General features: G+C 51.1%; 67 protein-coding genes and 1 other RNA gene (2 of these 68 only partly in view). 26 read left to right on the top strand and 42 right to left on the bottom strand.

The features are described from left to right. The 6 genes from QWF21_RS12755 to QWF21_RS12730 all read left to right on the top strand — a co-directional run. Positions 1-1645: the 3' portion of an acetyl/propionyl/methylcrotonyl-CoA carboxylase subunit alpha gene (locus QWF21_RS12755; RefSeq protein ID WP_330088432.1), read on the top strand. It extends 341 nt beyond the left edge of the window; 1645 of the gene's 1986 nt are visible here — the last part of the coding sequence; its start codon lies off the left edge, out of view; the stop codon is at positions 1643-1645. Further along, complete coding sequence (locus QWF21_RS12750) at positions 1645-2550, top strand: hydroxymethylglutaryl-CoA lyase (protein ID WP_407935291.1); 906 nt, start codon at positions 1645-1647, stop codon at positions 2548-2550. Before QWF21_RS12755 ends, QWF21_RS12750 begins: the two co-directional genes overlap by 1 nt. 182 nt (positions 2551-2732) lie before the next feature. After that, complete coding sequence (locus QWF21_RS12745) at positions 2733-3434, top strand: CoA transferase subunit A (RefSeq protein ID WP_091342097.1); 702 nt, start codon at positions 2733-2735, stop codon at positions 3432-3434. 10 nt (positions 3435-3444) lie between these two features. Continuing rightward, positions 3445-4101, top strand: a complete 657-nt coding sequence (locus tag QWF21_RS12740; protein WP_330088431.1) for a CoA transferase subunit B — start codon at positions 3445-3447, stop codon at positions 4099-4101. Positions 4102-4264: 163 nt separating this feature from the next. Further along, positions 4265-4714, top strand: coding sequence for a type II RES/Xre toxin-antitoxin system antitoxin (gene parS, locus QWF21_RS12735; protein WP_330088430.1), 450 nt, complete (start codon positions 4265-4267; stop codon positions 4712-4714). Then, complete coding sequence (locus tag QWF21_RS12730) at positions 4711-5175, top strand: RES family NAD+ phosphorylase (RefSeq protein ID WP_330088449.1); 465 nt, start codon at positions 4711-4713, stop codon at positions 5173-5175. Before parS ends, QWF21_RS12730 begins: the two co-directional genes overlap by 4 nt. 4 nt (positions 5176-5179) lie before the next feature. On the opposite strand, the gene QWF21_RS12725 is transcribed toward QWF21_RS12730, so the two are convergent. Continuing rightward, positions 5180-6064, bottom strand: a complete 885-nt coding sequence (locus QWF21_RS12725) for an NAD(P)-dependent oxidoreductase (RefSeq protein ID WP_330088429.1) — start codon at positions 6062-6064, stop codon at positions 5180-5182. A gap of 91 nt (positions 6065-6155) precedes the next feature. On the opposite strand from QWF21_RS12725, the gene QWF21_RS12720 reads away from it, so the two are divergent. Both QWF21_RS12720 and QWF21_RS12715 read left to right on the top strand, forming a co-directional pair. After that, positions 6156-6641, top strand: a complete 486-nt coding sequence (locus QWF21_RS12720; protein WP_330088448.1) for a glutathione peroxidase — start codon at positions 6156-6158, stop codon at positions 6639-6641. Between the two features lie 75 nt (positions 6642-6716). Then, on the top strand, positions 6717-7703 hold the full coding sequence (locus QWF21_RS12715) for a 2-hydroxyacid dehydrogenase (RefSeq protein WP_330088428.1): 987 nt from the start codon (positions 6717-6719) through the stop codon (positions 7701-7703). Positions 7704-7746: 43 nt separating this feature from the next. On the opposite strand, the gene QWF21_RS12710 is transcribed toward QWF21_RS12715, so the two are convergent. Genes QWF21_RS12710 through ccmA form a run of 10 tightly spaced genes read right to left on the bottom strand, consistent with a single transcriptional unit; the run spans position 7747 to position 15488 of the window. Further along, on the bottom strand, positions 7747-8496 hold the full coding sequence (locus tag QWF21_RS12710; RefSeq protein WP_330088427.1) for an MlaA family lipoprotein: 750 nt from the start codon (positions 8494-8496) through the stop codon (positions 7747-7749). Between the two features lie 33 nt (positions 8497-8529). Further along, positions 8530-9735: a c-type cytochrome biogenesis protein CcmI gene (ccmI, locus tag QWF21_RS12705; RefSeq protein WP_330088426.1), complete on the bottom strand. Its 1206-nt coding sequence runs from the start codon at positions 9733-9735 to the stop codon at positions 8530-8532. Further along, positions 9735-10190, bottom strand: coding sequence for a cytochrome c-type biogenesis protein (locus QWF21_RS12700; protein ID WP_330088425.1), 456 nt, complete (start codon positions 10188-10190; stop codon positions 9735-9737). Before QWF21_RS12700 ends, ccmI begins: the two co-directional genes overlap by 1 nt. Beyond that, positions 10187-10786: a redoxin family protein gene (locus tag QWF21_RS12695; RefSeq protein WP_330088424.1), complete on the bottom strand. Its 600-nt coding sequence runs from the start codon at positions 10784-10786 to the stop codon at positions 10187-10189. The genes QWF21_RS12700 and QWF21_RS12695 overlap by 4 nt, the downstream gene beginning before the upstream one ends. After that, complete coding sequence (locus QWF21_RS12690; protein WP_330088423.1) at positions 10779-12779, bottom strand: heme lyase CcmF/NrfE family subunit; 2001 nt, start codon at positions 12777-12779, stop codon at positions 10779-10781. The genes QWF21_RS12695 and QWF21_RS12690 overlap by 8 nt, the downstream gene beginning before the upstream one ends. Next, complete coding sequence (gene ccmE / locus QWF21_RS12685) at positions 12779-13270, bottom strand: cytochrome c maturation protein CcmE (RefSeq protein WP_330088422.1); 492 nt, start codon at positions 13268-13270, stop codon at positions 12779-12781. The genes QWF21_RS12690 and ccmE overlap by 1 nt, the downstream gene beginning before the upstream one ends. After that, positions 13267-13470 (bottom strand): heme exporter protein CcmD, encoded by a 204-nt coding sequence (ccmD, locus tag QWF21_RS12680; RefSeq protein ID WP_330088421.1) that lies wholly within the window; start codon positions 13468-13470, stop codon positions 13267-13269. Before ccmD ends, ccmE begins: the two co-directional genes overlap by 4 nt. Then, on the bottom strand, positions 13470-14207 hold the full coding sequence (locus QWF21_RS12675; protein WP_330088420.1) for a heme ABC transporter permease: 738 nt from the start codon (positions 14205-14207) through the stop codon (positions 13470-13472). Before QWF21_RS12675 ends, ccmD begins: the two co-directional genes overlap by 1 nt. Before the next feature lies 1 nt (position 14208). Continuing rightward, the gene (gene ccmB, locus QWF21_RS12670; protein ID WP_330088419.1) at positions 14209-14868 is read right to left on the bottom strand and encodes a heme exporter protein CcmB; all 660 of its coding nucleotides are present in this window, start codon (positions 14866-14868) and stop codon (positions 14209-14211) included. Next, positions 14862-15488, bottom strand: coding sequence for a cytochrome c biogenesis heme-transporting ATPase CcmA (ccmA, locus tag QWF21_RS12665; protein WP_330088418.1), 627 nt, complete (start codon positions 15486-15488; stop codon positions 14862-14864). Before ccmA ends, ccmB begins: the two co-directional genes overlap by 7 nt. 94 nt (positions 15489-15582) lie before the next feature. Between ccmA and fliK the strand changes: the two genes are divergently transcribed. Further along, entirely contained in the window at positions 15583-17412 is a 1830-nt protein-coding gene (fliK, locus tag QWF21_RS12660; protein ID WP_330088417.1) for a flagellar hook-length control protein FliK, read from the top strand. 11 nt (positions 17413-17423) lie between these two features. Continuing rightward, positions 17424-17723, top strand: a complete 300-nt coding sequence (locus QWF21_RS12655) for an EscU/YscU/HrcU family type III secretion system export apparatus switch protein (RefSeq protein ID WP_330088416.1) — start codon at positions 17424-17426, stop codon at positions 17721-17723. Here the strand turns inward: QWF21_RS12655 and QWF21_RS12650 are convergent. The 31 genes from QWF21_RS12650 to QWF21_RS12500 form a co-directional block, all read right to left on the bottom strand. Beyond that, positions 17720-18145, bottom strand: coding sequence for a DUF2802 domain-containing protein (locus QWF21_RS12650; protein WP_330088415.1), 426 nt, complete (start codon positions 18143-18145; stop codon positions 17720-17722). The two genes, QWF21_RS12655 and QWF21_RS12650, sit on opposite strands and share 4 nt — an antisense overlap. A gap of 12 nt (positions 18146-18157) precedes the next feature. Next, the gene (locus QWF21_RS12645; RefSeq protein WP_330088414.1) at positions 18158-18652 is read right to left on the bottom strand and encodes a chemotaxis protein CheW; all 495 of its coding nucleotides are present in this window, start codon (positions 18650-18652) and stop codon (positions 18158-18160) included. A 49-nt stretch (positions 18653-18701) separates the two neighbouring features. Further along, positions 18702-19466 (bottom strand): chemotaxis protein CheW, encoded by a 765-nt coding sequence (locus QWF21_RS12640; protein ID WP_330088413.1) that lies wholly within the window; start codon positions 19464-19466, stop codon positions 18702-18704. After that, positions 19459-20247, bottom strand: a complete 789-nt coding sequence (locus QWF21_RS12635) for a ParA family protein (protein WP_330088412.1) — start codon at positions 20245-20247, stop codon at positions 19459-19461. Before QWF21_RS12635 ends, QWF21_RS12640 begins: the two co-directional genes overlap by 8 nt. A 1-nt stretch (position 20248) precedes the next feature. Continuing rightward, positions 20249-21235 (bottom strand): OmpA family protein, encoded by a 987-nt coding sequence (locus QWF21_RS12630; protein WP_330088411.1) that lies wholly within the window; start codon positions 21233-21235, stop codon positions 20249-20251. Between the two features lie 8 nt (positions 21236-21243). Next, positions 21244-21987 (bottom strand): flagellar motor protein, encoded by a 744-nt coding sequence (locus QWF21_RS12625; RefSeq protein ID WP_330088410.1) that lies wholly within the window; start codon positions 21985-21987, stop codon positions 21244-21246. Next, entirely contained in the window at positions 21980-23098 is a 1119-nt protein-coding gene (locus QWF21_RS12620) for a protein-glutamate methylesterase/protein-glutamine glutaminase (protein ID WP_330088409.1), read from the bottom strand. The genes QWF21_RS12625 and QWF21_RS12620 overlap by 8 nt, the downstream gene beginning before the upstream one ends. Before the next feature lie 12 nt (positions 23099-23110). Continuing rightward, positions 23111-25276 (bottom strand): chemotaxis protein CheA, encoded by a 2166-nt coding sequence (locus QWF21_RS12615; RefSeq protein WP_330088408.1) that lies wholly within the window; start codon positions 25274-25276, stop codon positions 23111-23113. Between the two features lie 15 nt (positions 25277-25291). Continuing rightward, entirely contained in the window at positions 25292-26053 is a 762-nt protein-coding gene (locus QWF21_RS12610; RefSeq protein WP_330088407.1) for a protein phosphatase CheZ, read from the bottom strand. Positions 26054-26079: 26 nt separating this feature from the next. Beyond that, positions 26080-26463: a chemotaxis response regulator CheY gene (cheY, locus tag QWF21_RS12605; RefSeq protein WP_330088406.1), complete on the bottom strand. Its 384-nt coding sequence runs from the start codon at positions 26461-26463 to the stop codon at positions 26080-26082. A 49-nt stretch (positions 26464-26512) separates the two neighbouring features. Beyond that, positions 26513-27232, bottom strand: a complete 720-nt coding sequence (locus tag QWF21_RS12600; RefSeq protein ID WP_330088405.1) for an RNA polymerase sigma factor FliA — start codon at positions 27230-27232, stop codon at positions 26513-26515. Next, complete coding sequence (locus tag QWF21_RS12595) at positions 27229-28113, bottom strand: MinD/ParA family protein (protein WP_330088404.1); 885 nt, start codon at positions 28111-28113, stop codon at positions 27229-27231. Before QWF21_RS12595 ends, QWF21_RS12600 begins: the two co-directional genes overlap by 4 nt. Further along, complete coding sequence (gene flhF / locus QWF21_RS12590) at positions 28106-29497, bottom strand: flagellar biosynthesis protein FlhF (protein WP_330088403.1); 1392 nt, start codon at positions 29495-29497, stop codon at positions 28106-28108. Before flhF ends, QWF21_RS12595 begins: the two co-directional genes overlap by 8 nt. A gap of 10 nt (positions 29498-29507) precedes the next feature. After that, positions 29508-31610 (bottom strand): flagellar biosynthesis protein FlhA, encoded by a 2103-nt coding sequence (gene flhA, locus QWF21_RS12585; protein WP_330088402.1) that lies wholly within the window; start codon positions 31608-31610, stop codon positions 29508-29510. 81 nt (positions 31611-31691) lie between these two features. Continuing rightward, complete coding sequence (gene flhB / locus QWF21_RS12580; protein WP_330088401.1) at positions 31692-32828, bottom strand: flagellar biosynthesis protein FlhB; 1137 nt, start codon at positions 32826-32828, stop codon at positions 31692-31694. A 9-nt stretch (positions 32829-32837) separates the two neighbouring features. Beyond that, positions 32838-33611: a flagellar biosynthetic protein FliR gene (gene fliR, locus QWF21_RS12575; protein ID WP_330088400.1), complete on the bottom strand. Its 774-nt coding sequence runs from the start codon at positions 33609-33611 to the stop codon at positions 32838-32840. Positions 33612-33624: 13 nt separating this feature from the next. Then, the gene (gene fliQ / locus QWF21_RS12570) at positions 33625-33894 is read right to left on the bottom strand and encodes a flagellar biosynthesis protein FliQ (RefSeq protein WP_091341823.1); all 270 of its coding nucleotides are present in this window, start codon (positions 33892-33894) and stop codon (positions 33625-33627) included. Position 33895: 1 nt separating this feature from the next. Continuing rightward, entirely contained in the window at positions 33896-34642 is a 747-nt protein-coding gene (gene fliP, locus QWF21_RS12565) for a flagellar type III secretion system pore protein FliP (RefSeq protein WP_330088399.1), read from the bottom strand. 9 nt (positions 34643-34651) lie between these two features. Then, positions 34652-35062, bottom strand: coding sequence for a flagellar biosynthetic protein FliO (gene fliO, locus QWF21_RS12560; RefSeq protein ID WP_330088398.1), 411 nt, complete (start codon positions 35060-35062; stop codon positions 34652-34654). A 140-nt stretch (positions 35063-35202) separates the two neighbouring features. Further along, positions 35203-35586: a flagellar motor switch protein FliN gene (gene fliN, locus QWF21_RS12555; RefSeq protein ID WP_330088397.1), complete on the bottom strand. Its 384-nt coding sequence runs from the start codon at positions 35584-35586 to the stop codon at positions 35203-35205. A 5-nt stretch (positions 35587-35591) separates the two neighbouring features. Further along, positions 35592-36680, bottom strand: coding sequence for a flagellar motor switch protein FliM (gene fliM, locus QWF21_RS12550; protein WP_330088396.1), 1089 nt, complete (start codon positions 36678-36680; stop codon positions 35592-35594). A 12-nt stretch (positions 36681-36692) separates the two neighbouring features. Next, positions 36693-37214, bottom strand: a complete 522-nt coding sequence (gene fliL, locus QWF21_RS12545; protein ID WP_330088395.1) for a flagellar basal body-associated protein FliL — start codon at positions 37212-37214, stop codon at positions 36693-36695. An 82-nt stretch (positions 37215-37296) separates the two neighbouring features. Next, positions 37297-39120 carry a flagellar hook-length control protein FliK gene (locus QWF21_RS12540; protein WP_330088394.1) on the bottom strand — a complete coding sequence of 608 codons (1824 nt, stop codon included), beginning with the start codon at positions 39118-39120 and terminating at the stop codon, positions 37297-37299. Between the two features lie 107 nt (positions 39121-39227). Then, positions 39228-39674: a flagellar export protein FliJ gene (fliJ, locus tag QWF21_RS12535; protein WP_330088393.1), complete on the bottom strand. Its 447-nt coding sequence runs from the start codon at positions 39672-39674 to the stop codon at positions 39228-39230. Between the two features lie 5 nt (positions 39675-39679). Then, positions 39680-41029 carry a flagellar protein export ATPase FliI gene (fliI, locus tag QWF21_RS12530; RefSeq protein ID WP_330088392.1) on the bottom strand — a complete coding sequence of 450 codons (1350 nt, stop codon included), beginning with the start codon at positions 41027-41029 and terminating at the stop codon, positions 39680-39682. Next, on the bottom strand, positions 41026-41970 hold the full coding sequence (gene fliH, locus QWF21_RS12525; RefSeq protein WP_330088391.1) for a flagellar assembly protein FliH: 945 nt from the start codon (positions 41968-41970) through the stop codon (positions 41026-41028). The genes fliI and fliH overlap by 4 nt, the downstream gene beginning before the upstream one ends. Before the next feature lie 21 nt (positions 41971-41991). Beyond that, positions 41992-43023: a flagellar motor switch protein FliG gene (gene fliG, locus QWF21_RS12520; RefSeq protein ID WP_330088390.1), complete on the bottom strand. Its 1032-nt coding sequence runs from the start codon at positions 43021-43023 to the stop codon at positions 41992-41994. Continuing rightward, complete coding sequence (gene fliF / locus QWF21_RS12515; RefSeq protein ID WP_330088389.1) at positions 43016-44716, bottom strand: flagellar basal-body MS-ring/collar protein FliF; 1701 nt, start codon at positions 44714-44716, stop codon at positions 43016-43018. Before fliF ends, fliG begins: the two co-directional genes overlap by 8 nt. 17 nt (positions 44717-44733) lie before the next feature. Continuing rightward, complete coding sequence (fliE, locus tag QWF21_RS12510) at positions 44734-45090, bottom strand: flagellar hook-basal body complex protein FliE (RefSeq protein WP_330088388.1); 357 nt, start codon at positions 45088-45090, stop codon at positions 44734-44736. Positions 45091-45168: 78 nt separating this feature from the next. Then, complete coding sequence (locus QWF21_RS18200) at positions 45169-45573, bottom strand: hypothetical protein (RefSeq protein ID WP_456237614.1); 405 nt, start codon at positions 45571-45573, stop codon at positions 45169-45171. A 670-nt stretch (positions 45574-46243) separates the two neighbouring features. Beyond that, positions 46244-46885, bottom strand: coding sequence for an XRE family transcriptional regulator (locus tag QWF21_RS12500; RefSeq protein WP_330088386.1), 642 nt, complete (start codon positions 46883-46885; stop codon positions 46244-46246). 145 nt (positions 46886-47030) lie between these two features. Here QWF21_RS12500 and QWF21_RS12495 point away from each other — a divergent pair, with 145 nt between their 5' ends. The 16 genes from QWF21_RS12495 to QWF21_RS12420 form a co-directional block, all read left to right on the top strand. After that, the gene (locus QWF21_RS12495) at positions 47031-47330 is read left to right on the top strand and encodes a helix-turn-helix domain-containing protein (RefSeq protein ID WP_330088385.1); all 300 of its coding nucleotides are present in this window, start codon (positions 47031-47033) and stop codon (positions 47328-47330) included. Then, positions 47327-49528 (top strand): Mu transposase C-terminal domain-containing protein, encoded by a 2202-nt coding sequence (locus QWF21_RS12490; RefSeq protein WP_330088384.1) that lies wholly within the window; start codon positions 47327-47329, stop codon positions 49526-49528. The genes QWF21_RS12495 and QWF21_RS12490 overlap by 4 nt, the downstream gene beginning before the upstream one ends. A gap of 11 nt (positions 49529-49539) precedes the next feature. Continuing rightward, a complete protein-coding gene (locus QWF21_RS12485; RefSeq protein ID WP_330088383.1) occupies positions 49540-50247 on the top strand; it encodes an ATP-binding protein in 708 nt (235 codons plus the stop codon). A 17-nt stretch (positions 50248-50264) separates the two neighbouring features. Next, complete coding sequence (locus tag QWF21_RS12480) at positions 50265-50849, top strand: hypothetical protein (protein WP_330088382.1); 585 nt, start codon at positions 50265-50267, stop codon at positions 50847-50849. Further along, a complete protein-coding gene (locus QWF21_RS12475; protein ID WP_330088381.1) occupies positions 50836-51150 on the top strand; it encodes a hypothetical protein in 315 nt (104 codons plus the stop codon). Before QWF21_RS12480 ends, QWF21_RS12475 begins: the two co-directional genes overlap by 14 nt. After that, positions 51147-51386, top strand: a complete 240-nt coding sequence (locus QWF21_RS12470; RefSeq protein WP_330088380.1) for a hypothetical protein — start codon at positions 51147-51149, stop codon at positions 51384-51386. Before QWF21_RS12475 ends, QWF21_RS12470 begins: the two co-directional genes overlap by 4 nt. A gap of 13 nt (positions 51387-51399) precedes the next feature. After that, positions 51400-52038, top strand: coding sequence for a DUF3164 family protein (locus tag QWF21_RS12465; RefSeq protein WP_330088379.1), 639 nt, complete (start codon positions 51400-51402; stop codon positions 52036-52038). Continuing rightward, positions 52035-52508 (top strand): hypothetical protein, encoded by a 474-nt coding sequence (locus QWF21_RS12460; protein WP_330088378.1) that lies wholly within the window; start codon positions 52035-52037, stop codon positions 52506-52508. Before QWF21_RS12465 ends, QWF21_RS12460 begins: the two co-directional genes overlap by 4 nt. Before the next feature lie 3 nt (positions 52509-52511). After that, positions 52512-52787, top strand: a complete 276-nt coding sequence (locus QWF21_RS12455) for an HU family DNA-binding protein (protein WP_330088377.1) — start codon at positions 52512-52514, stop codon at positions 52785-52787. Continuing rightward, positions 52785-52852: hammerhead ribozyme type II (locus QWF21_RS12450), an RNA gene on the top strand. The genes QWF21_RS12455 and QWF21_RS12450 overlap by 3 nt, the downstream gene beginning before the upstream one ends. 5 nt (positions 52853-52857) lie before the next feature. Beyond that, positions 52858-53208 (top strand): hypothetical protein, encoded by a 351-nt coding sequence (locus QWF21_RS12445; RefSeq protein ID WP_330088376.1) that lies wholly within the window; start codon positions 52858-52860, stop codon positions 53206-53208. Then, positions 53205-53576: a hypothetical protein gene (locus tag QWF21_RS12440; protein WP_330088375.1), complete on the top strand. Its 372-nt coding sequence runs from the start codon at positions 53205-53207 to the stop codon at positions 53574-53576. The genes QWF21_RS12445 and QWF21_RS12440 overlap by 4 nt, the downstream gene beginning before the upstream one ends. Beyond that, positions 53573-54133, top strand: coding sequence for a gp16 family protein (locus tag QWF21_RS12435; RefSeq protein WP_330088374.1), 561 nt, complete (start codon positions 53573-53575; stop codon positions 54131-54133). Before QWF21_RS12440 ends, QWF21_RS12435 begins: the two co-directional genes overlap by 4 nt. Beyond that, a complete protein-coding gene (locus QWF21_RS12430; RefSeq protein ID WP_330088373.1) occupies positions 54130-54615 on the top strand; it encodes a hypothetical protein in 486 nt (161 codons plus the stop codon). The genes QWF21_RS12435 and QWF21_RS12430 overlap by 4 nt, the downstream gene beginning before the upstream one ends. Further along, complete coding sequence (locus QWF21_RS12425; RefSeq protein WP_330088372.1) at positions 54608-55027, top strand: Mor transcription activator family protein; 420 nt, start codon at positions 54608-54610, stop codon at positions 55025-55027. Before QWF21_RS12430 ends, QWF21_RS12425 begins: the two co-directional genes overlap by 8 nt. Positions 55028-55036: 9 nt before the next feature. After that, positions 55037-55530: the 5' portion of an AAA family ATPase gene (locus QWF21_RS12420; protein ID WP_330088371.1), read on the top strand. 430 nt of this gene lie beyond the right edge of the window; 494 of the gene's 924 nt are visible here — the first part of the coding sequence; it begins with the start codon at positions 55037-55039; its stop codon lies off the right edge, out of view.

Genomic DNA, 55530 nt, shown 5'->3' with positions numbered 1-55530 from the left:
CTCAAAAAGTGCCGCCAAAGACATTATGGCCAAAGCCGGTGTGCCGCTGGTGCCCGGCTATCATGGCGATGAGCAGGCACCGGATTTCCTGGCCAAAGAAGCGGAAAAAATTGGCTACCCTTTGCTGCTCAAAGCGGCCTATGGCGGCGGTGGTAAAGGCATGCGGGTGGTGTGGCAGCAAAGTGAGTTTGCCGATGCGCTGGCCGGCGCCAAACGCGAAGCCATGGCAGGTTTTGGCAACGACAAAATGCTGATGGAGCGCTACCTGACCAAGCCGCGCCATGTTGAGATCCAGGTGTTTGCCGACAACCATGGCCATGCCGTTTATCTGGCCGAGCGCGATTGCTCGATCCAGCGCCGTCATCAAAAAGTGATTGAAGAAGCCCCTGCGCCTGGCTTTACTGAAGCCCAGCGTCAATCAATGGGGGAAGCCGCGGTTAAAGCCGCCCAGGCCATTGATTACCGCGGTGCCGGTACCGTTGAGTTTTTGTTCGACGAAGACGGCTCTTTCTATTTTATGGAAATGAATACCCGTTTGCAGGTCGAGCACCCAGTTACCGAGATGATCACCGGCCAGGATCTGGTGAAATGGCAGTTGCTGGTTGCCAGCGGCCAGCCATTGCCGTTGGCGCAGCACGAAGTCAGCCTGCATGGCCATGCCATTGAGGTTCGGGTCTATGCTGAAGATCCAGACAACGATTTCCTGCCGGCTACCGGCAAACTGACCTATCTGCGCCAACCAGAAGCCAGCCGTTATGTGCGTGTTGACAGCGGCGTGGTCGAGAACGATGAAATCAGCCCCTACTACGATCCGATGATCGCCAAGCTGATTGTCTGGGATGAAGATCGTGACCGGGCCATCAGCCGAATGTTGCGGGCGCTGGATGATTACCGCATCGCCGGGGTCACCACCAACCTGAGCTTCCTGACCAGTCTGGTTGAGCATCCGGCTTTTGTCGCGGCCGAGCTCGACACCAACTTTATTGAACACCATCAGGAATCGCTGTTCGCACCAGCCACTAAAGAAAACAACCAAGCGCTGGTGCTGGCAGCTTTGTACATTCTGGAAACGCAAAAGCAACCGCAAAGCTGCAGCGATGCTTTCAGCCCCTGGCAGTTTAGCCATGGCTGGCGTTTGAATGAACAGCCGATGCAACTGCTGAATCTACAGCATCAGGAGCACAGCCATCAATTGCAGCTGCAGCAATTGCAGGATGCGGTGCTGGTGCAGTTGGATGGCCAGCAACTGCGCTGTCAGGCCCGTTTGCAGGGCGATGAGCTGATAGCCACCTTAGGTGAGCACAAAACCCGGGTGCGGATCAGTCAGTATCAGGACACTATCAGTGTCTTTATCCGCCACCATCGCTACGATTTCAGTTATCAGACCGAGCTGCTGACCGAAACCGAGCTGAGCGACGACAGCGGCAGCCTGACAGCGCCGATGAACGGCACCATCGTTGCGGTACTGGTCGAAGCCGGTCAACAGGTCAAAGCCGGTCAAACCCTGGTAGTGATGGAAGCGATGAAAATGGAGTACAGCATCAAAGCCCCCGCCGATGCCACCGTCAAAGCCGTGTTCTATCAGGCTGGTGAATTGGTGCAGGATGGTGCGGAGCTGGTCGAACTGGAGACGGAGGACGCCTGATGCTGCCAACCAAAGTTCGCCTGGTCGAAGTCGGCCCCCGTGACGGCCTGCAAAATGAAGTCGCGGTGTCACTTGCGGCTAAAATCCAGCTGGTCAATCAGCTGAGCGCTACCGGGCTCGATACCATCGAAACCGGGGCTTTTGTTTCCCCCAAGTGGGTGCCGCAAATGGCCGACTCGGCCGAGGTTTTTGCTGGCATCGAGCGCAAGGCCGGTATTTGCTACGCCGCCCTGACGCCCAACCTAAAAGGCTACCAGGCCGCCAAAGCTGCCGGAGCCGATGAAGTGGCCATTTTTGGCGCTGCCTCAGAAGCCTTCAGCCAGAAAAACATCAACTGCAGCATCGACGAAAGCCTGGAGCGCTTTGCGCCGGTGCTGGCTGCCGCCAAAGCCGATGGTATCCGGGTGCGTGGTTATGTCTCCTGCGTGGTGGGCTGTCCCTATCAGGGCGATGTGGCCCCGGCCGAAGTGGCGCGGGTGGCCAAAGCCTTGCTTGATATGGGCTGCTATGAGATTTCACTCGGCGATACCATAGGGGTTGGCACGCCCAAAACCGTTGCTGCGATGCTGGATGCCGTGCTGGCTGTGGTGCCATTAGAGCAGGTGGCGGTGCATTTTCATGATACCTACGGCCAGGCGTTAACCAATATTTACACCGCGCTGCTGCGCGGCGTTGCTGTGATTGACAGTGCGGTCGCAGGCCTGGGTGGCTGCCCTTATGCCGCCGGGGCGTCAGGCAATGTTGCCAGCGAAGATGTGGTTTATTTGCTAAATGGCCTTGGCATTGAGCACGGCGTGGATTTAAATGCATTGGCACAAGCTGGCTGGGACATATGCGCCGAGCTCGGCAAGCCGGTTAGTTCTAAAGTAGGATTGGCATTGCAGGCCAAGTGCCTTAAAAATTAAGCGGAGTTCAGGCTCTTCGGAGTACGCAGGGGTTGCGTATCTTTTGGTGTGACACGTCGTGAACCCTTCCCTGGGGACTCTTGTCAGGCATCCTTGCCTGACAGGCTCACACCAAAAGACACATCCACCCCTGCTCGTTATGAGCAGCGGACATCAGATGTTCGAAGCAATGAGGATTACAGATGGCAGGGTTTAATAAAGTCGTAGAGAGTTACGAAGCAGCGATGGCCGGGCTGGAAGACGGCATGACAGTAATAGCCGGCGGTTTTGGCCTGTGCGGTATTCCGGAAGGCTTGATTGCCCAAATCAAAAAGATGGGTACCCGGGAGCTGACGGTGGTTTCCAACAACTGCGGGGTCGATGGCTTTGGCTTGGGCATTTTGCTGGAAGATAGGCAAATCAAAAAAATGGTCGCTTCTTATGTCGGTGAAAACGCTCTGTTTGAAAAGCAGCTGTTAAACGGTGAGCTGGAAGTTGAACTGACGCCTCAGGGCACGCTTGCTGAAAAAATGCGGGCAGGCGGTGCCGGTATTCCGGCCTTTTTCACCGCCACCGGCTACGGTACTCCGGTTGCTGAAGGCAAAGAGACCCGCGAAATTGATGGCCGTCATTATGTGCTGGAGCCTGCCATTACCGGTGATTTTGCTATAGTGCGAGCCTGGAAAGCCGACCGTTACGGCAACCTGGTGTTCCGCCATACTGCAATGAACTTCAACCCAATGGCGGCCACCGCCGGCAAGATCACCGTGGCCGAAGTGGAAGAGATTGTCGAGCCGGGCGAGCTGGAACCCAGCCAGATTCACACCCCGGGTATTTATGTGCAGCGCGTGATCAAAGGCAACTTTGAAAAGCGCATTGAACGCCGCATGGTTCGTCAAGGTTAAGGAGGCAGCAATGGCTTTATCACGTGAACAAGTCGCTATGCGAGTGGCGCAGGAACTGCAAGATGGCTTCTACGTAAACCTTGGTATTGGTATCCCTACCCTGGTCGCCAACTACGTGCCAGCAGGCATTGAGGTAATGCTGCAATCGGAAAACGGCCTGCTGGGCATGGGCCCCTACCCAACCGAAGCAGAAATCGATGCCGATATGATCAATGCCGGCAAAGAAACCGTGACCGCAGCAACCGGTGCCGCTATTTTCAGCTCTGCTGAGAGCTTTGCCATGATCCGCGGCGGCCATGTCGATTTAACGGTACTGGGCGCGTTTGAAGTCGACCAACACGGCAACATCGCCAGCTGGATGATCCCAGGCAAGCTGGTCAAAGGCATGGGCGGCGCTATGGATTTGGTAGCCGGCGCGCAGAACATCATTGTCACCATGACGCACGCCGACAAGCACGGCAACAGCAAGCTGTTACCGGACTGCACCCTACCCCTGACCGGCGTGGGCTGTGTGAAGAAAATCGTCACCGATCTGGCGGTGCTGGAAGTACGGGATGGCGCTTTCCATCTGCTGGAGCGGGCGCCTGGTATCTCAGTTGAAGAGATTCAGCAAAAAACCGGTGGTAAGCTGGTGGTATCTGGCGATATCCCGGAAATGCAGTTTTAATCGCACAGGGCGCCGACATGGCGCCTTTTTTATTGCAGCGACCACTCATCATTCATCACGTAACATCCAACATCGACACTCTCCACAGATAAAAGTGCTGATTTATTGACCACAAAAAATCATCTGATACAATTAATGCATATCAACTGATAAAGACCACAGCATGCAAACCGTACGAGACTATAACCCACGCCCCTATTACGCCAAACCAGATATCTGGCAGCAAATCGGCATTGCTGAGCGTGGTCCTAAGCTGTATCAGGCACTGCACCAAGGCTTTAACTACCAGGTGTTTGATAAACTGGCAGCACTGTCCACCCTGGATAAAAAGCAACTGGCAGCGGTTTGTCAGTTGGCCCCTGCTACCCTGGCCCGGCGCGCGAGAAGCGGCCGCTTTACTCAGGATGAAAGCGACCGGCTGTATCGCTTTGCCACCGTCTTTGCGGCTGCCAGCAGCTTGTTTGATGGCGATAGTGCTGCCATTAAAGGCTGGCTGACACAGCCCGTGTATGGCCTTGGCGATCAGGCTCCGATTGAGATGCTGGCCACCTCGGCAGAAAGCCAGGCGGTGCTGGATCTGATTGGTCGTTTAGAGCATGGCGTCTTCAGCTGATGCTGCTGTACCGACTGGTGCATCAAAAGTGGGCTGCTCAGGCATTTGATGGCGAAGGTGCCAGGCTCTATGGCGGGCGTTGGAACAGCAAAGGCAACACCTGTATCTACACTGCAGGTTCGGAAGCTCTGGCTATTTTAGAAGTGCTGGTACATTTGAACAACCGAGTAGCACTAAAGCAGTTTCGCTTATTTCAGTTGAGTCTGCCGGACGATGCCTTGCTTAGCCTGAGCTCGCAGCACCTCCCCGCCAACTGGCAGATGCAACCGGCCAGCGCTGAGACCGCCAACATTGGTGACAGCTGGCTGCAAGAACAAGCCAGCCTGGCCCTGGTGGTACCCAGTGTGCTGGCGCCGCGCGAGCACAACATTCTGCTCAACCCAGCCCACCCCGACTACCCAGCCTGCCTCGAGAATCGGATGGAACTGGATTTTATGCCGGATCCACGATTAAGCCGCTGAGCAACTACTTCTGCAACCGGGCCAGCAGGCTGGACGTATCCCAGCGGTTACCCCCCATGCGCTGGACTTCGCTGTAGAACTGATCGACCAGAGCAGTCAGTGGCAGATGGCTGCCATTTTTGCGGGCCTCGTTAAGGGCGATGCTGAGATCTTTACGCATCCAATCAACCGCAAAGCCAAAATCGTATTCGCCTTTGAGCATGGTTTGATACCGGTTTTGCATTTGCCAGGACTGGGCAGCGCCCTGTGAAATCACCTCCACCACAGCGGCAGCATCCAAACCGGCGTTTTGGGCAAAATGCAGCCCTTCCGCCAGGCCTTGAACTACACCAGCGATGCAAATTTGATTGACCATTTTCGCCAATTGACCAGCACCAGCCGGTCCCAGCAGCTTGCAGCAGCGAGCATAGGCTTGCATCACCGGCTCGGCTTTGGCATAGGCCTCGCTGTCGCCGCCGACCATAATGGTCAGCACCCCGTTTTCAGCCCCGGCCTGGCCGCCGGATACCGGTGCATCCAAAAAGCCAATGCCTTGCTCAGCACAAGCTGCCGCCAGCTCACGGGCCAGCTCAGCTGAAGCGGTGGTGTGATCGATCAGCACCGAACCAGGCTGCATGCTAGCCAGCACCCCATGTTCGCCATAGACCACAGAGCGCACATCGTCGTCATTACCCACACACAGGAACACCAGCTCGGCACCCAGTGCCGCTTCTGCCGGAGTACTGCCATGTAAGCCACCATACTGCTGCGTCCACTGTCCTGCTTTTGAACTGGTGCGGTTATACACCCTGGTCTCATGACCGTTCTTTTGTAAAAAACCGGCCATTGGGAACCCCATCACACCCAAACCAATAAAGGCGACTTTTTTGCTGTTTGCGGAATTTGTCATACCAGTGTCTTACTTCTGTCGTAAACTATGTAGTGGCGCTAAGCGTACAAAGATGGCCGCAAAAAAGCAAAAACCTTTTGGGGAAGAACGGATGAACAACCTGCATCACTTTACCGTGAAAGACGCACAGGGCAAGCCTGTCGACTTATCACAGTACAAAGGCAAAACCGTATTGGTGATCAATACCGCCAGCCAGTGTGGCTTTACACCTCAGTACCAGGAGCTGGAAAGCCTGTATCAAACCTATAAAGATCGCGACTTCGTCATTCTGGCCTTTCCCTGCAATCAGTTTGGTGGTCAGGAGCCCGGCTCGGATCAGGAGATCCAGCAGTTTTGCCAGCTTAATTATGGCGTCAGTTTTCCGGTCATGGCAAAAGTACAGGTGAATGGTCCTGAAGCCGAACCCTTGTTTGAGTTCCTGAAAAACCAGGCCCGAGGCTTGCTAAAAACCCGTGCCATCAAATGGAACTTCACCAAATTCTTAGTCAATACCAAAGGCGAGGTTGTTAAGCGCTATGCCCCACGCACCAAGCCACTGGCACTCAAACAGAGTATCGACGAATTACTTCAGCAATAAAGTATGCGTTGATCAATCGCAACAAAACTTGCACTGTTTTTGCTACACTCTGTACAAACTGAAAAAGGACATCCGATGAAAGTTACTGTATACAGTGCAAAAAAATACGATCAACAAGCCTTTAGCCGCTGGGCTGATGCTGCTCTGGATTTTCATTATTTGGAGCTAAAGTTAAACCCGGATACGGTGGCATTGGCCGCAGGCAGCAGCGCCATATGCGCTTTTGTAAACGATGATTTATCAGCACCTGTGCTGCAAGCCTTGCATGATGAAGGCATACGGATGATTGCCTTGCGCTGTGCTGGGTTTAACAATGTCGATTTGGACGCAGCCAAACAGCTCGGTATTCAGGTGGCCCGGGTACCCGCCTACTCGCCAGAAGCCGTCGCTGAACATACCGTTGGTATGATGCTGACACTCAACCGTAAACTGCACAAAGCCTACAACCGGGTACGGGACGATAACTTTTCGCTTGATGGTTTGCTCGGCTTTAATATGCACGGCAAAACCGTTGGCCTGATAGGTACCGGCCGTATTGGCAAAGCGACGGCAAAAATCTTGCTGGGCTTTGGCTGCAACCTGCTGTGCCACGATCTGTACGAAGATGCCGAACTAAAACAGCTGGGTGCACGCTATGTGCCCCAGCCTGAATTGTACCGTGCAGCCGATATCATCAGTTTGCACTGCCCACTAACCCCGGAAAGCCGTTATCTGATTAATCAGGATAGCCTGGAACTCATGAAGCAGAATGTTATGCTGATCAATACCAGCCGTGGCGGCTTGATTGACACCAAAGCAGTGATTCAGGCACTAAAAAGCCGAAAAATTGGTTATCTGGGGCTGGATGTGTACGAGCAGGAAGCCGATTTATTCTTTGAAAACTTATCAGAAATGGTGATCGACGACGATGTTTTTAAGCGCTTGCTCACCTTCCCCAACGTGTTGATCACTGGCCATCAGGCCTTTTTTACCGAAGAGGCCATGCAGCAAATCAGCCAGATCACCAGTGACAATCTGATGGCTTTTGCCAAAGGCAAAGCCAGTGGCAATGAGCTCTGTTGAGCTGGTAGCTAAAAAGCGAGCCATTTGGCTCGCTTTTTAATGATCAGAAAAACTCATCCAGATACGAATCGTCGTAATCATCCTGCTCTGGTGGATTGCCATCGTAAATTTCGTACAACCGATTTTGCAAATAAGCTTCGCGGATAAAAGCGTAGGGATCAAAAGAGTCTTCCAGCAAGTGCTCCATCGACATCGCTTTTTCACGCTGTGTAAGGCCTGTCAGAACATAACGGGTAATGGTAAGCGGCGTATTGAAAAGACCTAGTGGTGAATAAAAAGCATCGACCAAATCACCACCGGTGTCACGCACCGTAGAAGGGCCGCGTGCCGGCACCATCAGAAAAGAACCTTCACCCACGCCCCAAACCGCCAGCGTTTGACCAAAGTCTTCACGTCTTTCCTGCAAGCCTATTTTGGTAGCAACATCAAAAAGCCCAAAGACCCCGATGGTACTATTGACTAAAAAGCGTCCCGCAGTGATTGCCATACTGGATGGCTTGCCTTGCAAGGTAGCATTAACGAAGCTATCAGGCTCACGTAAGTTGGTAAGAAAATTATCCACCCCCCGCCTGGCAGGTGTTGGTACTACCTTCATGTAACCAACTGTCGCTGGCCGCACTATACCCGGATCCAGCACCTCGTAATTCAACTCCCACATGGCGCGGTTAAAGCCCTCTAACGAGTCACGCGGGTCCCGTTCAACGGGCGGCTCCTGGGGGGCACTGGCACAGGCCATCAGACCCAAAGTCACACAACACAAAGTTGCCAGTTTCATAAAGTACTTTGTTCTCAAGATCTGTCCTCTTTTCTTCACCTGGCTACACAACTAATCAGCCTGTAGCCGTAACGATACCTGCACTTTACCATCATTGAATAACTGTGGTGCTGAAACCACCTCAAAACTACCTTGTCGATCATCGACGGTACCACTAGGAGAGAAACGAGCCACGACTTCCACATCATCAATACTGGCCAAAGTCCAGCCTGGCTGCATTGCCATCTCTTCAGTTAACATTAATTGCAGTTCTCCAGCAGGTACCGGAATACGTTGTGCGGCTACGGGCAAGGCCGGGCCATCGGGCTGACGGACAAATACAAAGACACTGGCATCTGGATACTGTTGTCGTAACGTCTGATCTACATCCAGCGTTAAGAGCACCACACGCTCTTGCCGGGCACTAACTTCATGTCCTAACTCCTGCAATTTTTCCAGCACCACCGCATAGCGCGGATCGCTAGTTGGCAAGCGGTCAAGTAAGATGGTCCAGGCTGCGGCAGCCTCTGTCATATCGCCTTTTTCATAAGCGACATAAGCCAGTAAGGACAAAGCGTCCAGATTATCCGGCTCAGCCGTTAAGGCCCGCGCTAAAGCACGACCTGCTTTAGCCAGCTTATCATCGCCCCCAACCACTAACAGAGCCTGGCTGTAGCTGATCAAAAGCGCTGGCCGGTTGGGAGTCATCTGCAGGGCTTTTTCAAAAGCATCAATGGCATCCAGCATAAAACCTTGCGACAACCAGATACGCCCCAACAAGAACCAGGCTGCCGCATCATCGCCATCCCGTGCCAGCTTGGTACGAAGAGCCAAACCAAAGCGGGCCAGTTCTTGCTCGCTCAGGGGTTCGCCACGCTCCAACAAAGCACGCTCACCGTATTCAGGTAACTTTTGCTGAGCCAGTTGCCAATCGGCAAGCTCACGGTAATGACCGTTCCAACTGTAAATACCAGCAACCATCAAGACCAGAGCAGCACTTAAACCACCGTACCAACGCCAACTGCTGTGAGAGGCTTTCAGTTCCATTGCTCTGGCTTCTTGCTCCAGAAATTGCTGCTTCAACTCATTGGCTGCACTGTCAAAGTCTTGCTCTGCCAGCTCGCCGGCATCGCGCGCTGAAGCCAACAAATCCATCCGTTCAGCAAACAATTGCGCCGGAGTTTGCTGCTCACCAGCCCTGACAGTACGAGGCCAGGCAAGAAATACAATACTAAGGGCCAGCATCAGCACTGCCCCCACTACTAACTGCCAGATCATTATTTTTTACTCCGGTAAGCGTCGATAATGGCATCCAGTTCCCGCTCCAGCGCCGGATTGGATACCTCAGGAGTTTGTACGATTTGTCGGCGGCGCAGCATGTACCACAGCATCAGGGCCAACAGCAACACAGGTAACACCCACAGCAGGATCGTCAGCGGATTTAGTGGTGGGCTGTAATGCACAAAGTTACCGTAGCGGTCGACCATAAACTCAATGACCTCTTGCTTTGTGTGCCCTTGCTGCACCAGCTCGTAAGTTTTAGTGCGCATATCAATCGATACCACGGCATTGGAATCCGCAATATTCTGATTCTGACACTGTGGACAGCGAAGTTGTTGCACCAGCTCCTGATAGAGTTGCCGCTTAGCGTCATCTTCAAATGGCAGAATTTCCTGACCAGCCCAAAGTGGCAGACTGCAAAACAGCATCAAAAGTATGACTAAGCGGCTCATGGTTGAGCTCCCAACTGAACCAGACTTGTCTGCTGTAATTGCTCAAGCGCAGGCTCAAATTTTTGCCGCCATACCCGTGGATTGATATCACCAACATGGTGCATACGAATTTTACCCGTTGCATCCACCAGGAACGTTTCAGGTGAACCCGACACCCCTAGATCCAATGATAAACGACGGTTTTCGTCCAGGATATTGAACTGATAGGGATTGCCAAAGTAAGCCAGCTCACGCTGCACATCCCGCTGCAATTGCCCCAGGCTGAAGTGATCGCCAAAGGCTGGATCGACGGGTAAAGGATAATACAAGCCAACGACCTTGATGCCTTGCTCTTTCAGTTCAGTCATAAAACCTAACTGAGCTTTACAAGTCGGGCACCAGACGCCCCAAACACTCAGTAAAAAAGGTTCGCCGGTGAGCAACTCGCGATTCCAACGCTGTTCGGGTTGCATTAAATCCGGCAAGTCAAACTCGGGCAAAGGCCGGTTTAGTAAAACTGAGTCTCTGGTCCAGGGATCGGAAAACAAACCGGTGAATAAAAACACCGAGACCCCCAGAAAAATTGCCAGTGGCGCAAAGAACAACCATTTACGCATGGGCCAGCTCCTTGTGCTTATCTGACAGCTCACCGGCCTGAGGCACAGTGTCCCGGCGCAATACTTTACGGCGATAGCGCACATCCAGCAAAGACCAGGTTGCCCCTATGGCCATCAGCAAGCCACCCAACCAGATCCAACGGACAAAGGGTTTGACCTGCACTTTAAACGACCAGGCATCTCCCGGTAGAGCTTCGCCTAAGGAGACATAAAGATCCCGGCTTAAACGGGCATGGATCGCGGCTTCGGTCATCACCGTGCGCTGAATGGTGTAAAAACGCTTTTCAGCATGCAGGTTGGTGATAAAACGACCATCCCGTTCCACTTTAAGATCAGCCGCTTCACCACCATAGTTAGGTCCATCCAGCTTGTACAGATCGAGCAAGGTGAATTCATAGCCAGATAAAGTGACGGTATCGCCTACCTGCATCCGTACATCTCGCTCGACACTGTAGGTGGTGGTCATGGCAATACCAATCACCAACACCGCAAAACCAATGTGTGCTGTAGTCATGCCATAATGGCTGGCACTAAGCTTACGAATACCAGCCAACCCCTGCCCAAACTGACGAATTCGCTGCCCAACCTCGCCCAAAGCCGACATACCAACCCAGGCCCCGAGCAACAAGCCAAGCAAAGCAACATTGGCTTGTACCGATTGCGTCGCTGCCATCAGACCAACCGCGACCATCAATGCAGCTACGGCAACCATTGCCAGAGGTGGTATTAGTGGCTGCCACTTTTGCTGTTTCCAACGTACCCAGGGGCCAAGCCCAAGCAGCAAGCTAAATGGGATGGTCAGATAAAAGAACATCGCATCAAAGAAAGGTTCCCCAATGGAAATGGATCCAAGGCCCAGCTCCTGATGGAACAATGGCAGCAGAGTGCCCAAAAACACCACCAAGGTGGCAGTTAGCATAAAGACATTGTTGCCCCACAGCATGACTTCACGGGAAAACAGTTGATACCGTGCCTGGCTGCGAACTGAGCGCATCCGCAGCGCATAAAGCAGCAAAGAGCCACCGATGACAATCAGCAAAAACACCAACAGGAACATACCACGACTTGGATCGGTAGCAAAAGAATGCACCGATACCAGCACACCGGAACGAACTAAAAAAGCACCCAGTAAACTAAGTGAAAAAGTAGCCAGTGCCAGCAGCACGGTCCAGGATTTAAAGGTTCCCCGCTTTTCTGTCACTGCCAGCGTATGAATAAGGGCTGTGCCAACCAACCAGGGCATAAAGGAGGCATTCTCTACCGGGTCCCAGAACCACCAACCGCCCCACCCCAGCTCTTTGTAAGCCCACCAACTGCCAAGCATGATACCGAGCGTGAGAAACATCCAGGCTGCTAACGTCCATGGCCGAGCCCAACGCGCCCAGGTGCTATCAAATTTGCCGCCAAGCAAGGCAGCAATGGCAAAGGCAAAAGATACTGCAAAACCAACATAACCCATATACAGCAAAGGCGGATGAATGATCATGCCAAAATCCTGCAGCAGCGGGTTCAGATCATTGCCCTCCACCGGGAAGTACGGCAGGCTACGTTCAAAAGCATTGGACATAAAGAGTGAGAAGGCAATAAAACCAACGCCAATCCAGCCCATAATGCCTAAAATCCGCCCTTGCATTAAAAGCGGCAGTTGCTTTGAAAACAAGGCAACCGCGGCGGTCCATAATGTTAGGATCCATACCCAAAGCAACATGGAGCCTTCATGAGAGCCCCAGGTTGCAGTAAGCTTGTAATACCAAGGCAATACCGAGCTTGAATTGGAGGCAACATTGATCACCGTAAAATCATCGGTGTAAAAAGCATAGCTCAGCGCTACAAAAGCCAGGCCAGCAAACAAAGCGGCTGCCAGGGCTAAGGGCTTACCAAGCATCAACGCTCGTTCATTACCGGTGTAACTGCCACACAGCGGCACCACCCCCAGTAACAAAGACAAAGCAAAAGAGAAAGTCAGTGCCAGTTGGCCAAGTTCAGGGATCATCAGTAACCCCCTGCTGACTCAGTCGCAGTTTGCTGCGATGGCGGCACGTGCTTGATACCTTTTAAGGCTTTGGCCACTTCGGGCGGCATATATTCTTCATCGTGCTTGGCCAGTACTTCCGACGCACGAATCAAGCGCTCTTCAACCAGATGGCCTTGTGCTACGATGCCTTGCCCTTCACGAAACAAGTCCGGCAAAATGCCGTTGTATTCTACCGTCACGGTTGGGCCGGTATCGACCAGATCAAAGCGCACCAGCAAGGAATCCGGATCACGAACCACCGAGCCTTCAACCACCACGCCACCAATACGCAAGCGCTGGCCTATTTCTGGCCGAATTTTATCTGCACCTATCCCCTCGACCAACTGGGTGGGGGTATAGAATAAATTGATGTTTTGCTGCAGCGCGTACAACATAGCACCTATGGAGCCGGCTACCAAAGCTAACATTGCTACGATGGACCACAACCGTTTCTGTCGTCGTGCATTCATGGATGTTCAGTCTCCTGATACTGCTTAATGCGTTGTGCCCGCGCCAACTTCTGGCGAAAGCTCTGATGAAAGGCCTTCATTTCCCAGAAACAGTAACCGACCAGGCCAATCAATAAACCATAGGTCAAACCATATGCTAACCAAATGAAAAAGCCGTAGCCCCCCATGGCCAGAAAATCACTGAAACTATCAAACTGCATTAGTGTCCTCCCAGTGTGGACCGAACCCAGGGGCGATGCTGCTCATGTTCTAAAATAGCAGTGCGCAAACGCAGGCAAACTAAAGCCAGCATCAGCAGGTAGAAACCCAGCAAGCTAATCAACAAGGGCCACAGCATGCTTGGATGCACTGACGGACTATCAAACTTAGTGATGCTCGCTCCCTGATGCAGGGTATTCCACCACTCTACCGAAAAATGAATAATCGGTACATTCACAATGCCAATCAGCGCTAGCAAAGACGCGACCTTGCCGCCAGTCTGACGATCAGAAAAAGCGCCATAGAGAGCGATCACACCAAGGTAGAGAAACAACAAAATTAATTGTGAAGTTAAGCGCGCATCCCACTCCCACCAGGTACCCCACATCGGTTTACCCCAGGCCATGCCAGTAAGTAAAGAGATTGCGGTAAAGACGGCACCAATAGGAGCAATGGCCAACACAGACCACTGCGCCACTTTGACCTGCCAAACCAATGCAATAAAAGCGGCAATCGCCATCATGGTATAGGTGCTCATAGACAGCAAAGCAGCGGGAACATGGATGTAAATAATACGAACTGTATCAAACTGCTGGTAATCCGGTGGAGCAAACACTAGCCCCCATATATTCCCAAACAACAAGATAGAAACGGCCGACAGCATCAGCCAGGGGAACAAACGCCCACAAAAATGGTAGAGGGTTTCAGGTTTAGCAAGTGGGTGCAACCATTTAAACATACTAACTCACATTAATCCGCAAAGCACTGGCTACAGCCAGCGGCACCAAAGCCAACGCTAAAAAAAGCATGGCAACCAGAATAGCAAGTTGTCCACTGTAGGGTAGCCCCATACTGGCAGCTTCAATTGCTGCACTGGCAAAAATCAGCAATGGGATATACAGCGGCAAAATCAGCAACGCCAGTAAAATACCGCCTTTATCGGCAGACATAGTCAGCGCTGCACCAAGTACGCTCAGAATACTCAGCAAAGGTGTCCCCAGCAGCAGGGTCAGCATCATGGCAACAAAAGCCGCTGACTCAACACCAAGTAACATAGCAACAACAGGCGATAGCAATACCAGCGGCAAACCTGTGCTTAACCAGTTTGCGGCAGCTTTTGCCAGTACAAATGCCATCAATCCTTGCCTGGATGCAACCAACTGCTCTATCACGCCATTGCGGTAATCATCACGAAACAACCGCTCTGCAGCCAACAATACACTGAGTAGCGCAGCAATCCATACAATACCAGGGGCCATTATACGTAACTGATTTGGCTCTGGTCCAACCCCTAATGGGAACAAAGTCAGTACAATGATAAAAAACAATAACGGATTCAGCCAATCAGCTTTCTGTCGCCCCAATAAAACCAGCTCCCGGCGTAAAAAAGTCATTACCATCGGTACGCCAGCTCCATAGTTCTTAAACTGGGAAAATCCTGACTCAAGGCTTGATGCGTGGTCACGATAATAGCCCCTTCAGCGGCCAGGTGTTGATGAAAGCATTGCTGTAAACGCTGGATGGCTTGCTGATCTAGTGCCGTAAAAGGCTCATCAAGGATCCATAGAGGAGCTTTGGTTAACCAAAGACGGGCCAGGGATACCCGCCGTTGCTGGCCAGCAGATAACATACGGCAAGGCACATCTTCTAAACCGGCCAGCCCCAGCGAACCTAAAAGCTGCATGCTATCGCTGTAGGGTAATTGGTAAGCCGCCCGCCAAAAAGCGATATTCTCCATTGCTGTCAATTGCTCATGAATACCGCTGTGGTGGCCGATATAACATAAAGAAGCAGCATAGTGTTCAGCCTGCACTGCCAAGGGTTGGCCCTGAAATAAGATCTCTCCATCATCCGGAGTGGACAAACCGGCCAGCAGGCGTAACAATGAACTTTTACCTGCGCCATTTTTACCTTGTATTTGCAACAGCTGGCCAGGTGACAACTCAAGATCAAGCGCTTGGAACAGTACTCTGTCCTGGCGGATACAACTTAAACCGCGGGCGCGTAGAAAGTCGGTCACTATGGCCTCCTGTAAATTTGCGCGGATCTTACCATATTCCAACTGGAATACGAACGCATCAGGACAGCACAAGCATGGTAAAAATGACAAAAACATGAACCCGATCAAACTTGAGCCGCTACTACAGGTTGCAGCTAACGGACGGAGCAGCAGTGCTGTTATTACATTGCAACCAGAAAAAAGCTATCACGGCGTTTTGCTGACCGATCCGGTACAGGGTGCCCGTTTGTTGCAACTATCAACCAGCCAGGGAATACTTCAGCTACACTTGCCCAAAAGTATGTCAGCCAACAATGGCACGCCAATGCAAGCCAGCTTTCAACAACTACCAGATGGCCGTATTCAAATTCATATTCAAACCAAAGGTGAAGCGCTGCAAAGCTTTCCATTGAATCAACAGCAGGCTCTGACTCTGGCTCTGAACTGGTCTCATACCGGCCACTCCAGCCCTCCAACAGGAGCTGTCAGTTCGGCAACACAGTTGGTGGTAGAGCTTCTTAGCAATCCGCAACAAAGTCAGATCAAGCTTCCACAAGGCCCGGTATTGACTCTGCCAGATGCACTGCACCGAACGATTCAATCCCTCTTGGCACAACACCCACAGGCACGGGTCCAGACAAGCATCAGTCTTGGCACAGGACAAGAGCCCAGTTTATTTCTTGATATCCAACCCAAAGTACAACCAAAATCTGCGCTGGCACCAGCGGCTATGCCACTCTCAACTGGCAGTACAAATGAGCCGGCTATTGCAAAGGCCAGCCCCCGGCCTCTCTACCAGCAACTGACATTGCCAACACAGTTGCAGCAGCAATTGCTGCATAGTCTGGCACAGAGTATTCAACAGCATGCTTTACCTGCCCGTATGCAGCAACAATACCTGCAATTGGGTGGCTTGATGATGCCATTGCCACAAGTGCGACTGCCATCTGGTAGCTATCAGATTGCCCTGCAGCAGGAATCTCAGCACTGGCAATTGCAGTTTCAATCGCATCACAAATACGACCAAAAGCTGATACTTGCCCCCGAAGCATTTAACCGCCCTGTACAATGGCAACAAGGTATCTTGCAGAAGAGTCCCGCCTCAGCTCCACAACCAACTGCGCGGCTGTTATTGGATGCTGCCTGGCGCTCGTTATTGCCCGTGCTGGCGGATAGTCCCGCTCGGCTGGCCAGTTTGCCAGAACTTCCGCCAGAGCTACAACAAGCGTTGCAACAGATCCGCCAACAGTTACCCGGACCACAGCAGGTGCTGCCTGCCGCACAAATACAACAGCACCTCCAGGCCATACTGCAGTTCCATCCCTTGCAGCAACCAACACAACATAGCAGCAGCGCTGCCGGCACCCTGGCTATCGCCATTCAATTGCTGCTCGGTAAATTAAGCCAGCGTCCTGCTTCAACTGCTTTGCAAAGCGCAGGACAACGCTTAACCCCATTGCTGCAACAGCTGGACTCGCAAAGTGCTGGTCAGCTGTTGCGTCAACTAGCAAGCCACAGCAATGCTATACAACAGAGCCAACTCGCCAGTGCTGAATTGCAACAGCAAACTCCCAATCAGTTTTTGTTGCAACTGCCCATTCAACTGGAGCAACAAAGCACTCAGCTACAACTAAAAATTGAACAACGCGAGGAGTCATCGTCGGCAACTGGTAACAAAGCCCGTATATGGCAACTCACCATGCACTTCGATTTACTGGAGCTGGGCAAGTTGATGGCCACAGCCCGCTTGCAGGAGAATCGTTTAAGCTTGCAGATTTACACAGAGCAAAGCCAGGCACAGACACTGGCTAAGCAATTTATGCCATTATTAACTGAACGCCTGGTGGCCCAGGGCATTACCGTAGAACAAGCCGAATGCCAGCTTGGTATAGTACCTGACACTTTATTCTCTAAGCACAGCAGCTTGATTACCGTGCAAGCCTGAGGAGTTTGACGATGAAAAAAGAAAAGTCGGCCACCGCACTCAAGTACGATGGCAAAGCTGCCCCCAAAGTGATTGCAAAGGGCCACGGTGAGCTCGCTGAAGACATTCTGGCTGTTGCCAGAGAGCACGGCGTTCTGGTGCACGAAGATGAAGAGCTAATTAAGTTACTCAGCCAGATTGAACTGGGTGACTCTATACCCAAAGAGCTGTATGTAGTTATCGCCGAACTGATTGCTTTTTCGTATGTATTGCAAGGAAAATTCCCGGATAAATGGCACAACATCCATCAGCGCATTGATTTGAAAACTTAAGACTTTTGCTGATGCAGGTTATACAGCAACTCGGCTTCAGCCCTTGGCAATTCACACTCGCGCATGATCTCTTCCAAATCAGCTCCAAGCTGTACCATCTTCATCGCTCTGCTGTATATTTTGGATTCAGGCTCTGTCAGTTGCAGCGCTTGCAACTGCTCCCCTTGCGCCGCCAGCAATTGCTGTTGTTCAAGCAGCCGCGATTCCAGATCCAGTACCCGTTGACCAACACCGATAACCCCAGACCGTAACTCGGCTAATTCAGCTCGAAGCAAAGAAAGCTGCTGCTCATGCTCATCTGCCGGAGCCTGTTGCAACAAGCTGTCAGTTACATCGGTCTGCTGCATGGCCGCAAGCAGGAAGCTGCGCCATAGCAGCCATGCTACCAGCAATGTCAGTGCCACCAGCCACCAAACCATCATGCGACTACCTCATTACAAAGCGCTAACTTCATCCCACTCTTCGTCCGTCAGCAATTTGTTCAAATCCACCAAAATCAGCAACTCGCCATCACGGTTGGTAACGCCCTGAATAAACTTCGCACTTTCATCATTGCCAACATTCGGAGCCGTATCTATTTCCGATACTTTCAGATAAACCACTTCGGCTACACTATCGACCAAAATACCTATCACTTGCTTATCGGACTCAATGATGACAATACGCGTGTTATCAGTAATATCTGAACCATCCAAACCAAAACGCGTGCGGGTATCAATCACGGTAACCACATTGCCGCGCAGGTTTATAATTCCAACAACATAATCTGGTGCTCCGGGTACCGGAGCAATCTCGGTATAGCGCAAAACTTCCTGCACCTGCATAACATTGATGCCATAGATCTCATCCTGCAACTTGAAAGTGACCCACTGCAGAACCTGATCACCGTCTGCTGAATCTTTTGCGCTCTGCTTTGCTACATTACTCATTCCTGCTCCTCATCCGCGGGTTGTATAGCCCACAGTATTCAGCTTACTTCTATCGCCCTTGCCCCTGCTGTAACAAGCCAACTAAAGCATCCACATCAAGTAAAGCACACATGTGCTGCTTTATCAGCCCAGCCAACCAGGGCCGTTTGCCCGCTGCTTCTCGCCACTTTACGTCATCTTGAGATAAAGTCACTGTATTAATCAGTTTATCACAAGCTAAACCCCACGCACTGTTACTTAACATTATAACATATTGATACTGATGCGATTCAGCTTGTTCAAGCGTAAATTTTTCTGGCATCACCCAAAGCCCGGTATCGACCACATTGATTTTTTGCTCTCGTTGTAACATCACCCCTTTAAACCAGGCGGGGTTACCAGGCATGGTGTTGATTGATGTTAACTTGTGAATCCCACCTAATTCTTTTAAAGGCAAAGCAACCGTCAAGCCAGCCACACTAAAGAACAGCGCTTGAAAATCCCCCTGCCGGTAAGATTTCTCCGTCAGCACCTGTTCGGCTGTAAATCCAGGCTGTGATTTACGGCTGACCACAGCTTGCTGCAGCTCTGCAGTATCGAGTTTTGGTGCAACAGCCGGCTTTGTTTCTTTTGGCTCCACCGGGACCAGTGCAGCTTTGCGCACAATAGCAGGCTCTGCAGCTACCTTGGTGGTGGTGACTTTCGCCAGCAAAGATTCAAGTTTCTGTTTAACGTCCGGCTCTTGCCGCGTCAGCTGTTGCGGCACGTCGTCGTCAGTTAGTAAAGCAGTCAGATAATGCTGCATGACCTTTTTGCTGGCATAGCGATCAGACATGCGCTGACTCCGCCGACAACTGCAATAAATAACTTAGCAGCGTGTTGTAAGCAAAGACGCCCCGCGAACGTGGTGCGAAAACTGATGGTGGTGTTTGCGCAAGGCTTGCGTCCCGAAATTTGGTATCCACGGGTATCACGGCCGACCAGACTTTATCCTTGTACTTGGCTTTTAGCTCCTTGTAGGCTTCCAACGATGCTTTGGTGCGCTTATCGTACATGGTAGGTACAATGGTAAAGCTGTAGTCTTTTTGCTGGGAATGCTTCATCAATCCCATTGTTGCGATCATGCGTTCCAGGCCTTTAATCGCCAGAAACTCAGTTTGCACCGGTACCAATACCCGGTCACTGGCAGCAAGTGCATTGACCATCAAAACCCCCATCACCGGTGGGCAATCCAACAAAATGAAATCGTAATCCTTAGTCAGCTTGGCTAATGCTTTCTTTAAAATAAGCCCCATGCCATTTTTATTACCTAATGATCGATCGAGCGTTGCCAATGCCATGGAGGAAGGCAAAATATCGAGTTTGTCCATACCACTTGGGCAGAGCGACTGCAGGATCTCTTCCCGGGTGATATCTTTGCCACGAATAAAAATATCGTAAACACTCACTTCCAGCTCTTCCGCATCAATACCGAAATAATAGGTCATGGATGCATGAGGATCGATATCGACCAAAAGAACCCGATGTCCCCGCTCGGCCAGTAAGGCTCCAAGCGTGACTGTGGTAGTAGTTTTACCAACCCCACCTTTCTGATTTGCTATTGTCCATACCACCACATCAAGGTTCCTGCTGTTGCTGCGAAGGCTCTGTTTGCTCTTCGTCCCGAGTTGTAATTCGAATGCCACCACCTGGTAGCCTGATCACCCGAATGCTGCCATCATCCTGCGTCATACTTTCCAGTTGTTGGATCACTTCCGCTGGGATCTCTGTCGGGGGTTCCGCCAGATCAATCGTAGCGTCTTCGGCCCGGTAGCCATACTTGGAAATAGCTATCACGACCCGCCGATTCTCCGCCCGCCCTTGCGGGGTCGAATTATCTGCTGTCGGGTAATACTCGCCATAGCCTTCGATGGCCATACGCTGCGGTGCTACTGCCAAATCCTGCAACAACCGCAGCACCGACGTCGCCCGGGCAACCGATAACTCCCAGTTGGATGCAAAGAGCTCGTTATTGATTGGCACATCATCAGTATAGCCACGAACCCGGATAAAGTTGTTGATTGGCACTATGATGCTGGCAATTTCATCCAGCACGGCCCGAGCGGATAGAGTCGCAGTTGCACTGCCGCTAGGAAATAATAAGCCACTGTTCAGTTCGATGGTCAACCAGTTGTCATCCTGCTCAACTTTTGCCAGACCCTGTTCCATTAAATGCGCTAAGGCTTCTTGCAACTCTGTTTCCAGCGAACTTAAAGGTGAGCCCAGTAAACGCTCAGTGACATCCGATAACTCCGTGGCATCAGCAACCAACTCAGGGCCTTTGGCAGGCTCCAGTGACGCACCATACAAATCCAGCTCACTCTGCGGGCCTGGCTCCAGCAACACAGAGGTACCTTCCACGCCGGTGCCACTTCGATCCGGTCGCTCAAATATTTTCGTCAGGGTATCGGATAAAGCACGGTACTCTTCGTCTTTAACAATCGACATGGCGTACAACACGACAAATAAAGCGAACATTAACGTCATGTAATCGGCGTACGACACCAGCCATCGATCCAACTCTTCGGCTTCAACTTTCTGGTGTTTGTTCTTATGCCGGTACATAACCGTTGTTACCCCGCACGGTAGGCATTCAATTTGCGCTCAATGGTGCGGGGGTTTTCACCATAGGCAATAGAGATTAGGCCTTCAACTATCATTTCATGATGCAATGTATGCTGATGCACCAGATTTTTCAGTTTATTTCCTACTGGTACAAAAATTAAATTTGCGAAACCAACACCATAAATCGTCGCAACAAAAGCGGTCGCAATACCCAGACCTAGTAACTCTGGTTCGGTAATATTGGCCATGGCTTGAATCAACCCCAGTACGGCCCCAACAATACCAATGGTCGGGCTATAACCTCCCATGGCTTCAAAAATTTTCGCCCCACGAAGCAGGCGCTCACGCTCCAACGTCAGCTCTGCATCCAGCGTATCTTGAAGGACTTTGGGATCAACGCCATCCACCAGCAAATTAAGCCCACGATGCACAAAAGGGTCTTTTTCTTCCAATGCAATATTTTCCAAAGCCAGAAAACCACTGCTACGGGCTGCATTGCTCCACTCGATAATGCGATCCACCATGCTGGTGGTTGGTAAGTTGTGCCCTCTAATTACCCAGGGCAACAGTTGAAAACCCAGCTTAAATTGTGGCAAAGGGGTTTGTATCATCACTGCCCCCACAGTGCCACCCACCACAATAATAAATGCCGGCAAATGCAGCAGAGTGAGGATGGAGCCCCCCTCCAGCGCAAAGCCTCCCACGACCCCTACGATGGCAACAAAAAAACCTATTAACGCAAGTTTATCCATGCATCACTTCAGCTATTAATTTACTGGCAGACTCTTCCAGGCTAACTTCTACATCCATTAAGCCGGCTGCTGCAACTGCCTGGGGCATGCCATAGACAACGCAACTGGCTTCATCCTGAGCCCAGATCCGAGAGCCATATTGTTTAAGTAAACGAGCGCCTTCACGCCCGTCGGAACCCATGCCGGTTAAAATGACGGCCAACACCTGATCACGATATACCCGGGCAGCACTGCCAAAAGTAATATCCACGCTTGGCTTAAAAGTAATCCGGGGTGAGTCATCGTCTTTGATACGAAGCTTGGCTTGTTCAGCTTTGCCTTCCACCAGCATTTGCTTACCACCTGGCGCTAAATAAGCCACACCAGGTTTCAATACATCATTGTCTTCAGCTTCCTTGACTGAAATTTTAGCCAAACCGTTCAAACGGGAAGCAAAAGCACCGGTAAATGCAGCTGGCATATGCTGAATCAAGATGATAGGCACCGGAAAGTTCGCTGGTAAAGCAGTGATAATCTTTTGCAATGCAACAGGACCTCCGGTAGAAGTTCCGATAGCAAGTAATTTGTAACTTTTACCACTGGCTTTAAAAGTGGGCCCCGTAAGCGGCCGGGAAGGAGGTGGGCTCTCTTTCATCCGCTCTGAAAGTTTAGGCCGTTCAAAGCTGGTACGGGTTAGTGCAGGCCGCGCGGTTTCAACAGAGCGACTACTGAGTCGGCGACGGGCTACAGCCTTCACACGTTGACGCAATAGAGTTACAGCCTCATCTCTGTCTCTGGCGATATCCTCAAACTTTTTAGGTAGAAAGTCTATCGCACCAGCGTCCAGCGCATCCAGAGTAGCCTTAGCCCCTTCGTGGGTAAGCGAGGAGAACATTAAGATTGGCGTGCGCTGTTGCTTCATAATTTCACGCACGGCCGTGATGCCATCCATCACCGGCATCTCGATGTCCATCGTGATCACATCGGGCTTAAGCGCTATGGCTTTATCAACCGCTTGCTGACCATTGTTCGCTGTATCAATGACCTCGAGCTCAGGATCGGCGTTTAGAATTTCTGTTAAACGACGACGGAAGAAACTGGAGTCATCCACCACCAACACTTTTAATGCCATTCATCACTCGCTTTAGGTCGCTGATTTATTGAATCGCTCAAGTTTGATTTTCGATTTTCTAGCGTAGTGTTTTAATAAACTTGGTACATCCAGTATCAACGCAATACCGCCATCCGACGTAATGGTCGCTCCGGCCATGCCAGGTGTGCCCTGCAGTAAATTATCCAATGGCTTGATGACCACCTCTTCCTGGCCTATCAATGAATCGACCACAAAACCAATTTTTTGCGTACCCAGCTGTAAAATAACGACGTGCCCATGCTCTCGGCGGACAGATTTGCTGGAGCCTTTCACCAGCCAGTGCTCGAGATAAAATAGTGGTATCGCTTTATCCCGGACGATGATGGTAAGCTGGCCATCCACATTGTTGGTTTTGGCCAGATCCAACTGCACAATCTCATCAATGGTACCAAGCGGTAGGGCAAAGGTTTGCTTACCAACCACCACCATCAAGGTAGGTAAAATAGCGAGCGTCAACGGAACTTTGATTTCCAGTAAAGTGCCTTTGCCAAGCTCGGAATTGATATGGACACTGCCATTGAGCTGGGTGATCTTGGTTTTAACCACATCCATGCCAACGCCACGGCCGGAAATATCAGAAATTTGTTCTTTGGTAGAAAATCCGGGAGCAAAAATCAGATTAAAAGCTTCCGTATCGGACATTCTGCCAGCAGCATCGACATCAAGTATGCCACGTTTAATAGCAATCCCTTTCAGCTTTTCCGGATCCATGCCAGCACCATCATCTTCGATGGTCAGCAAAATATGATCCCCAGCCTGCTCGGCAGCTAATTTAACCTTACCAGTACGGTCTTTGCCGGAGGCTTGCCGCACATCTGGCATCTCTATACCGTGATCGACCGAGTTTCGTACCAGGTGGACTAAAGGATCAGCCAATGCCTCCACCAGATTTTTATCCAGATCGGTTTCTTCACCTTCCAGCTCAAGCACAATATCTTTTTTCAGTGAACGGGCCAGATCACGCACAACCCGGGGGAAGCGGCCAAAAACTTTCTTAATGGGCTGCATACGGGTTTTCATCACGGCACCTTGGATGTCGGCTGTCACCACATCCAGGTTAGCTATGGCTTTACCCATTTCTTCATCTTTGGTACTGGTAGCAAGACTTACCAGACGGTTACGCACCAGTACCAGTTCCCCGACCATATTCATGATCTCATCAAGCCGCTTTGTATCTACCCGAACAGTGGTTTCTGGTTGTGGAGCCGGTGAAGCAGCGGCAGGCTTAGCTGCTGATGAAGCTGCTGAGGGAACCGGAGCCGGGGCGGCAGCCGGAGCAGCACTGCTGCTTTGTGTTTCAGGAACCTTAGGCGCAGGCTTACGCTCTGGCGGAACAGGTTTATCTGTGCCTGCCTGTGGTGAAAGCCCCTTGCCATGCAACTCATCCAGCAAAGACTCAAACTCATCATCGGTGATTTCATCATCTTTGCCCGCTTTGGCAGCAGGAGCTTTTGCAACAACAGCCGGAGCCGCGCTGTCGTCTGCTTTAAAAGAGCCTTTACCATGCAGCTGATCTAAAATAGCTTCAAACTCGTCATCGGTCATGTCGCCCTGCATATCTGCAGTCAGCCCTGGAGCTGCTGCCTGGCTGTGGCCCGGAGCCTTACCACCGTGCAGTTCGTCCAGCAGACGTTCAAACTCATCCTCATCGATTTCATCAATACTGCCAGAGGCATTGGATTCCGAAGTAACTGGTGCAGGTGCAGGCTCAGGCTGAGCGTTGACAGGCGTAACTGGTGCTGGTGCTGGTGCAGCACCTGAGCCATCATCAGGCTCACTTAATCGATGCAATGCATCCAATAAGGCTGGATCGGCTGGTGTTAATGGCTGACGGTTTTGCACCTGCACAAACATGGCGTTGACAGTGTCCAGGGCCTGCAAAATCACATCCATCAACTCGGCTGTAACCTGACGCTTGCCGGTACGTAAGATATCGAAAACATTCTCTGCACCATGACACGCATCAACCAGCTCTGCCAGCGAGAGGAAACCAGCCCCACCTTTGACAGTATGAAAACCTCTGAAAATCGCATTCAACAGGTTGGAGTCTTCCGGATTATTCTCCAACTCAACCAGTTGCTCTTGCAGCAGCTCCAGGATCTCACCAGCTTCGACCAGAAAGTCCTGCAGAATGTCTTCATCCATATCAAAGCTCATGCTTGGTCACCTTTTTTAAAAACCTAAACTCGACAAAAGATCATCCACATCGTCCTGTCCAGTGACTACATCATCACGCCCTTCAGCGTCGATAATAGGTCCTTCAGCCTCAGCTGCAGCGATCACTTTCCTGGCTTTTGCAGGTCTAGGGGTATCGGGCAATAAGTCTGGATTGCTTTCACCAAAGGCGGTTAACAGACCAATCAGACTCTCTTCTACTTCACGAACTAGTTCAATAACACGGCGCAGTATTTGACCGGTTAAATCCTGATAATCTTGAGCCATCAAAACTTCGGTCAGTAGCCCATTCAGGGTGCCAGCATCTGTATTCGCCTGGTCCAAAAACCCGTTTAAGCTATGACAGAGTGACTTGAACTCACCAACCTTAAGATCCCGTGTCATCAAACGCTGCCAGTCAGGCAAAATACTTTGCAGATTTTGCCCCAGCTGATCAGCGATGGGTAAACAGGACTCCACAGCATCCATGGTTTTGTTGGCTGCTTGCTCGGTCATATCGATGACGTGATTCAAACGCTTCTTAGCGTCTGGGATATCTTCTTCCAACAAGCTACTAAGTGAAGGATCGAGCTGGAAGTTTTTTAGTGAATCATGCAGCTGACGGGTAAGTTTCCCAACCTCTGAGAACAGTTCTGCAGAACCTGGTACAACAACTTGTTGCACCAATTGGTTTGCCGCTTCGTTTTCTCCCATCTCTAATAACTGAACCAGCTCTTTAGCTTGCTCCAGAGTTATTGATGGCGCTGTCAGTGCGGACATTGCAGTACTCCCTTGTTTAAGTCAGGTTAACCAATCCTTTCAAACACCTTGGATAGTTTTTCCTGCAAGGTTGCTGCAGTAAAGGGTTTTACAATATACCCGTTTACACCAGCCTGAGCCGCAGCAATAATCTGCTCTTTTTTGGCTTCTGCAGTGACCATTAACACAGGAATGTGTTTCAGTTTGTCGTCTGCCCGAATCGCTCGGAGCAAGTCAATACCTTGCATACCTGGCATATTCCAGTCAGTAACAACAAAATCAAAATCGCCATTCTGCAACATAGGCAATGCAGTGCTACCATCATCTGCTTCAGAGACGTTGGTAAAACCAAGGTCCCGCAATAAATTTTTTATGATACGCCGCATGGTTGAGAAATCATCAACCACCAGAATTTTCATGTTCTTATCCAAAATCCCCTCCGCTGAGAAAATCGTTATCGGACATGTACAATAACTTTGATTACAACCAATCCTGCATTCTGGACTTTAAACGAACCAGTGCCTGACTATGGATTTGACTGACCCGGGACTCACTGACATTCAGTACGGCACCGATCTCTTTCAAGTTTAGCTCATCATTGTAATACAGTGATAGCACTAATGCTTCCCGCTCGGGCAAACTACTGATTGTTAGAGCCAAACTTTGCTGAAAAGCCTCACTAGCCTGAGCTTCGTAAAGCTGATCAGTTTCTCTTTCATCAGCAGTTGCCAGTACATCTTCAGATACACCCAAATCCTCAATTCCAAGAATTCGGCCACAACTGACATCACTTAACATATGATGGTACTCATCTAAAGATATATCAAGTTTTTCAGCAACTTCTATATCTTTAACATCTCGGCCAAGCTCTGCTTCCAATTCCGCAATGGTATCGGCGATTAAACGAGCGTTCCGGTGCACAGAGCGGGGGGTCCAATCTCCGCGCCGGATCTCATCCAGCATAGAGCCACGGATACGGATCCCTGCAAAGGTCTCAAAACTGGCCCCTTTGCTGCCATCGAAATTTTTAGCTGCTTCCATCAGCCCAATCATACCAGACTGGATCAGATCATCGACCTGCACGCTGGCAGGCAACCGCGCTAGCAAATGGTAAGCAATACGTTTAACCAGGGGAGCATGGCGTTCAATCAACTGTGTTAGTTGGTCTGCTCCGCCATAAGCAGACAGCTTCGCATTCACGCTAAACCTCGTTGACTTTTATCTGGTGGCAGAATCAATTGCTCCAGGAAAAACTCCAGATGCCCTGAAGCGCCGGGGGGGGCAGGCCATTTACTCACCTTCATTGCCAATGACTTAACAGCCAGGCTGGCTCCGGTTTTGGGGAATGCCTCCACGAAGGCTCGTTGCTTTCTGGCCGCTTTACGAACATTCTCATCATACGGAATAGTAGCAACCAGCTCTAGGTTCACATCTAAAAACCGGTCAGTCACCCGGGTCAGTTTTGCGAACAGCTCTTGCCCTTCCCTTAAGCTTCGCACCATGTTGGCAATAATTTTAAAGCGCTGCACATCATGGTCACGGCTTAAAATTTTCATGAGGGCGTAGGCGTCAGTAATGGATGATGGCTCATCACAAACCACCACAAGTACATCCTGAGAAGCTCTGGAAAAGCTCATCACCATATCGGAGATACCAGCAGCGGTATCTATCAATAAGACATCTACCCGGGTTTTCATCTCGCTAAAAGCCCGAATCAATCCGGCATGCTCTGCCGGGCTAAGCTCGGTCATATTCTGCGAACCTGAAGTGGCAGGAATGATTTTGATGCCAGCAGGCCCCTCAATCAAAATATCATCCAGCTCAGCTTCCCCGGAGAGAACATGTGACAAGTTTTTTTGCACACGCAAGCCCAGCATAACATCACAGTTTGCCAGGCCTAAATCGGCATCCAACACCATCACGCGCTTTCCAAGCTGAGCGATGGCTATAGCGAGATTGATTGAGACATTGGTCTTGCCAACGCCGCCTTTACCACCGGTAATTGCGATAACTTTGACCATGTTTGTTTTCATTGTCCTCAGACCTGCGGCCTGATCATCGATGTGCTCATGACTATGCATAGGCTCCTTCCGCTCGGCCCTCAGCGATACTGTCCCACTGATAAGCCGTACTACTGTGTGCGATGCGTAATTTTTCGGCTTGCGCTACGATGTCGTCCGCCCGGGCAATGCGAATATCCTCCGGCACGCGCTGACCATTGGTCAAATAGCAAACCGGTAAAGCATTTTGTAGCGCTGCATTAATAATTTCACCTAAGCTTAAGCATTCATCAAGTTTGGTAAAAATACAACCTGATAATGGAATACGTTTGAAGTGCTCAACACTCTCTTGCATCACCCGAGCCTGCGCTGTTGCAGACAATACCAAATAGCTCTTTATTTTTACAAGAGAATCCTGCATCAATGCTGCAAGTTTTTCTGCTAACCGGACATCTCGCTGGCTCATACCGGCTGTATCAATTAATACCAGACTGCGATTGGCAAATTGCTTAAGCAACAATGCCAGCTCTTCACTGTCCTTGGCTTGACGTACCGGACAACCGATAATACGGCCAAAAGTGGATAACTGATCCAAAGCGCCAATGCGAAAGGTATCGGTAGTGATTAAAGCGACCTGCTCAGCACCATGTTTACGGGCATACTGTGCCGCCAGCTTTGCGACCGTGGTGGTTTTCCCAACACCGGTAGGGCCTACCAGAGCAACCACCCCCCCTTTACGCATGATATCATTATTGCCTGTTGTTAACTGGCCGGCAAGTAATTCCAATGCGGTTTGCCATGCCTCACTATGAGGAATGTCTTCAGGCATAAAGCAAGCCAGCTGATCGGCCATAGCTGCCGACAAGCCCATTTGCCGTAATTGCTCAATGATCAGGGCACGTACCGGCTCACTTCGAGCCAGATCCTGCCACATCAAGCCAGATACCTGATGTTGCAACAATTGTCGCATTGATAGCATCTCATTGCGCATGGCTTCAAACTGAGCCTGAAATGCTTGCTGTTGTTTTTCTTGCAGAGCTGTAATCTCTTGCAAACTGACTATGTTCGAACCGCCATTGTTTTGACGCTCAGCTCTGGGCCCAGGTTTTGTAAACTTTGCGGGCTGAGCCGTTTTCACCGGCTCTGCCTGACCCGTTTGCTTGCTCATTTGTCTGGCTAATAAAGCCCGCAGCGAGTCAGTCTCTTCATCCGGCTGCAGCTCTGTTGGTTGTATGGGTGGGCCGAAGACACTGCGCCGTTCGGCAGGACCGGAGGCAGGAACAGGCCGCGCTGTCTCAGTACTGATAGCCACTGCAGGGGCTGCATCCGGGTCGATAGCCGCGACAATCTCTACCCCGTTAGCCACTTTTTTATTGGACATAATAATGGCATCCGGTCCAAAAAACTCTTTGACTTCGTCTAAAGCTGCACGCATATCTTTGGCAACAAAACGTTTAATTTTCATCGGCTATCTCCTAATTTGCCTGGCCTACCACACTGACAATACGAATTTGCTTGTCGTCTGGTATTTCTTGGTAGGACAGCACTCGCAACCCTGGAATGGTGTACTTCACAAATCGTGCCATCACAGAGCGTAAAATACTTGACGTGAGTAAAATGGCGGATTCCCCATTAAGCTCCTGACTCTGGCTGGCCTCCTGCAAGGATTGTTGGATACGCTCAGCCAAACCTGGCTCAATTCCACCGCCATCATTGCCAGCTGCCTGCATCGACTGATGCAGCATTTGTTCCAACTCCGGAGCAAAAGTAATGACGGGCAGCTCAGGTTGACTGCCGGCGATCTCCTGCACGATCAGCCGACGCAGCGCAATGCGGCAGGCTGCGGTCAGCACATCCACATCCTGACTTTTCGCACCGTACTCCACCAATGTTTGCACCAGCGTTTTCATATCCCGAATTGGCACACCTTCATTTAGCAGGTTCTGCAAAACTTTTACCACTGTGGTCAATGGCAAGGTTTCCGGAACCAGGGCTTCCACCAATTTAGGGGAGCTTCGCCCCAGCATATCCAGTAAATTTTGGACTTCTTCATGCCCCAGCAAGCTGGCCGCATTGTTGGTGAGGATCTGACTAAGATGGGTCGCCACGACTGTGGCAGCATCCACCACGGTGTAGCCTAAGGTTTGTGCATGCTCACGCTGATCCTTGGCAATCCACACCGCCTCCAGCCCAAAAGCAGGATCCCGGGTCGCAATCCCCTTTACCGTGCCAAAAACCTGACCGGGATTAATCGCCAGCTCGTGATCATGGCGCAATTCTGATTCCCCGGTAGTAACTCCCATCAAAGACACCCGGTAGCTGTTGGGTTCCAGATCCAGGTTGTCGCGAATATGGACCGCAGGGATTAAAAAACCCAATTCCTGCGATAACTTTTTCCGCACCCCTTTAATACGGGTAAGCAACTCTCCACCTTGAGATTTATCAACCAAAGGAATTAACCGGTAACCAACTTCCAAACCAATGGTATCGACTGGCTGCACATCATCCCAACCAATCTCTTTAACGGCTTGCGGTTCCTGACGGGTATCCAGTTCTGGTCCCTGACGTACCAGCTCGGCACCTTTTTGCTGCTCCTTGCGGTATAAAAAATACGCAAAGCCTCCAACCAGTAATGCCAGAGAAATAAACGAAAAGTGTGGCATACCAGGTACAATTCCCATCAGGGCAAGCACACCGGCTGCTATAAACAACACCCGGATATTGGCCAACTGGCCCGTGAACTGAGAGCCCATGTCTTCAGAACGGTTTTGTCGGGTGATAATGATGGCCGTACCAATGGACAACAACAGCGCCGGAATTTGCGCGACCAGACCATCCCCAATGGTCAGCAGGGTATACACCTCCACAGCTTGTCCGAAAGTCAAACCATGCTGGATCATGCCAATAAAGAGCCCGCCCACAAGGTTGATGGCCAGAATCACAATACCCGCGATCGCATCGCCTTTGACAAATTTACTGGCACCATCCATAGAGCCATAAAAGTCGGCTTCCTGTGTCACCTCATCACGACGTGCGCTGGCTTCTTCCTGTGTTAACAAACCTGCATTTAAGTCGGCATCGATCGCCATTTGCTTGCCTGGCATCGCATCCAGTGTAAAACGGGCAGTTACTTCAGCTATCCGCCCGGCCCCTTTGGTAATAACCACAAAGTTAATGATGATCAGAATAAAGAAAACCACTAGGCCAACAGCATAATTACCGCCAATCACAACAGAGCCAAAGGCTTCGATAACTTTGCCGGCGGCATCCCCTCCTTGATGTCCCTCCAGCAGCACCACCCGGGTGCTGGCGACATTCAAGGCCAACCGCATAATGGTTGCGATCAACAACACGGTAGGGAAAATACCAAAGTCCAATGGCCGCAAGGTGTAAATCGTTACCAGCAGTACCACCAAAGCAAGGGCAATATTGAAGGAAAACAGAATATCCAGCAAAAAAGCAGGTAGCGGTAATACCACCATAGACAAAGCAGCCATAATCAAAAATGGCGTACCCAAGCCTTTGAGGTGATTCATCTTGCTGCGATCAAAACGATTGAAGTAACTGGCTAACTGCATGGTTGTCCCAACAAAAAATTGGCGCTATCAGGACAAAAGCAAAAATTGCTCCAACTTGTCAGAGCAACTAGCATTAAACCGTTAATCGTAGTAATAATCGCTGGGAATAGGCAGTTCTTTGCCCAGTTTGCGAGGGCGTTTGCCCCGGCCTTTGATAAAGAGATTCAACTGATAGACATAAGCAAGGACCTGCGCAACAGCAGAGAACAACGCATCAGGAATGGGGTGCTCTATACTAGTCGTGTAATAAATGGCCCTGGCCAATGCAGGCGATTCAACCAGAGGTACCCGATGCTGCTGACCGATTTTCCGAATTTGCAGTGCAATTTGATCGACACCTTTTGCCACCACGACAGGCGCTCTGTCCCGCCCTTGTTTATACCGCAGTGCAACGGCATAGTGGGTCGGGTTAGTCACGATAACATCCGCAGAAGGGATTTCCTGCATCATCCGCTTCATCGACATCTGCATCTGAGTGCGGCGGATGCGGGCTTTAATTTTAGGATCCCCCTCCATATTTTTGTGTTCATCTTTTACTTCCTGCAGCGTCATCATCAGTTCTTTGTTGTGCTTCCAGGCTTGATAAGGTGCATCCACCAGGGCAATAATGATCACACTGCAACAAAGACCAAAGAACATCCAACCTAAGATCCATAGTGCATCTTCGATGTTATTGGGAGCACTCATCACCGATAAGGTCATGATGTCACGGAAGAACATGTTCAACAGTCCCAGTGCCATACCAACCACGACCAAGACTTTCAAAATACTTTTACCCAGCTCAACCATTGCCTGCAAGCCAAACATCCGCTTAAACCCTTTTAGCGGACTCATTTTGCTGGCTTTAGGCCCAGCGGCTTCCCAGCTAAAATTGAAACCACCCAGCAAGCAGTTGCCAATAAATGCCGCCACCAGGATAAAAGCAAAGATAAATACCATCGGAGGCAGTAAAAGCTGCATAATGTCACCCCAGGCCGAAAACATCGACTGAGTATCAAACACATCTTTAGGTTGCAATGTGAACATACGCTGCCCGATGGTCAGTACCCTGCGGGCCAGCATAGGACCAAACAACAACAAAGCCGTGGCACTGCTGATTAAGACAAAAGCCGTACCTAAATCTTTTGACCGGGCTATCTGCCCTTTTTTGCGGGCATCTTCAATTTTCTTGGGGGTGGGCTGTTCGGTCTTTTCACCGCCACTGGAACTTTCCGCCATAGTGCCCCCCTAGCAGCCAATCACACGACAGCTGTAATCCACAGCCAACTGCCACTGAATGCCATAATGAATAAGAAAGGTATCCAGGGTCAGCCAGAGAATAAGCAGCCCGGATAACATGGTAATTGGGAAGCCAATCGCGAAGATATTTAACTGCGGTGCTGCCCTGGTCATAATGCCAAACGACAAATTCACCACCAGCATAGCAATTATCGGTGCCAGCGTAATGGATAAAGCGGTTGCAAACATCCAGCCGGCAAACTCCATGATCTGCCATATCTGCAACACCGACCACCAGGCATCAACAATCGGCAAAGTATCAAAACTCATCACCAGCATCTGGATGGTGATCAGGTGACCATCAAAAATAAAAAACAGCAGGGTTGCCAGGATCAGATAAAACTGTCCGATCGCAGGCACACTGATACCACTGGCAGGATCAACCATGGACGCAAAGGCCAAACCACTCTGGGTAGCCAGCACCTGGCCGGCAATAATAAAGGTATTGATAAAGATAAGCGTCATAAAACCGATGGCAAAACCAATGGTTACTTGCTGCATCACTTGCAACACCATACGAAATGACATCAGTTCAGGATTTGCCACTGGCGGTATGACCGGCATAATCATTATGGTTAAAGTCACGATCAGCGCAATCCGGATCCGCATCGGCACATTACGGGTACCCAAACCGGCCATAATCATCAGCACGCCACTGACCCGAGCCATTGGCAGTAAAAAGTCGGCCAGGGTTTGCATGATGAGGTCCAGATGAAACGTCATCGCCAGTCCCCGCTCAGCCAACCACAGATGGAATACTAAGGATCAGACCTTCGGTAAAGTCCATAATCACCCGGGTCAGCCAATGGCCACCAAAAATAAGCGCCAGTATGGTGACAATCAAACGCGGTAAAAAGCTTAAGGTTTGTTCATTAATGGAGGTTGCAGCCTGAAACACCGCCACAATCAAGCCAACAAAAAGCGATGGTAAAATAATCGCACTTACCAGCAGGATCACGATGTACAAAGCATCTCGCAGCACATCAACAAACACCTCAGGGCTCATACTAGGTCCCCAATCCAAAGCTGGTGGCCATGGTTCCCATCACCAGGATCCAACCATCGACCAGCACAAACATCATTAATTTAAAAGGCAACGAAATAATCATCGGTGACAACATCATCATACCCATTGCCATCAAGACACTGGCCACTACCAAGTCAATGATTAGAAATGGAATAAACAACATAAAGCCAATCTGGAAGGCTGTTTTAAGCTCACTGGTAATAAATGCAGGAATAATGACGGTGATGGGCAAGTCCATCAGATTGTCGACTTCTTCTACCCCGGCAATGCTGGCAAAAGTGTCCAGATCGCGCAGCCGGGTCTGATGCAGCATAAACTCCTTGACCGGTATACTGGCTTGCTGCAAAGCCTCCAATGAGGTTTTTTCTTCCGCCAGATAAGGCTGTAGCGCCTGTTCGTTGATTTCATTGAACACCGGCGCCATGATAAAAAAGGACAGGAACAAAGCGATCCCTATCAATACCTGGTTCGATGGCGACTGTTGCAGACCGATGGCCTGGCGTAAAATAGCCAACACCACAATAATGCGGGTAAAGCTGGTCATCATTATGACCATGGCCGGAATAAAGCTCAGGGCCGTCATAATGGCCAGAACTTGCAGCGTTACACTGTATTCCTGAGAACCGTCTGGATTGGTGGTAACGCTGATGGCTTGCAAGGTACCGACATCAGCATTGACTGCGGAACTAAAACCCAGTGCCAGCAGCACCCATAGAAGTCGCAACATAGTCCATTTTTACTTTTTCAACCACGATTGCAACTGACTATGAAATTCTGATGCCAACTTTTCTTCTGGCAAGGGCTTATCGAGTTCAAACAAGAAATTAATTTGGTGTGCCGTCACCCCTAGAACACGCTGTTTTCCTTGCATTTCAATAACTAACAACCTTTCCTTAGGTCCAAGCGGAATGGTGCTAATTACTTTCATATGCTGACTACCCGGCATCCGGAGTGTCAATTTTTTGAAGGACCAGCCCAGCAGCAACACCATCAAAATAACAAATGCCAGAGAAATGACGATTTTCCCCAAAGACAAACCTGTGGTCGCGCCAGCCCTTTTTAAAGCCTGATCCCCGGCATCTTTATCCTGACCAAAGCGATAAGGCGAGCTGGTTACCATAGCGTCGGAAGCTGGCTCTGTATCCATGCTGGGTTCTGCATCAACGTCAGATGCCACCAAAGCGATCTCAGGCGACTGGGCTGGCCCGGCTTCTGGCTCATCCGGCACCGCCAGCAAGCCAGTACTAACAAGTAAGCAAAAACCAACTGCAACTATGGATCTTTTCATCAACGCAACTTCTTAATACGCTCAATCTGGCTGATCACATCCGTCAGGCGAATGCCAAACTTATCATTGACCACCACCACCTCACCATGGGCGATTAATGTACCATTTACCAGCACATCCAACGGCTCACCGGCAACCCGCTCCAACTCGACCACAGAGCCCTGGTTCAGTTGCAGTAAATTCCGAATGCTGATCTTAGATCGGCCAACCTCCATCGAAATGGTCACCGGAATATCCAAGATGGTGTCGAGCTTCAGTTTATCCTCACCTGTACCCTGGTGGTCTTCCGTCAACTCATCCAGCTCGACCGGCGTTGCTCCATCGCCATCAGCTTCTGCCATCGCAGCAGCCCATTCATCCATGGTATCTTTATCATCAGCCATTGTATTTAATCCTCAGTACGTGCCGATAAATTTAAGTCGGCTTCCAGTTCAGAGATATCGGCATCACTATCCAGCCGTCGTCCACCTTTGGTAAAGACGTGCAACTCTGACTTCACCGACTCTGGTCGTTTAATTTTTTCAATGATCTTCAGCGCAACATTATCACGTGAGCGCCCCATTTTAGCCCGGTAAGTCGGCAGTTCTTCAATGAGCACTGTGATATGCTCTGGCAACTCGACCGGGATAATATCCCCTGCTTTTAACTCCATCACCTCTTGCAGCGTTAAATCCACATCCAGCATTTTGGTGGTCAGATTGACTTCAACATCCATGATCTCATCGCGCATTGCTTTACTCCAGCGCAGATCGGTGTCTTCTTTATCACTCTGCACCCCGGCATCCAGCAATTCACGAATGGGTTCCAGCATGGAATAAGGCAAAGCCACATGAAAATCACCACCACCGCCATCCAGCTCAATGTGAAAAGAGCTAATGACCACCACTTCTGTTGGGCTAACAATGTTGGCCATGGCTGGATTGACTTCGGAGTCAAGGTATTCAAAAGAGACATCCATCACCGGAGCCCAGGCTTCTTTGTAATCTTCAAAAATCAATTTCAGCAGCATCTGTATAATACGCCGCTCGGTCGGGGTGAATTCCCGCCCTTCAATTTTTGCATGGTAGCGACCATCGCCACCAAAGAAGTTATCCACCAGAATAAAGACCAGCCGGGCCTCCATGGTGATAAGGCCGGTGCCTTTCAATGGACGGAAGCGCACCATATTCAAACTGGTCGGCACAAAAAGGGTATGGACATACTCACCAAACTTAATCATTTGTACGCCATTGATCGACACCTCGGCAGACCGGCGCATCATATTGAATAAGCTGATTCGCATATGACGGGCAAAGCGCTCATTGACCAGCTCAAGCGTTGGCATACGACCACGAACAATCCGATCCTGTGAGGAAAAATCGTATTCTGTGGCAGAGCGGCCGGTGCCATCGCCACCGTCGTCAATATCTTCTTCTTCGATGTCATCAACGCCATGCAACAGCGCATCGATTTCATCTTGTGACAATAAGTCCGTCACGACGCTACCCTTTTATTGCATTACAAAACCGGTGAAGAGAACCTCTTCCACCACCACAGTCCCTGTCACCTTTAACAGCTCCTGTTGCAAATCACTCAAGGCTTTATTGCGCAGGCTTTCTTTGCCTGCGGCCGTCACCAAATCATCCGCATTGGCACTGCTGAACGTTTGCAGCAGGCTGCCTTCAATCAGTGGGATATGCCGCTTTGCCAGCGTATCGTTGTTGCTGCCACGGACCAATAGTTGCACTCGGATCTGTACCAGACGATCCCGGCTACTGCCCGGCACATTAAAGATAAAGGGTCTTGGCAAAGGCACATAATAGGCTGTCCCAGTGGGTGCTGGCGGTGCTCCATCGATGCCAGTTGCTGTTCCGGGCCCCCCGGCCCCTGATTGACCACTATCGCCTGAGGAGAAGAAAAACAGCACCGCTACCACCACAACAAGCAAGATAGCAACGCCACCAGCGACCATCAGAATCAGTTTCTTTTTCGAACTGCCTTCCGCTATTTTCAACTCATTATTGTCTGCCATGCCTTGCCCCGCTTATAAATACTTTATGCTATTGTGAACGCAGGCTGTGCGGATCGCAATTACAGACCTGGTAAAAACATCGTTATGCATAATAATCCACCAGCCTGTCCGTTGGTCTGGCGACTTCCAGCTGCTGCTCTTGCATAAATACATCATCATCTTCGTTTGCCATTGCCTGGCCTGCAGGCTGGTCTTGTTGCTGTTGACCGGATTGCTGTTGCGCTACCTGGCCGTCGGCCAGTTCAATACCATGCTCCCCTAACATATCACGTAACCTTGGCAGCTGTTGCTCCAAAATCTCTCTAGCATGAGCCTGTTGCACCAAAAAATGCACATTGGCCTGCTCCTGCTGCATGCTGATACGGATAGTCATACTGCCGAGCTCGGCCGGATCCAGTTTAATGTCAGCACTGTGCACCGAATTACGCACCATCATTACCAGGCGCTCACGCAATTGGCCTGTCGCATCGGCAGCTAATAAGTTCACTGGCTGTCGTAACAGCTCACTGACCGTTGGTGTGACATTGGCCGGTGATGCAGCACTGCCCTGGCTTTGCAGTAATTGGGCGGTATTGATGCTGGCAGACAGGGTTAAGGGTTGTGGCTGGCCAGTTGCTTGCAGACTGGAGGTTGCATTTGTGGCACGCAACAGGCTATCGAGCGGCGATGGAACTTGTTCATCTGCGGCATTGGTCTGGCCTGCATTGTCGTTGCTTTTGTTGGCTAAAGATTGCTGCATGGCGTTCAACAGGTTACTGGCACTGCTTTGATCTTTTTGCTCACCCGATGGGGATCCACCAGACTGGGAACTGGCTGCGGTGGTGCTACTAAGCGCTTCAGCCCGGGCCTGCACTGCTGAGGCCAGCGTTTGCTGATTGGTCGGCCCCTCGCTTCGCGTCAGCGGACTGCTATGACTTGTTGCCGTATGCTCCGATATGGATGCATCAGCAAGCCCCGCGGTCAACTCCGATAGCCCTACCGACGGCTCTGATTTGGCTGTGGCGGTGGAAGTCTTGGCCTCGGACAGATTTGCGTCGCTTGCCTTGCTATCGGAAGCAGCATCAGCAAGTGAACCCGCACGCGAAACCGACACTCCGGGCTCAGCATCATGTGGCATTGTGGCCACAGACTCTCGGGCGGCTACCTCATCGGATGCTGCCCATGCCGCTTTAGCCATGTCTGAGCCTGCAGCCGTCTGTTCAGATGGTGATTGCATCGATTTAGGTTGCTCGGGATTATGCACCAAGGAGCTGGCTGTGCGTTTGTCAGTGTGCTTAGAGGCCGGCAATGGTTCATCGGAAACAGCTGCTTGCTCTGAGCTGACATCAGCTGACGTCGCCCCACCACTACCCGGCTCTGGTTGCACTTCAGCTGCAACCAGTTCGCTTTGTTCATTGACCTTGGCCCGGGCTTGCAAGTGGAAACCCGTCTCGGACTCCAGCTGGTTCGATGAAACAGCCGCGCCAGCCAAGCTTAAGCTCCGCAGGGCCTTTGGTTTCAACGTACTGCTGTCTACCTGGTCCTGATCGGCTTCAGCGCCTGTTTGTTGATCGAGTTTGCTGGCTGCCAGGGTTAAACCGGAGCTTGCTTTTTGCCCGTCACGAATAATGGCCAACCAGGCCCGGGCGGCATCTTTATCATCCGCCGAGCTTTGCTCATCACTAAGAATTGCTTCCAAGGACTCAGAGCTAACCGATTCTGCCACCAGCGCATCATCTACTGCCGAAGGCATGGCAGCTTTTTGCCGTTCGATTAGCCGCAATGGCTGCTCACCCGCTTCGGCCAGAGTATCGGCAAAAGCCTGAACATCTGCCGATAGCTCCGGCTCGACCGTTTTACTGCCAGCACTTGCACCAGGCTGGGCGGTACTCGCCGACAGCAAAAACATCTGTAATGCATCCGCCATGTGCACTCTCCTTACGGCTTACACGTATTGAACTGACCAGAGCAGGCTTACTCTGACGCCTTGCTCAGATGTATTCAAAATCCAGGCCAAGTATTAGGGTATGCCATTTACCGTTGGGAGTAACGGCGCACAAACTGCTGCATCGCAAGTTCATCTTGCAACAACTGCTCGGTTTTTGCTGCTTTTTGCAAAGCCTGCTGCCGCTGTTGCTCCAGCAAGTACTCCAATGCCTTACGCTTTTTTTGCATGCTCAACCATTGCTGGCGACGCTGCTCCAGCACGGTTTGCGCCTGCTGAATTTGTTTTGCCTGCTGCTCCAGTGCCAAATCCAGCTTGGCAATAAAGCTCACAAATTGATTGTACTGACGGCTTTGTAAACCAGCACTGCCTTGCTGCTGGCTTTGCAAAATATAGTCGGTTCGGTAATCGGCCAATCCCTGATATTTTTGCTCGGCTTGTCTGGTGTACTGCAAGGCTTGCATAAAGTTAGCTTGAAGCTTTTCTTCTCGCTCCAGTTGCACTTTTACCAGCAGCTCCAGTTGTTTATTGGCCATTTGTTTTACCCAGGCACAGACTGACTATGGGCGGCTTGTGGCAATATCTGTGTCAAAGCCATCAAACTGTCATCATAGGGCACCACTTCTTTCATCCCCTGCTGTAAAAAGCGCTGGATAGCAGGCATTAACGCAACCGCTTTATCCAGTAACGGATCACTGCCTTTCACATAAGCGCCGATAGCAATTAAGTCTTTACTCTGCCGGTAACTGGCATACAGCTGTTTTAACTGCCGGGCAACCAGTTGGTGCTCCAGACTGGTGACTGCTGGCATTACCCGGCTGATCGACTGCTCAATATCTATGGCCGGAAAATGACCACTATCTGCCAGTTGTCGGGACAATACTATGTGCCCATCCAGTATCGCCCGGGATGCATCCGCAATCGGATCCTGCAAGTCATCCCCCTCGGACAAAACCGTATAAAACCCAGTAATGGAGCCCTTCCCCACAGCCCCATTACCCGCCCGCTCGACCAAAGCAGGTAACTTGGCGAACACCGATGGCGGATAACCTTTGGTAGCCGGTGGTTCCCCAACCGCCAGAGCAATCTCACGTTGCGCCTGGGCATAGCGGGTGATGGAATCAATCAGCAGCAATACATCCAGCCCCTGATCACGAAAATACTCGGCAATTTGCACTGCCGTCTCACAGCCTTTCAAGCGCATGACCGGCGACACATCGGCTGGCGATGCCACCACCACCGCACGTTCACGGCCTTCCTCGCCCAAAATATCATCAATAAATTCTTTCACTTCGCGGCCACGCTCACCCACCAGCCCCACCACGATCACATCGGCACTGGTACCACGCGTCATCATGCCCAGCAACACGCTTTTGCCCACGCCACTACCGGCAAACAACCCCATCCGCTGCCCCTTCCCTACAGTGAGCACACTGTTGATAGCCCGCACCCCTACATCCAATGGCTGGCGGATGGGCTGGCGTTGCAATGGGTTGATAGGCACTTTCCGCTGCTGCGCAAAGTTTGTTGCTTTAATAGGGCCTTTGCCGTCCAAAGGCTTACCGGCGCCATCGACAACACGGCCAAGCAAGTTCATGCTCAAAGGCACTCCTTGCTCATGCAGCACAGGCGTGACCTTAGCCCCCGGAACCACTCCGGAGATATCGTCTTTGGGCATCAGGAATATGCGATCACCGGCAAAGCCTACCACCTCCGCCAGTATCGTCCCCTGTGCGGTTTCCACTTCACAGCTTTGGCCAATACCAGCACTGCATCCTGTCGCTTCCAGTGTTAGTCCAACCACCCGTACCAATTGACCAGACACCGAAGGCCGGCTTGCGCGGATATAGCCTTGCTGCTGACGGATACGCTCAGCCAAAGGCGTGGTCATGGTGGCGGCTCCTGATCGGACTCTTCAGACAGGCTTCCAGCGTCAAGAGGAGCGGCTTTTTCTTCCGAGTCCGGCGGCGGTTCTTGCCGGGTGCTGGCCACCACCGTCTGTATTGGTGGGCTGACAGCTAAGGATGGGTCATCGGCCGTGGACAGGAAATGTGCCAAAGCACTCTGCAGTCGCTGCTCTACAGTGCGATCTACCCGGGATAGCTCCGTTTCCAGTCGGCAACCACCTCGGCTTAGAGTGGGTTCAGCCAGCAACTGCCAGCCACGCTCTTTCAATTGTTCCGGGTTGTACTTTTGTTGCACCAGAGCCAGGTCGTCAGGATGTAACTTGATCTGAACTTTGCCCTGCGCCAGAGGCAAGGCATCTATCGCCTGTTGTAACGCCGTTAAAATCACCTGAGGATTGGTTTGAACTTCCGTTTGCAACACCGCTTTTGCCATGGCCAACGTCAAGGCAACCAGCTCCTGCTCAACCTGTTGCTCCAGCTGTTGCAATGGCTGTTGCAGTTTATCCAGCAACAACGCCAGTGCTTTGAACTGCAGCTCACTTTGCTGCTGCCCTTCTTCCAACCCCAGCTTCTTGCCTTCTGCCAGCCCCTGCTTTACACCATCCTCCTGGCCTTGTTGCCGCCCTTCTTCGTAGCCTTTTGCAAAACCATCGTCTTTGCCCTCACTAAAGCCAGCTTCATAAGCCTGTTGCCGCAATAGCTCCATCTGCTCGGCAGTCAAAGGCTTCAGGCTAAGTTCTTCGTCCTCTTCGGCAACACTGTGCTCTTCTGTCTTCCGAACTGGCCTGGTTTTATTTAAGGCATTGGTTTTTTCATACTTGCGCATATCCGCGCTTAAATCGGGCGTTGACCACTCTTGCAACTGATCCAGGGTACTGGCATCTGGTGAGAATGGGCGCTTATAGCGAAACTGATCCGAACTCATAGGCAGCTCCGCTGTCCGGCATTAAAGGAAGTCATCACCACCACCGCCACCAAGCATAATTTCACCGGCATCCGCCAGACGACGGGCCGTGGCCAGGATTTCTTTCTGTGCCGCCTCGACATCACTGACCCGAACCGGCCCCATGGCTTCCAGATCATCCCGCAGCAATTCGGCAGCACGTTTTGACATATTGCTGAAGACTTTCTCTTTTAAGCTATCATCAGCACCTTTGAGTGCTTTCATCAGAATATCCTGCTCAATTTCACGCAGCAGCGTCTGAATACCACGATCTTCGACATCAATCAGGTTTTCAAACACAAACATCAGATCCTGGATCTGTTGCGCCATTTCTTCATCGTTTTCACGGATAGAATCGAGCAACTGGCCTTCGATGTTGGTATCCAGGTAGTTCAGAATATCTGCAGCCGCTTTCAAGCCTCCCATCTTCGCAGTTTGAGCTCCGGCTTGTCCGGCAAATTGTTTCTCCATAATCTCATTCAGTTCCTGCAATGCAGCTGGCTGCACTTCTTCCAGATTGGCAATACGCATGGTGAGATCCAGCCGCACTTTTTCAGTAAACTGCGACAAAATTTCAGCCGATTGCTCAGGCGCCAGATAGGAGAGCACTATGGTCTGAATTTGCGGGTGCTCGTTGCGGATGATATTTGCTACCTGCTTGGAATCCATCCATTTCAGCGAGTCCAATCCTCTGGCACTACCACCGATGAGGATCTGGTCAATCAGATTAGCAGCTTTTTCTTCCCCAAGCGCTGCAGTCAAAGCGCGCTTAATAAAGTCTTCACTCTGGAATCCGATGGTACTAAAGTTCTGGATCTGTTCAATAAACAAACGGTGCACTGCGGAAATCTTCGCCTGATTCAGATCCGTCATCTGTGCCATGGCTGCGCCTACCTTTTGCACCTGCTTAGGCTCCAGGTGCTTTAGGATCTGAGCAGCATCTTCTTCCGATAGGCTCAACAGCAGAATAGCGGCTTTCTCAACACCATCCAGCTTGCCTACATCGAAACTTGGCTTTTCATCGTTCTCAGTCATCTTCTTCCAACCAGTTTCTGACCACCAGGGCCGACAATTCAGGTTCGTTCGCTACCAAAGCCCGAACCGCCTTCAGCAAATCTTCATCACCGTGCAAGTCCGGCAGCATCAAGGTACCATCTTCAGCAAAGCCAACGGCAGTTTCATCAAAACTCGACTTCAGCATATCAATGGTATCGTCACCCAAATCCAAACCAGAGCCCAGCGCATCTTCATCATAGGCATCTTTGGTATCTTCAGGATAGATCAGTTTTTTCAGCATTGGCCGTACCACAGACAAGATCAATACAATGATCACCAAGCCTGCGATAAGCAACCGTGTAAGCCGCATAAACCACTCTTCCTGATAGAAGAAGACCGTTGGCTCAGCATCCAGCTCTGTCCGGGTGAAGGGCACAGACACCACTTCTATGCTGTCACCACGCTGAACATCATAACCGATACTGCCCTGCAACAAACGTCTTATGTTAGCCAATTCAGCCTGGGTTCGAGGCTGTGGCTCAAGCTCTCCTTGTTCATTCGGGCCAAGTTTGTAATCGACTGCAACCGATACACTGATCCGGCGCACTACTCCAGATTGTTGGGAGCTGTGGCTGATGGTGGTATCCAACTCATAGTTTCGGGTACTCTCGCGATGATTTCGCCCAGGCACCACAGGCGTAGCACCGCCCCCGGTTGCTTCCTCAGGTATCGCTGAGGGCATAGGCGGCTGGTTGGACAAAGCACCGGGGATGCCCCCACTTAATCCACCAACACTGCTCTCTTCAATGCTCATCTCGCTGCGAATCGCTGGCAAGTCTGGGTTAAAGCGCTGCTGTGTCTGCTCCAGAGTGCTAAAATCCATCACCACATCGACCTGCGCGGTATAATTCCCCATCCCTAGCACCGGCAACAGGATGCTATCAATCCGCTGCCGATATTCATCTTCCCGGGCTCGTTCTAGTTCATACTCACGACGTTTCCGGGCCGAAGCCATGTCCTGAGAGCCACTGTTTAGCAAACGCCCATTTTGATCGGTGACCGTCACACGCGATGGCTCCAGACTTTGCACTGCCGATGCGACTATATCCACAATGGCATCCACTTCGCTGTCGCGGATCACCCGACCACCGCGCGCTGTCACCAACACAGTAGCTGATGGCAAACGTTCACGCCTGGCAAATACATTTTCAGGCGGAATAGCCAGGTGCACACGAGCCCTGGAAATACTCTGTAATTCTTCAATGGTTCGGGCTAACTGTTGTTCCCTGCTGTGCTTTAATCGCTCAGACTCCAGGCGCTGGCTGACACCAAAGCCACTGTCCTGCATCAAAATATCTGTGCCAGTCGATGGCTCGTGCGTCAGACCTGCCCGAGACATACCAAGACGGATGCTTTGAAACTCATTTTCAGCCACGTAAATAACATTGCCATCCAGTCGGTATTTCACCCGCTGTGAATCCAGATGATCCAGCGTTTGAATCAACTCTTCTGTCGCAAAGGTGCCTAGTGGCCGCATCTCTGGCTGGCGGGCCCATAAAATAATCAATAAGGCGATGGCTAAGCAAATAGTCAGTGCGATGATCATGGTGATCTGACGAAGCAGATCAGTGCCACCCAGGTTGCTGATAAAACCGGATTTTTGTTCCTGCTGATCGCCGGAGTTAAAGTCGTCGCCGCTTAACGCCAGTTCTGTGGATTGGTTCTCTGCCACAACTTACCCCTTAGCTCTTATACCGGCATCGTCATAATTTCTTTATAGGCTTCCACTACTTTATTACGAACCTGAACGGTCGCTTCAAAAGCAATGGATGATTTCGACGCAGCAATCATAGCCTCGGCAATGGTAACGCCCTCAACCCCATTTTCTACCGCAGAAGCCAAGCCCCGGGCATGCATCTGCAAGCCATTGACGTTATCGATGGCCCCTTTCAGCATGGCACCAAAGTCACTCTGGCTGTGGCTGACAGGAGACACGCCGCCTTGCTCCAGCCGTTGCACGGCCATGGTCTGCTGTGGCCCACGTGCTTGCTGCGCCATGGCTTGCATCTGATTGTACAGTGACACTCCAGGACCTTTGATTTGCATGGCGAAACCCTCTGTCAAAAAATTGTTCTTCACAGAGATAAAGCATAGAGCGTGCCATGTTTTATATGATAAATATCATTAACTTAAACTCGATTGAGTTGGAACTTTGGTCAAATTTGAAACGCCTGGCGCTTGCCATAAGTCAGTAAGCGCCACAACCACTCCATCGGCCCATAGCGATAGCGCAGCAGCCACCAGTGGCTGAACCAAAGCTGTAAGCCATAAAGCAACAAGGCCAAACAGTAAGGAAAACAGCGTATAGAACTTGCCTTGTACAAAGGTAAAGGACAACCAGGCCACCGCATAATCCAACCCGCTTTGCTCGGAGTTAAATCCCAGCATCAGCGCTTGAATAGGCCGCTGAAAAAACTCGATGTTCATCATTAAAATGCCAAAGAGGGCAAAACCGCGGATCGCATCCAGGATCAGCATGCGCTCAGCCGTTGCTACCGGGCTGGGGAGGTCAGTTGTCGGGGTTGTCATGATAGAAGCCTATCCATGCAGGGCTGCTGGCTAAAGGGGGCCGGTGTATTGAAGATAGCTTAGATTTGTTGGAAGTAAATAGGGTAAGGCTTCGCGCCAAGGCCGCCCTGCTCCGCAGTCAAACAAAAAGCCCCTGGCTTTCGCTGAGATTATTGCAGCTCATAGTCCGGGAGGGATTATTCCGGGCGTCCAGCCCTCCACCCCTTCGGGGCCGCACTTAAGGTGCGTTCCTGTAAGTGATCGATAAGTATGAGAAACCGGGAATAACTAAAATTTGGCGGGAATATCTGGGAAAGCCGTAAAACACAAGGGATACAGAGAAAAGTCAAAAAAAGTCGGATCGCAGCATAATTTGAGTAAGTCAGAAAAATTCTCATTTTTTAAAGCCGCAAAGACCTCATCATCATATCAGCACTAAAGCGCCTCCCCTACCATCAACAGTACCAGTTTAAATGCGGTGTGCAGGCATCATGCAATGATGAAAACCGAATGATTTTTAGTTTGCCTGGCCGATCCGGGTTACTGGTAAAGTCGGATCAATGATCCGAGTTGGCGAGCTGCTGATCCGAGTTAGCCAGATGCAGCTATTTCAAAGGGGTTGAGGAAGGTTTAGCCTTGTTTAACTAATACAGAAAGTCGGATCATGATCGTCAATCACCAGATCCGACTTTCAACTGTGGTTGATACTGCAAACGACCCGGCCAATCAGTTTAATCTGATCGCGCTGCTCATCCGGGACTGTGAGCGGTGCCGCTGCCTGCCCTTCAGCAATCAACATAATGGCCCCCGCTATACCAAATTGAATTTTTCGCGCTACCAAGCCGGTGCCATAGTCCAGGATAAACGTCTGACCGTCTTGCAATGCCTTGTCTTCGGGATCAACAACCAGGTATCTACGCAGAGGCTCATCGACTTGCAACACAATAAGATGACTTAGATCCAATCCAGCTGGCAGTAATTCATCATCTATAAAGACCGATTTATCCTGGTTCAGTACTGGCAGCCTGGGCAGGTTCCTGGCAGGTTTAACCGATACCTGGTAATCACTGATCCGCTCTGCAACCAATAAATGCTTGTCTTTGGCAACCTGCCCCACTCTGCCAGCCAGTAAACGCTTATTCAGCAAGTCCGCAAAGGAGTGACCAGTTTCAATGGCCAGCTGCGCCAGGTAATCAACATCGGGTAATCGACCTTCCTGCTCATAACCTTTGATTGTATTGATGTGCAATCCGGTTTTTTCAGCCATCTGCGGACGAGACAAAACTTTGTCCCGAACCATCTTAATGAACTCACCAAACTCGTTAGAATCCATGAAAACACCAATAGCAGGACATTTTTTTATCCTTATTAATCAATACCAAACGCGCAACAAGACATTTTTTTATCTTGAAGCACTTGCATAAGACAATTTTTTGTCTTTAAAATGTATATATGCAGACATTTTAAAGGACAAAAAAATGGCCGAATTGGACTGGCACAACGCAAAGATAATTGCAGAGTTAAGGATTAATGCTCAGACATCACTTCGTCAACTATCCGAAGAAAATGGCTTAGCACCTAATACCCTGGCTCAAGCCCTACAGCGTCCTTACCCAAAGGCAGAGCGAATCATCGCTGATGCAATTGGCGTATCACCCCAAACAATCTGGCCATCTCGCTACAACAGTGATGGTACTACGTCTCGGCGCAAAGGCAAAAGAAGCATTACCAAGAATCCTGATTATATATCAATAGAATACAAAGGGATCAAAAAATGACTATGGCTATGACTGCACAGCAGATTGCAGCAGCCATAGCTGTTGCTGACAGAACCATTCGGATCCGCGCAAACAAAGAGAACTGGGCCTATGAGCTCAGAACTGGTCGCGGCGGGCAAATCAAACATTTTATTGTCTCGGAACTACCTGATGATATCCGCTCGGTCATCTTATGCAGTGGTGTTGCAGCTGCAACGCCCAGTGATGCAATGGTGCAGCAAAAAGCCAAGGCACACGCCAAGAAGCTGACAGCAAAGCAGCAATTGACCAACCAGGTGAACCAAAGCCGCAAAGCCGATGCTTTAGCTGAACTGGCTGGCATGCAAGGCCCAGCAAAAACCAGAGCAGAAAACGCTCTGATCATCTTAAAAGCCGCTGAGCGCTTTACCGCTCAAAGTGGCCTGCCTAAAGTCGCTGCCTGGCGTCAATTCTGTGAACACTACAACAGCCGCCAGGCTGATGTGCCTGCCAATGCCTACGACATCAAGCCCACGATTGGCTTTAGCACCCTTGCCCGCTGGGCCAGCGAATACGAAAAGAATGGCATCACCGCTCTGGCTGGTAAGTACGGCAAAAACAAAGGCACAGGGCTGATTGATTCAGAGCCGGTGCTGCACTCTTTCTGCATGGCGATGCTGCGTGAGTACCCCCATATCAAAGGCGATGCGCTTTATGAAGCTTTGAGCACAGAGTTCAGCGGGGAGTTCACCATTCCGGCACCTGCTACCTGCCGTTCCTGGTTAAAGCGCTGGAAAGAAGATAATCAAGAACTCTTTATGTCGCTTTGTGACCCAAGCGGCTGGCAGAACAAGCGCATGGTGGCCTTCGGCAATAAGTCGTTTGCCATATCCCGCATCAACCAGCTGTGGGAATTCGACAGCACCCCGGCAGACGTCATGCTTAAAGATGGCCGTTACAGCATCGTAGGTGTGATCGACGTATTCACCCGCCGCGTGAAGTGCATTCTGCGGCCAACATCCAATGCAGAGGCTATTTCTCTGCTGATCCGTGAAACCATCCTGGACTGGGGTTTACCGGAAGTCGCCCGAACCGATAACGGATCCGACTATACCAGTGCCCACATCAGCAGCGTCTGGGATGCATTGGGCATCGAACACGATGTAACCAACCCTTATTCTGGCTGGGAAAAGCCTTTTATTGAGCGCTTCTTTCGTACCTTTAGCCACGGCATTGCTGAGCTGTGCCAGGGCTATATTGGCCATAGCGTGGCTGACCGGCAGAAAATCAATGCCCGTTTAACCTTCGAACAAAGGCTGTTAGAACGCCGCAAAAAAGGCGAAGACAAAATCGCCCTGAATGTCGATCTTACTGCTGAGCAGTTCGAAGCCTTTATCAGTCAATGGATCGAAAACCACTACCACCATGCACGGCACAGCAGCCTGAACTGTTCCCCCTTTGAAAAGTTTGTTGGTCATCAGCAGCACATTCGCAGGCTCGACAATGCCCATGTGCTGGATATTTTGCTGGCTCCGGTACCGGGTAATAAAGGATACCGCACCGTCAATAAAAGCGATGGCATTAGTGTTGAAGGCGGATCCTATGTCCACGCAGAGCTTGGGGCATACATCGGTGAGCGCGTTTACTGCCGCTGGAACCCCAAAGACGTTGGCAAAATTTATGTTTTCCATGCCCTAAAACACCACTTCATCTGCGAAGCCGTGAACCCGGAGATTGCCGGTAATGGCTTAGAGCTGCAGGACATTGCCATTGAGGCAAAAGCGATTCAGCGCAAACAACAGCGTGAGCGCCGGGCAGAATTCAAAAAAGCAGCCAAGCAGCACCAGGTCGGCGATATCGCACAACGGATCCTGGATGCCAAAACAGCCCAGAACGGCAACCTGAGTGCTATGCCAAAACGCTCAGAGCAAGCCGTAACCAACCTGACGCAAGCCGCCGAGGCAGCCATTGCTGCCAGCCAACAAACAGAGCCAGCTTACACCGAGCAGCAGCTATCGGAGTTTGAGAAACGCCGCAAAGAGCTGGAAGCCCTGGAGAAAAAGGCCGCCACCCCAGTGTTCAGCAGCGATGCCCACAAAGCACGCTACCTGACAGAGCTTAGCCTATCCACCGATTTACCCGCCGTCGAGAAAGCCTGGTTGCACGACTACCGCCGTCGCAACAAGGCAGCTGCGCGCATGCTCGACGAAATGTTCAACACCAATAAAGCCTCTAAGTAACGGAGATACACATGAAAACAGTAGTAGCAAAAACAAAAAACGTATTGGCCGCATTCGATGCCTACCAAATCCTGAATGAAGCCGCCCAGTCTGGCACCCCAGCCATCGGCATGTTCACTGGTATGGCTGGCCTGGGTAAAACCACCGCTGGCAGCTGGCTGTTTGTCCAGGCAGATGGCGTGTTAGTGCGCTGCATGATGTCAGATACCCTGGGCACCTTCCTGGAGCGTCTGGCGCAAGAATTGGGCCTGGATCAACGCCAACGCAAAGCCGATATGCTGCGCTACATCGTGCACGAACTCAGCGTAACCGGTAAGCCGCTGTTTATTGATGAGTGCGACTACATCGCCGAGCGTAAAGACGTACTGGAAACGATCCGCGATATCTACGACCTGGCCAATGTGCCAATCATCCTGATCGGCTACAACCAACTGCCCAAGAAAGTGAAGCGGCTAGAGCAGCTGTACAGCCGGATTTCTCAGCATGTCGAATTCCGCCCTGCAGACCTCGACGACATCGTAACCATGGCCAGCGAACTGGTCACCGATACCGCTATCGATCAAGACCTACTGGCAGAGCTGCTGCAAGCCGCAGCCGGAAACTTCCGGCGCATCCACACCGGCCTGAGTGCGATTGAAGCCTTCGCCCGCTCCAATGGCATGGCTCGCATTAACGCCCATCAGTGGGGTGAACAACCCTTCTTCCCAAGCGTGAAATAAGGGTAGGCAGCAGCGATATGAAGAAAAAAACACTCAGCCAGCGCGCCTGGGAGTGGATTAAAGAGCAGCCAGACTTCGGCAGTGCCGAGCTGGCAGCTCACATGGATGTAAGCCTGAAATCAGCGCAGATGGTGATTGCCCATCTGCAGGACTTAAAGGCCATAGAAACCACCAGCCAAGGTGTAAAGCCAGTAGTTTACCAGGCAGTGCCAGGCGCTAACCCGCACCTGCCAGGCAAAAACACTACCGCAGTGCGGCCCAAAAGCCAGCGCCAACGCATCTGGCAGGCAGCACGGTTCCTGGGCGAATTCACCATTGCAGACATTCAGGCCACCGCAGAGTGCAGCCGTAACAGCATCGAGCGCTATCTGTGCGATTTGGTGCGGTTTGAGTACGTGGTGATTAAACGAGGGCTAAACCGCAAAGCCTCAATGAAAGAGCGCACGGGCCGCCCAGTGCGGTACCGGCTATCGAAAAACACCGGCCACAAATACCCCATTGTGCGGGATAACGGCTTGTATGACCAAAATTTGAAAGTACTGGTGCCGAAGCCAGTACGCATCAGCAAGCAACAGAAGGAACTGAACCATGCAATGGCTTGAACTGCTCAACCAGAAAGTCGATGAACTGGGCCGCCGCAAAGTAGAGGCCGCCCTGGGCATCAGCAAAACCACACTCAGCCAGGTGCTGAACGAGAAATACCCAGGGAACCTGGAAAACATCGCAGCCAAGGTAACCGAGGCCTACAGCACTGAACGGGTGAGCTGCCCGGTATTGGGTGACATTACGGTTCAGCGCTGTGCTACCGAACAAGCCAAGCCATTTGCTGCCACCAACCCACAACGGATCCGGCTATGGAAGGCATGCCAAACATGCCCACTAAACAAGGCGAATAACCCATGAGTGAACTTATCAGTTTTCAGGTAGAGCGTGCCCGCCAATGGCTGGCTCAGCAGGGCTGCAACATCGTCAATGTCCGCCAGGCAAAACGACGCCCGGTCATCAGCATAGACGTTGCCTGCCCAGTTTTGCAGCGCAATGCAACCGTGCTGATTGAAACAAAAAACGGCCAACGCAGCCTTGGCTACACCGCCCGCGTTGGCGATTGCTTAGTCCACTGGCACCAGCCAGCCAATTAAAAAAGGTACCACCATGAACAAAAATACTGACAAAAAAGCTGCTATCCCTGCCGGTTACTGGCAAGACGCCAAAGGCGCATTAATTCCAGAAAAGATGATCCGGCCCATTGACCGGGCGCGTGATGATCTGGTGCGCGAGCTGGTCACAAAAGCCCAGGAGCTAAGCGCCTTGCTGGCTGACTACAAGCGCAGTTCCTTTGCCGATATCGCTGCCTTTATCCAGCTGTCTGCCGAGCAATACAAAGCAAACATAGGCGGCAAGAAAGGCAACGTCACCCTGTACAGCTTTGATGGCAAATACAAAGTCGTGCGCGCTATCAGCGAAACCATCAGCTTTGATGAACGCCTGCAGGCCGCCAAATCATTGATTGATACCTGCCTGCGCGACTGGACAGCCAGCGCCAGCGACGAGCTGAAAGCCATCGTCAAAAGCGCCTTTGATGCAGACAAGCAAGGCAACATCAGTACAGGCCGGGTGCTGGCCCTTCGGCGGCTGGACATCAAAGACGAGCGCTGGCAGCAAGCCATGGCCGCCATCGGTGAAGCCATTCAGGTGATCGGCAGCAAATCCTACATCCGGGTATATGAGCGCATTGGCGATACAGACCAGTACCGCCCCATCCCCTTAGATTTAGCGGCGGTGTCGTTATGAGCTTCCCGGTACCAAGCACAGAGCGCATCCAGCAGGAAATCGCTGTAGCGCTGAGCATCGTTGAACAGTACGGCACCAACCAACCTGGCAGAACCTACGAGCACGGCGTCACAGACGCCCTGCTCTGGGTGCTGGGTGGCCCGGAGCCACAAAGCATTGAGGACGAACAGATGGAATTGAACAGCAAAGAGCGTAAGCGCCTACGGGATTGGGTAGCAGGGAGGATCCAGGCAGAGAAAGTAAGCCACATCCCGTTAATTGATGGCGAGTACGAAAACGAGCGGCTGCTGCTGGTCGCAGGCCAGTCCAGCGAACTGGCAACCATGGTGCGCGACAGATTAGCCACAATGGATGAACACGGTGATCGTCACCATGCCATCTGGCTTGGCAGCTTCACCGAAGACCGGCCACGCACCCAGGTGCAGCTGGTTATCACCCAGGATCCAACCCTGTTTATTGACGAGGACTAAGCCGTGAACAAATCGCAACTCATTCAACAACTGGCCACCGATGCAGGCTTAACCAAAGCCGGTGCAGAGCGGGCTGTAGATAGCCTGCTGAGCATCATCACCCAGCAGCTGCAAAGCAACCACACGGTATCCATTCAGGGCTTTGGCAGTTTCATACCACGCCAGGCGGCAGCCCGCACTGGCAAGCACCCAGTATCCGGCCTGCCAACGCACCAGCCTGCCTGCGTAAAGGCCGTGTTTAAACAGTCGCCGCAACTTAAAGATGCTTTAAACCCATAGCGAAACGCCCAGCAGTTTAGGGCGTCTGCCGGTGGTGGTTCACCGGTACTGATGAGCAGCCGAGGAAGATATGACACAACCAAAATATCAAACGATCCAGTTCGTTGACAAAGGGCAAGATTTTACAGAGTGGGTTATTAGAGACGGTATTGTTGTGGACTGCCAGCCATTTCAATTCACTGTTTGGGTAGGTGGCGAAGCGATAGTGCATAGTGATATGGCGTTCTATAAGCCTAAACACAAGACAAACTTCTTTCCGATGAAACATAAAGTTTTATCTGCTGTATCTACCGATCCTGATTACATCCAAGGCTTTGAAGATGGCTTGAATGGTAAAGATGAGGCTGACCAAGAAATCACAACAGACCAATACACCTTTGGTTACAGGGCAGCTGTGTATGTAGCCGGGAGAGTAAAATGAAAACAGTACATGAAGCGATAGCTGAACGTGGTCTCGAATGGGACGGATTTTTTGAAGCACTTCACTGGAACCAAGCCGAAGGTTACTACTTTGCCAACAAGGACTACTGCCTGAGTGAGTTTGTATGCTGCCAAGATGAATATGAAGCGGTAGCCGATAATCTCAAGCGAGGTGAAACCCAGATAGAAGTAACTGTCTGCCAAGGAATAACGGATGGATTTGGTACAAGAGAAACCTGCAAAAATTGCTCTTATTTTAGGCCGGAATTAAGAGATACCAAACATTACGGTTTAAACCCTGACAATTGCCGTTGGCGAGTTGGCGACTCTTATTTTGTCCAATTTAAAGCAAAAGAAGGTGTCCAATGACAGCCACCAAACCCAACCCACGCCGCTACCTGGTAACAATGATCCACATCGCCCGCACCCAGCTGGCGATGGACATGGACAGCTACCGCGCCAATCTGGCCCACTACGGCAACGGCAAAACCAGCTGCACGGATATGACGATCCCAGAACTGGAAGCCGTGCTGGAGGCCTTTATCAGCCTTGGTTTTAAACCCGTCAAAAAAGCAGGCAACCGCCGATTAAGCCCAAGCACCAAGCAAGGCCCAAAAGACGAACGCAGTGCCATCCGAGCCCTGTGGATCTTCATGCACCGCGCTGGCTTTATTAAAGATGGCAGCGAGAACGCCTTAAACAGCTGGGTACAACGCATGACAGCCGAGGCCAATGGCGGTACCGGCATTGCAGAAGTGCAGTGGCTGCAAGGCGAAGACGCTGCCAAAACCCTAAACAGCTTAAAACGCTGGGCACGTCGTTGCCTGTTCGACGACCTGAAAAAGCGAGGCTACGAGCCGCACCCGCAAGATAGCTACGCCTATTTACTAAAGCGCTGGGAACGCATTAACGGGGCAATGCTATGAAGTTAGGTCGCTGCCCTGTTTGCCACAGCCACCTGCACCTGGATCAACTGGTCGCCGACGAAGCAGGCCGCCAGTTGCTCAGCCAGTTCGCCCGCATGAACTACAAACTGGGCGGCAACATGGTCGCGTATCTGGCTATGTTTCGCCCTGCCAAGCAGGACTTAAGCAACATCAAGGCGCTAACTCTGGTGCAGGAAACGCTGGAACTCACCAGCAACCAGCCAGCCCTGGCCGAAGCGCTGGAACAAGCCGTAGCCAGTTTGCAGCAAAGCCGGGTAAGCGGTACCGGCAAGCAACTGACTAACCACAACTACCTGAAAAAAGTGCTGGCCAGCAAGCTGGAACAAGCACCCAAAACCACGGGCAGCACCATCGAATACCGCAGCCCTAAAAGCAGCTTGAGCAAAGAAGAAGAAAAGCGCCAATGGGCAGAGCAAATGCGACGCTACGGCGTGAAAGTACCGGAGGTACCCCATGACTGAACAACAACTGGATGCCTTTGCAGGCGACGACCTGCAGCAGCTGCTCACCGATCTGGATCAGCTGCAGCCAGAGCAGCGCAACGAAGCAATCAACCGCATACCGGCGCAACTGCAAAGCCTGATTGCCTTGTTTGAATCCGAACTAAAAGCGCACGTTAAGCAGCCGGAAAGCCTGGCACAGCGCCTGGTAATAGAGCTGGCCCATTACCTGGGCGGCATACAAACCTACATCCCAAGAAACGACAGACTGAAAACCATGCTGCGCAACATAGCGATTTACAACGCCCACAACAAAGGGGCCAGCATCCGTAGCCTGGCGGATCAACACCGGCTAACCGACGTGCAGATCTACAACATCATCAAAGAGCAAACCCTGGCAGAGCGCGCCCGCCGCCAGTACAACTTGTTTTAAGGAAAAACCATGTTCGACTTTTTGCTAACCCAAACCCTGCGCCAGAGCGACTTTGAGCAACAAACTGAATTCCTGATCCCCGGCTTCCTGCCCAAAAACATGATCACCCTGGTGTATGCCGATGGCGGCATGGGCAAAAGCTGGCTGGCCTTTGCCGTTGCCAAAGCCTGCAGCGGGCAAAAGGTCATTTACCTGGACTACGACAACCCACTAAACGTCCTGAAAGACCGTGGCGTACAGGAAAAGCTGATAAGCAACCGCAATATCTACTACGTGCAGCGCAGCAAAACCACCATGCAAGCCCCCGAAATGCTGGATGCACTGGATGCAAAAGCCAGCGGCAGCGCCTATGCCAACACCCTGATCCTGGTAGACAGCCTGCGCAACTTCGGTGATGTGATGCACGATGCCCGCGCCATGGCCATCATGGACAAGTTTATGAACCTGCGCGAAGCCGGTGCCACCATCCTGATCCTGTCGCATGCCAACAAAGACGGCAAAAA

It is taken from the genome of Alkalimonas mucilaginosa, from assembly GCF_036327005.1.
Taxonomy (GTDB): Bacteria; Pseudomonadota; Gammaproteobacteria; order Enterobacterales; family Alteromonadaceae; genus Alkalimonas; species Alkalimonas mucilaginosa.
This window is presented reverse-complemented; position numbering and strand designations above follow the sequence as displayed.

Coding starts and splice junctions, on each gene's coding strand:
- QWF21_RS12750 (WP_407935291.1), top strand. CDS start 1,645: ATGCTGCCAACCAAAGTTCGCCTGGTCGAAGTCGGCCCCCGTGACGGC.
- QWF21_RS12745 (WP_091342097.1), top strand. CDS start 2,733: ATGGCAGGGTTTAATAAAGTCGTAGAGAGTTACGAAGCAGCGATGGCC.
- QWF21_RS12740 (WP_330088431.1), top strand. CDS start 3,445: ATGGCTTTATCACGTGAACAAGTCGCTATGCGAGTGGCGCAGGAACTG.
- parS (WP_330088430.1), top strand. CDS start 4,265: ATGCAAACCGTACGAGACTATAACCCACGCCCCTATTACGCCAAACCA.
- QWF21_RS12725 (WP_330088429.1), bottom strand. CDS start 6,064: ATGACAAATTCCGCAAACAGCAAAAAAGTCGCCTTTATTGGTTTGGGT.
- QWF21_RS12720 (WP_330088448.1), top strand. CDS start 6,156: ATGAACAACCTGCATCACTTTACCGTGAAAGACGCACAGGGCAAGCCT.
- QWF21_RS12715 (WP_330088428.1), top strand. CDS start 6,717: ATGAAAGTTACTGTATACAGTGCAAAAAAATACGATCAACAAGCCTTT.
- ccmI (WP_330088426.1), bottom strand. CDS start 9,735: ATGATCTGGCAGTTAGTAGTGGGGGCAGTGCTGATGCTGGCCCTTAGT.
- QWF21_RS12700 (WP_330088425.1), bottom strand. CDS start 10,190: ATGAGCCGCTTAGTCATACTTTTGATGCTGTTTTGCAGTCTGCCACTT.
- QWF21_RS12695 (WP_330088424.1), bottom strand. CDS start 10,786: ATGCGTAAATGGTTGTTCTTTGCGCCACTGGCAATTTTTCTGGGGGTC.
- QWF21_RS12690 (WP_330088423.1), bottom strand. CDS start 12,779: ATGATCCCTGAACTTGGCCAACTGGCACTGACTTTCTCTTTTGCTTTG.
- ccmE (WP_330088422.1), bottom strand. CDS start 13,270: ATGAATGCACGACGACAGAAACGGTTGTGGTCCATCGTAGCAATGTTA.
- ccmD (WP_330088421.1), bottom strand. CDS start 13,470: ATGCAGTTTGATAGTTTCAGTGATTTTCTGGCCATGGGGGGCTACGGC.
- QWF21_RS12675 (WP_330088420.1), bottom strand. CDS start 14,207: ATGTTTAAATGGTTGCACCCACTTGCTAAACCTGAAACCCTCTACCAT.
- ccmB (WP_330088419.1), bottom strand. CDS start 14,868: ATGGTAATGACTTTTTTACGCCGGGAGCTGGTTTTATTGGGGCGACAG.
- fliK (WP_330088417.1), top strand. CDS start 15,583: ATGAACCCGATCAAACTTGAGCCGCTACTACAGGTTGCAGCTAACGGA.
- QWF21_RS12655 (WP_330088416.1), top strand. CDS start 17,424: ATGAAAAAAGAAAAGTCGGCCACCGCACTCAAGTACGATGGCAAAGCT.
- QWF21_RS12650 (WP_330088415.1), bottom strand. CDS start 18,145: ATGATGGTTTGGTGGCTGGTGGCACTGACATTGCTGGTAGCATGGCTG.
- QWF21_RS12645 (WP_330088414.1), bottom strand. CDS start 18,652: ATGAGTAATGTAGCAAAGCAGAGCGCAAAAGATTCAGCAGACGGTGAT.
- QWF21_RS12640 (WP_330088413.1), bottom strand. CDS start 19,466: ATGTCTGATCGCTATGCCAGCAAAAAGGTCATGCAGCATTATCTGACT.
- QWF21_RS12630 (WP_330088411.1), bottom strand. CDS start 21,235: ATGTACCGGCATAAGAACAAACACCAGAAAGTTGAAGCCGAAGAGTTG.
- QWF21_RS12625 (WP_330088410.1), bottom strand. CDS start 21,987: ATGGATAAACTTGCGTTAATAGGTTTTTTTGTTGCCATCGTAGGGGTC.
- QWF21_RS12620 (WP_330088409.1), bottom strand. CDS start 23,098: ATGGCATTAAAAGTGTTGGTGGTGGATGACTCCAGTTTCTTCCGTCGT.
- QWF21_RS12615 (WP_330088408.1), bottom strand. CDS start 25,276: ATGAGCTTTGATATGGATGAAGACATTCTGCAGGACTTTCTGGTCGAA.
- QWF21_RS12610 (WP_330088407.1), bottom strand. CDS start 26,053: ATGTCCGCACTGACAGCGCCATCAATAACTCTGGAGCAAGCTAAAGAG.
- QWF21_RS12595 (WP_330088404.1), bottom strand. CDS start 28,113: ATGCATAGTCATGAGCACATCGATGATCAGGCCGCAGGTCTGAGGACA.
- flhF (WP_330088403.1), bottom strand. CDS start 29,497: ATGAAAATTAAACGTTTTGTTGCCAAAGATATGCGTGCAGCTTTAGAC.
- flhA (WP_330088402.1), bottom strand. CDS start 31,610: ATGCAGTTAGCCAGTTACTTCAATCGTTTTGATCGCAGCAAGATGAAT.
- flhB (WP_330088401.1), bottom strand. CDS start 32,828: ATGGCGGAAAGTTCCAGTGGCGGTGAAAAGACCGAACAGCCCACCCCC.
- fliR (WP_330088400.1), bottom strand. CDS start 33,611: ATGACGTTTCATCTGGACCTCATCATGCAAACCCTGGCCGACTTTTTA.
- fliQ (WP_091341823.1), bottom strand. CDS start 33,894: ATGAGCCCTGAGGTGTTTGTTGATGTGCTGCGAGATGCTTTGTACATC.
- fliP (WP_330088399.1), bottom strand. CDS start 34,642: ATGTTGCGACTTCTATGGGTGCTGCTGGCACTGGGTTTTAGTTCCGCA.
- fliO (WP_330088398.1), bottom strand. CDS start 35,062: ATGGATACAGAGCCAGCTTCCGACGCTATGGTAACCAGCTCGCCTTAT.
- fliN (WP_330088397.1), bottom strand. CDS start 35,586: ATGGCTGATGATAAAGATACCATGGATGAATGGGCTGCTGCGATGGCA.
- fliL (WP_330088395.1), bottom strand. CDS start 37,214: ATGGCAGACAATAATGAGTTGAAAATAGCGGAAGGCAGTTCGAAAAAG.
- QWF21_RS12540 (WP_330088394.1), bottom strand. CDS start 39,120: ATGGCGGATGCATTACAGATGTTTTTGCTGTCGGCGAGTACCGCCCAG.
- fliJ (WP_330088393.1), bottom strand. CDS start 39,674: ATGGCCAATAAACAACTGGAGCTGCTGGTAAAAGTGCAACTGGAGCGA.
- fliI (WP_330088392.1), bottom strand. CDS start 41,029: ATGACCACGCCTTTGGCTGAGCGTATCCGTCAGCAGCAAGGCTATATC.
- fliH (WP_330088391.1), bottom strand. CDS start 41,970: ATGAGTTCGGATCAGTTTCGCTATAAGCGCCCATTCTCACCAGATGCC.
- fliG (WP_330088390.1), bottom strand. CDS start 43,023: ATGACTGAGAACGATGAAAAGCCAAGTTTCGATGTAGGCAAGCTGGAT.
- fliE (WP_330088388.1), bottom strand. CDS start 45,090: ATGCAAATCAAAGGTCCTGGAGTGTCACTGTACAATCAGATGCAAGCC.
- QWF21_RS18200 (WP_456237614.1), bottom strand. CDS start 45,573: ATGACAACCCCGACAACTGACCTCCCCAGCCCGGTAGCAACGGCTGAG.
- QWF21_RS12500 (WP_330088386.1), bottom strand. CDS start 46,885: ATGGATTCTAACGAGTTTGGTGAGTTCATTAAGATGGTTCGGGACAAA.
- QWF21_RS12495 (WP_330088385.1), top strand. CDS start 47,031: ATGGCCGAATTGGACTGGCACAACGCAAAGATAATTGCAGAGTTAAGG.
- QWF21_RS12490 (WP_330088384.1), top strand. CDS start 47,327: ATGACTATGGCTATGACTGCACAGCAGATTGCAGCAGCCATAGCTGTT.
- QWF21_RS12485 (WP_330088383.1), top strand. CDS start 49,540: ATGAAAACAGTAGTAGCAAAAACAAAAAACGTATTGGCCGCATTCGAT.
- QWF21_RS12480 (WP_330088382.1), top strand. CDS start 50,265: ATGAAGAAAAAAACACTCAGCCAGCGCGCCTGGGAGTGGATTAAAGAG.
- QWF21_RS12475 (WP_330088381.1), top strand. CDS start 50,836: ATGCAATGGCTTGAACTGCTCAACCAGAAAGTCGATGAACTGGGCCGC.
- QWF21_RS12470 (WP_330088380.1), top strand. CDS start 51,147: ATGAGTGAACTTATCAGTTTTCAGGTAGAGCGTGCCCGCCAATGGCTG.
- QWF21_RS12465 (WP_330088379.1), top strand. CDS start 51,400: ATGAACAAAAATACTGACAAAAAAGCTGCTATCCCTGCCGGTTACTGG.
- QWF21_RS12460 (WP_330088378.1), top strand. CDS start 52,035: ATGAGCTTCCCGGTACCAAGCACAGAGCGCATCCAGCAGGAAATCGCT.
- QWF21_RS12445 (WP_330088376.1), top strand. CDS start 52,858: ATGACACAACCAAAATATCAAACGATCCAGTTCGTTGACAAAGGGCAA.
- QWF21_RS12440 (WP_330088375.1), top strand. CDS start 53,205: ATGAAAACAGTACATGAAGCGATAGCTGAACGTGGTCTCGAATGGGAC.
- QWF21_RS12435 (WP_330088374.1), top strand. CDS start 53,573: ATGACAGCCACCAAACCCAACCCACGCCGCTACCTGGTAACAATGATC.
- QWF21_RS12430 (WP_330088373.1), top strand. CDS start 54,130: ATGAAGTTAGGTCGCTGCCCTGTTTGCCACAGCCACCTGCACCTGGAT.
- QWF21_RS12425 (WP_330088372.1), top strand. CDS start 54,608: ATGACTGAACAACAACTGGATGCCTTTGCAGGCGACGACCTGCAGCAG.